The sequence below is a fragment of the Chitinophaga sp. S165 genome, from assembly GCF_003182155.1.
In the GTDB taxonomy this organism is placed as follows: domain Bacteria; phylum Bacteroidota; class Bacteroidia; order Chitinophagales; family Chitinophagaceae; genus Chitinophaga.
In genome coordinates, this window is record NZ_QGTG01000012.1 from 1 (window position 1) to 57,671 (window position 57,671).

The 57,671-nt window shown below is 42.3% G+C and carries 37 protein-coding genes (1 of these 37 running past the window's edge); 21 read left to right on the forward strand and 16 right to left on the reverse strand.

Features of this window, described 5'->3' with window-relative positions:
* Positions 1-818: 818 nt before the first annotated feature.
* From C7475_RS29425 to C7475_RS29455, 6 genes are all read right to left on the reverse strand, one after another.
* Positions 819-1,109, reverse strand: a complete 291-nt coding sequence (locus C7475_RS29425) for a hypothetical protein (protein WP_110057022.1) — start codon at positions 1,107-1,109, stop codon at positions 819-821.
* A 112-nt stretch (positions 1,110-1,221) separates the two neighbouring features.
* Positions 1,222-1,839 (reverse strand): ATPase, encoded by a 618-nt coding sequence (locus C7475_RS29430; RefSeq protein WP_110057023.1) that lies wholly within the window; start codon positions 1,837-1,839, stop codon positions 1,222-1,224.
* Entirely contained in the window at positions 1,826-2,578 is a 753-nt protein-coding gene (locus C7475_RS29435; protein ID WP_110057024.1) for a hypothetical protein, read from the reverse strand. Before C7475_RS29435 ends, C7475_RS29430 begins: the two co-directional genes overlap by 14 nt.
* Positions 2,579-2,619: 41 nt before the next feature.
* On the reverse strand, positions 2,620-3,531 hold the full coding sequence (locus C7475_RS29440; RefSeq protein ID WP_146217694.1) for a hypothetical protein: 912 nt from the start codon (positions 3,529-3,531) through the stop codon (positions 2,620-2,622).
* Positions 3,532-4,290: 759 nt separating this feature from the next.
* A complete protein-coding gene (locus C7475_RS29450; RefSeq protein ID WP_110057027.1) occupies positions 4,291-5,397 on the reverse strand; it encodes a hypothetical protein in 1,107 nt (368 codons plus the stop codon).
* Positions 5,398-5,410: 13 nt separating this feature from the next.
* Positions 5,411-6,394, reverse strand: coding sequence for a PKD domain-containing protein (locus tag C7475_RS29455; protein WP_110057028.1), 984 nt, complete (start codon positions 6,392-6,394; stop codon positions 5,411-5,413).
* Between the two features lie 156 nt (positions 6,395-6,550).
* On the opposite strand from C7475_RS29455, the gene C7475_RS29460 reads away from it, so the two are divergent.
* The 4 genes from C7475_RS29460 (at position 6,551) to C7475_RS29475 (ending at position 10,496) form a co-directional block, all read left to right on the forward strand.
* Positions 6,551-7,798 (forward strand): HNH endonuclease, encoded by a 1,248-nt coding sequence (locus C7475_RS29460; protein ID WP_110057029.1) that lies wholly within the window; start codon positions 6,551-6,553, stop codon positions 7,796-7,798.
* A 910-nt stretch (positions 7,799-8,708) separates the two neighbouring features.
* Positions 8,709-9,149 carry a transposase gene (locus C7475_RS29465; protein ID WP_110057030.1) on the forward strand — a complete coding sequence of 147 codons (441 nt, stop codon included), beginning with the start codon at positions 8,709-8,711 and terminating at the stop codon, positions 9,147-9,149.
* 15 nt (positions 9,150-9,164) lie between these two features.
* Complete coding sequence (locus C7475_RS29470; protein WP_110057031.1) at positions 9,165-9,830, forward strand: transposase; 666 nt, start codon at positions 9,165-9,167, stop codon at positions 9,828-9,830.
* Positions 9,831-10,223: 393 nt separating this feature from the next.
* Positions 10,224-10,496, forward strand: coding sequence for a hypothetical protein (locus tag C7475_RS29475; RefSeq protein ID WP_110057032.1), 273 nt, complete (start codon positions 10,224-10,226; stop codon positions 10,494-10,496).
* A gap of 94 nt (positions 10,497-10,590) precedes the next feature.
* On the opposite strand, the gene C7475_RS29480 is transcribed toward C7475_RS29475, so the two are convergent.
* The 4 genes from C7475_RS29480 to C7475_RS29495 all read right to left on the reverse strand — a co-directional run bounded on the left by C7475_RS29480 (position 10,591) and on the right by C7475_RS29495 (position 20,969).
* Positions 10,591-13,170, reverse strand: coding sequence for a S9 family peptidase (locus C7475_RS29480; protein WP_110057033.1), 2,580 nt, complete (start codon positions 13,168-13,170; stop codon positions 10,591-10,593).
* Positions 13,171-13,244: 74 nt separating this feature from the next.
* Positions 13,245-15,803 carry a glycoside hydrolase family 2 protein gene (locus C7475_RS29485; RefSeq protein ID WP_233260007.1) on the reverse strand — a complete coding sequence of 853 codons (2,559 nt, stop codon included), beginning with the start codon at positions 15,801-15,803 and terminating at the stop codon, positions 13,245-13,247.
* A 319-nt stretch (positions 15,804-16,122) separates the two neighbouring features.
* Positions 16,123-17,580 carry a RagB/SusD family nutrient uptake outer membrane protein gene (locus C7475_RS29490; RefSeq protein WP_110057035.1) on the reverse strand — a complete coding sequence of 486 codons (1,458 nt, stop codon included), beginning with the start codon at positions 17,578-17,580 and terminating at the stop codon, positions 16,123-16,125.
* 17 nt (positions 17,581-17,597) lie between these two features.
* Positions 17,598-20,969 carry a SusC/RagA family TonB-linked outer membrane protein gene (locus C7475_RS29495; protein ID WP_110057036.1) on the reverse strand — a complete coding sequence of 1,124 codons (3,372 nt, stop codon included), beginning with the start codon at positions 20,967-20,969 and terminating at the stop codon, positions 17,598-17,600.
* A gap of 644 nt (positions 20,970-21,613) precedes the next feature.
* Here C7475_RS29495 and C7475_RS29500 point away from each other — a divergent pair.
* Positions 21,614-22,171, forward strand: a complete 558-nt coding sequence (locus tag C7475_RS29500; RefSeq protein WP_110057037.1) for an RNA polymerase sigma factor — start codon at positions 21,614-21,616, stop codon at positions 22,169-22,171.
* A gap of 42 nt (positions 22,172-22,213) precedes the next feature.
* Positions 22,214-23,350, forward strand: a complete 1,137-nt coding sequence (locus C7475_RS29505; RefSeq protein ID WP_110057038.1) for a FecR family protein — start codon at positions 22,214-22,216, stop codon at positions 23,348-23,350.
* Between the two features lie 196 nt (positions 23,351-23,546).
* Here C7475_RS29505 and C7475_RS29510 read toward each other — a convergent pair whose 3' ends face one another.
* Complete coding sequence (locus C7475_RS29510) at positions 23,547-32,393, reverse strand: IPT/TIG domain-containing protein (protein ID WP_110057039.1); 8,847 nt, start codon at positions 32,391-32,393, stop codon at positions 23,547-23,549.
* Between the two features lie 149 nt (positions 32,394-32,542).
* On the opposite strand from C7475_RS29510, the gene C7475_RS29515 reads away from it, so the two are divergent.
* The gene (locus C7475_RS29515) at positions 32,543-32,962 is read left to right on the forward strand and encodes a bacterial transcriptional activator domain-containing protein (protein WP_110057040.1); all 420 of its coding nucleotides are present in this window, start codon (positions 32,543-32,545) and stop codon (positions 32,960-32,962) included.
* Here C7475_RS29515 and C7475_RS29520 read toward each other — a convergent pair whose 3' ends face one another.
* The 3 genes from C7475_RS29520 to C7475_RS29530 form a co-directional block, all read right to left on the reverse strand.
* Positions 32,963-33,175, reverse strand: coding sequence for a hypothetical protein (locus tag C7475_RS29520; RefSeq protein ID WP_110057041.1), 213 nt, complete (start codon positions 33,173-33,175; stop codon positions 32,963-32,965). It abuts the gene before it with no gap.
* Between the two features lie 107 nt (positions 33,176-33,282).
* The gene (locus C7475_RS29525; RefSeq protein ID WP_146217696.1) at positions 33,283-34,995 is read right to left on the reverse strand and encodes a hypothetical protein; all 1,713 of its coding nucleotides are present in this window, start codon (positions 34,993-34,995) and stop codon (positions 33,283-33,285) included.
* 151 nt (positions 34,996-35,146) lie between these two features.
* Complete coding sequence (locus tag C7475_RS29530) at positions 35,147-36,757, reverse strand: DUF6377 domain-containing protein (RefSeq protein WP_110057043.1); 1,611 nt, start codon at positions 36,755-36,757, stop codon at positions 35,147-35,149.
* A 447-nt stretch (positions 36,758-37,204) separates the two neighbouring features.
* On the opposite strand from C7475_RS29530, the gene C7475_RS29535 reads away from it, so the two are divergent.
* A complete protein-coding gene (locus C7475_RS29535) occupies positions 37,205-40,210 on the forward strand; it encodes a SusC/RagA family TonB-linked outer membrane protein (protein WP_110057168.1) in 3,006 nt (1,001 codons plus the stop codon).
* Positions 40,211-40,227: 17 nt separating this feature from the next.
* Complete coding sequence (locus C7475_RS29540) at positions 40,228-41,964, forward strand: RagB/SusD family nutrient uptake outer membrane protein (RefSeq protein ID WP_110057044.1); 1,737 nt, start codon at positions 40,228-40,230, stop codon at positions 41,962-41,964.
* A 68-nt stretch (positions 41,965-42,032) separates the two neighbouring features.
* Here C7475_RS29540 and C7475_RS29545 read toward each other — a convergent pair whose 3' ends face one another.
* On the reverse strand, positions 42,033-44,936 hold the full coding sequence (locus C7475_RS29545; protein WP_158286649.1) for a triple tyrosine motif-containing protein: 2,904 nt from the start codon (positions 44,934-44,936) through the stop codon (positions 42,033-42,035).
* Between the two features lie 155 nt (positions 44,937-45,091).
* Here C7475_RS29545 and C7475_RS29550 point away from each other — a divergent pair, with 155 nt between their 5' ends.
* Positions 45,092-46,300, forward strand: coding sequence for a clostripain-related cysteine peptidase (locus C7475_RS29550; RefSeq protein WP_158286650.1), 1,209 nt, complete (start codon positions 45,092-45,094; stop codon positions 46,298-46,300).
* Here the strand turns inward: C7475_RS29550 and C7475_RS29555 are convergent.
* On the reverse strand, positions 46,293-46,835 hold the full coding sequence (locus C7475_RS29555; protein WP_110057047.1) for a hypothetical protein: 543 nt from the start codon (positions 46,833-46,835) through the stop codon (positions 46,293-46,295). The two genes, C7475_RS29550 and C7475_RS29555, sit on opposite strands and share 8 nt — an antisense overlap.
* Before the next feature lie 312 nt (positions 46,836-47,147).
* Between C7475_RS29555 and C7475_RS29560 the strand changes: the two genes are divergently transcribed.
* From C7475_RS29560 to C7475_RS29610, 11 genes are all read left to right on the forward strand, one after another.
* A complete protein-coding gene (locus tag C7475_RS29560; protein WP_110057048.1) occupies positions 47,148-48,566 on the forward strand; it encodes a hypothetical protein in 1,419 nt (472 codons plus the stop codon).
* 110 nt (positions 48,567-48,676) lie between these two features.
* Positions 48,677-49,246, forward strand: coding sequence for a hypothetical protein (locus C7475_RS29565; RefSeq protein WP_110057049.1), 570 nt, complete (start codon positions 48,677-48,679; stop codon positions 49,244-49,246).
* 12 nt (positions 49,247-49,258) lie between these two features.
* On the forward strand, positions 49,259-49,900 hold the full coding sequence (locus C7475_RS29570) for a response regulator transcription factor (RefSeq protein ID WP_233260009.1): 642 nt from the start codon (positions 49,259-49,261) through the stop codon (positions 49,898-49,900).
* Positions 49,901-50,129: 229 nt separating this feature from the next.
* Entirely contained in the window at positions 50,130-51,470 is a 1,341-nt protein-coding gene (locus C7475_RS29575) for a GDSL-type esterase/lipase family protein (protein WP_110057051.1), read from the forward strand.
* 482 nt (positions 51,471-51,952) lie between these two features.
* The gene (locus tag C7475_RS29580) at positions 51,953-52,939 is read left to right on the forward strand and encodes a hypothetical protein (RefSeq protein ID WP_110057052.1); all 987 of its coding nucleotides are present in this window, start codon (positions 51,953-51,955) and stop codon (positions 52,937-52,939) included.
* 8 nt (positions 52,940-52,947) lie between these two features.
* Entirely contained in the window at positions 52,948-53,835 is an 888-nt protein-coding gene (locus C7475_RS29585) for a hypothetical protein (RefSeq protein ID WP_146217697.1), read from the forward strand.
* Positions 53,836-53,910: 75 nt separating this feature from the next.
* The gene (locus C7475_RS29590; RefSeq protein WP_158286651.1) at positions 53,911-54,303 is read left to right on the forward strand and encodes a hypothetical protein; all 393 of its coding nucleotides are present in this window, start codon (positions 53,911-53,913) and stop codon (positions 54,301-54,303) included.
* Positions 54,269-55,543 carry a DUF4407 domain-containing protein gene (locus tag C7475_RS29595; protein ID WP_146217698.1) on the forward strand — a complete coding sequence of 425 codons (1,275 nt, stop codon included), beginning with the start codon at positions 54,269-54,271 and terminating at the stop codon, positions 55,541-55,543. Before C7475_RS29590 ends, C7475_RS29595 begins: the two co-directional genes overlap by 35 nt.
* Entirely contained in the window at positions 55,533-56,231 is a 699-nt protein-coding gene (locus C7475_RS29600; RefSeq protein WP_110057056.1) for a hypothetical protein, read from the forward strand. The genes C7475_RS29595 and C7475_RS29600 overlap by 11 nt, the downstream gene beginning before the upstream one ends.
* A complete protein-coding gene (locus C7475_RS29605) occupies positions 56,231-56,992 on the forward strand; it encodes a hypothetical protein (RefSeq protein WP_146217699.1) in 762 nt (253 codons plus the stop codon). Before C7475_RS29600 ends, C7475_RS29605 begins: the two co-directional genes overlap by 1 nt.
* A gap of 76 nt (positions 56,993-57,068) precedes the next feature.
* Positions 57,069-57,671: the 5' portion of a hypothetical protein gene (locus tag C7475_RS29610; RefSeq protein ID WP_146217700.1), read on the forward strand. It continues 285 nt past the right edge of the window; 603 of the gene's 888 nt are visible here — the first part of the coding sequence; its start codon is at positions 57,069-57,071; the stop codon falls past the right edge of the window.

A 57,671-nucleotide genomic window follows, 5' to 3' on the forward strand; every position in this document is an offset into this window, starting at 1 on the left:
TTTTGGCTTGGCGGTAATAATCTGCATGGTGAGGTTTTGCCCAAAATTCTGATTATTTCAGCGCATTTCTGGAACGCTCAAGACCGAATCATTACCATCTACCAGCTTAATACATATATAGTTCTTTTCCACGGCCACATAGACGATCTTCTCTTCTAAGATCATCTCACGAACTGAATCTTTTTTAAGTATCAGAAATGGGCGGCTCTGCATGCGAATGGATAATAAAATCAGATAAAGTTAAATAGATATGCGGGGTCGTTGAAACAACGGATAGGTGTAGGCCTGGTAGTCGATATATAGCAGTTAATGAACTAACGATGGGTACAATAATTCTTAAGTAATTCATAATGTATAAAGTTATTTTGAGTTTCAAATGCGCATACAGCGCTGACACAAAGTTATGAATAACAACAGCTTACAGGGCATTCAAAAGCAACACTTTTTCCCCAAATTTTACACAAAAAGGGCGGGTGGCGGACTACTTGTTCTAAAGCGGCATTTTTACCGCTTATACACCGCTTAGATAACGCTAATCCTACGTTAATCTTACGTTCATGAACGTAGGATTAACGTAGGATTAGCGTTATCTAAGCGGTATCTAAGCGAACCTTTTCTTAATACAGAAAAACTTTACAGTTTTATTGTGGAAAATCAGGATTGACTTTACAGATGCGTTAATCAAGCTTTACAAAAAATACGGAAAAGTCGGGATACTCAACAATGTAAGAGCATGAACACTGCCATGCACACGTAAGGAGAAGAGTAGAATGCAGGGGCAAGTAAGATAGTAGTGTAGCGGGGCGCGTGCTGCACTACTATCTTTGCTTCAGATAATCTTTAATAGCGCTGTGATATACCGTACTTCCAGGATGTGCTTTATAATTTTGCTTCCGTACCGGATCATTAACGATTTCCCGGGCATAGGCCACAGCTGCTGCAAATCTGGATTTTTCCTCTAATTGAGGTGTGGATGGAACGACATTACTCATATCAGGATTCTTAGCCAGAAAGGTATGTCCCATTCTTGTCTTAACTACAAATTGATTTTCTAATACTGTTTTACTAACCTTAAATCCGGTTAATAAAACGTTTTTTGTTTTAGCCATAAGTAAATATTCCTTTTAAAATTAGAGAAAAATGATCGCTTGTTTTACGCAATTTCGAGGATGGCCGGGCAAGATTACCCGGCCGTTTTTTCCGTAATTAATAATCACACTACTACTTCCTTTTATCCCGCGAATCCGGCTGAAAAGCAACCACGTTAAACATCTCACGCATGCGACTACGTAAGAGATCTCCATAGATTGCGCCCAGCTCTGCGGCGTTTAATCGTGTTATGATGTGTGTGATCATCCCATGAGAATGCATCAGATTATACCTGGTGAAAAGGATTTGCGCCATGAGATTGATCTTATTCCCCCAATAGTTAACCAGGGGCTCAAAGCCGAGATCATCGAAGCAGTGGACATGCGGCATTCGTCTGTAAGGATTAAATGCCCTTCTGCTATACTTCAGGATCACGTCAGTACCAAGGTCCGTAAACTCGAGACTTATCTCCTGGGAAGATTTAATAAAGGGACGATGGTCCGGCAGACTGAAATTTGACAGGATACGGATGATCGACGTTTTCCCGCAGCCCACTGGTCCCGTTAAAAACAGTCCCTTATGCAAGTCGAGTTTCTCTTTTGCAGCGACCTCTCCATCACGAAGGAAATAAGCGATCAGCTTCGTTACAACGGGCCGGTCGATATCGTCGATAACAAAATCATGACGATACAGATCCCTACCCTTCTCTTCGACCTGCTGCAGCATGTAATGGTAATCAAAAGGGCTCATCGTAACGTTTGTTCTTTTCTGATCGGAGCCCTCCGACTGTTGATGTTGTATTTGCAATTGCATTGTTTTTTATTAAAGGAATGCGGCTGATCCATTTTTCCGCGGCGGCCGTCCAATCGAGGATCGGCATGCCACCCATAGTCCAGCCTATGGCCTTGTAATGAAAATAAAACAGCTCGGCTTCCCTGTCTGATTGTGCGGCGGCACGGAAATAGGTACGTATTGCTTCCAATTCCGGCGCCGGAGGCGCCTTGATTTTATCTTTACTTTTTTTTCGTGTGTGTGCTGTTTTACTCTCGTTTATAAAATTGTTTATTTGTTTATTATTAAAGTGTGTCAAAATTGACACCCTATCGGTGTCGATTTTGCTACCGTTAGCCGGGTCTTTATTGCTACACGCATGCGTGTCATTTTTAGCACCCTTATCTTTTTCCAACGGGAGCATTTTTATCACGCTACGTGAAAAAAGTTCGTCAGACGGTTCATAAGTCAGGAAGCCAAAATTGTGCAAACGCTTCAGGCACTGGGTGTATGTGTGGAGCGATCCTATTTTGCAAAGTTTCATGGCTAAAGCTCTGTTGACGACTAATGACACAGGAAAACGCTCAAGGTTCCATAACTGAAACAGTGCCACATAAAGGCTAATATCGCTTGCACGTAGTCGCTCGTGCTCGTGGACAACTGTATAAAATGCGTTCAGGTGACGGATGAAATTGATGTTAAGATACTGCTTATCCATACTTTGGTTATTTGAGTTTTAATAAAGGGTGATTAACAATTCTATTTGCTGATCATTTCGAGGTCCAACATTCTTTTCGTGTGATAGATTTCCCATTTCAACCACTCGTCCAGCAATGCTTTCAGCGGCGTCTGGCCAACACGGAACGATGTTCCATTTTCAACCAACTGATGAGCAATCTTCTTTCGCCGTTCGATAAGCCATACATACCTTTCCTTGTTACCGGTGATGCAAGCGATTTCTTCTCTGAATTGCGACGTTAAATACCGGACATATTCTACACTGTTGAAATCAATGTATTGCAGCCGGTTGTGAAGTCGCCAGACATTGTCATTTCCTTTCTTTACAAATGCGAGTAATTGATTAGCCAATTTTTCAATGTAGTCGCGATTACAGTAAGAAAGATCGTTATCGCCTGATGGTGACACTGACAATTCCAGCGGAGCAGTGACGATACGCTGCAGACGGCTGTTAAGAGAGCGGAAACGGGGCGAACATTTTAAGGTAACTAAAGTCTCCATAACGAACTCGTAAAACAAATGCCTGCTGTACGCCGGGATCTTGTATTCATCGTCCATGTACTCGTAGAAATTCTTCTCCAGGTACAGATGCAGATCATACAGCAGCCTGTGAAGAAATTTAAATAACTGGCTTCCCCGATCATCACGATCAAGGATGTCCATCCGCCTTACCTCATTCTCCGGAAGCCATCCCATCAACTTGTCCATCAGCGGCACAATGCTGTACTGACAGGACTTTACAGCGATTCGAATGGTTTCTTCCTTTGTTGAGTTTTTGAGTGATGACAAGAACACCCGGTCCAGAGATTCCAGCTTCGGGAATCTTCCGAACATTATCTGGTTGATAAATTTCGGATGGAGAACGGGCGATCTTCTCAATTGCTTTGGAATTTCCTCGTTGATGAGGAATGCGACATGACTTAACATTTCCATGTTATTAGATTTAGTTATGAAAAAATGATTACAGCTTCAAGGCAAATAAGCGGGCGCAAAAAAACTTTGCACACGTACGTACATGCGTTGAATTATTTTATAGTAAGAAGTTGTTAAAAAGCTATGAAAGTCGGGGTAATGAGTCCTGGGGAATTATAGTAGGACCGGTAGAGATAGTAGGGATAGTCGGGGTAGTAGGGATAACAGGGAGAAGTGGGTTGTAGCAAGGACATAAGTTGAGTTCAAACCTGAGAGATCAGGTAAGTCGACCAGATCGGCCAACGGCTTGTTTAAAAGGCGTTTTGTGTACATAATTTTCGTTTTGAAATTAACGTTACTAAAACTATAATGAAGTGCAAGTTAGTGACTTTGTCAATATCATTAATCAAAGTCTGAAAATTTTTTTACTATAAATACGATTATTCTATAATATATATAAATTCGTTTACAGGTGAGGGAGAGACGATTTTGTGTTGACGAATGATATTTTCTGATAGTAAAAACGAGACCGGGGTTTTAGCCTGGTCTCGCTCTTTTTATCCGGAACAAACATATCAATAATGATAAAATAAACTTTTCCCTTCCTCAAAAGTGTCAACAAAATCCCGCTGAAACATTGCGACATTATCCTTATCGGAAGAATCATTGTATACGTAGGTAACTGCTTTCAGGATATCGGTCTTTTTGAAGTAACATTTCAACTGCTCAAAGTCCTGATAAAAAGTTCCACCCATCCCATATTTCATCCACCCGGCCTGCTCATAGTACATGACTAACTCGCTGTGATGTCCCAGCGGCCTTCGGACTGCCATGTATGCTGATATTAAGCGCAGCCATCACCCTATGGATACAATTGGCATAGTTGCCGTCATTTGCCGGATCACCGTTTTCTTTGCTGGCCATCAGCAGGCCCACCACCTGATTAAGATCGTTGATGATCACTGAACCAGAGTCTCCTCCTTTTGCAAATTCATTACCACCGTTCTGCGTATGAGGAACGATATACATCTGATGCTCAAAGTTAGCCGGTTCGGTTTTGGGAATGCCCACCCAGGCATTAGTATCTATTCCTACTGCTCTGCCGATCGTTCTGTCGGTTGTCCGCCCTACTTTCCTTACGCGTTCACCGGGGAGTACAGTAGTCCACACAATGGTCTGATCTCCTTTGTGATATTCCTTCAGCGGAGCGACACTATAGATGGGTGCATCGTCAGACGTAAGCTGTTCAGCAATTCCTGGATTAATGTATTCCCCCAAACCTCTCACAACATTGCTGATTACGTAATTATCTGCAATGTTGTGCATTCCTATTGTGGCGATGGCTCCATCTACCTCTTTAGTTAAAACGCCTTTCGTATTGTAGGCTATGATATCGCAGGTGCAACATGCGCAGCAGGTGAGGTCAGGCTGTCCTACCTTATCGCCGTCTGTCTTACTATCGTTATACAAAACATGATGGTTGGAAAGAAGCACCAGCTTTCCGGTTTCGTTACTGGTAGCAAAACATCCCAAAGTACCGAACCATGAACCGGTGTTGGGAGCTATCTGTATGCCGGCTTTTAAAGGACGATATTGGCTCTTATCTTCCAGTGGTCTGGCGGTTTCAATTTCCACTACATCGGTAGGAATACCTGCAATCTCCGAAGGGATCATTTCGGATTCATCCAGCTCTGCTGCTGCCATCTTTTTACGCACATGTATTACATAACACATTGTATCTGTATACCTGCCCGCAATCTCCTTACAAGCTATATTTACCGATACGACATTTTTCCTGCTGTGAAGCAGCGCTTCTGCTTCCGGTAAATGATACACCATCTTTTCAAATTCTTTCTCCCTTTCTTCCCGTGATTTGGTGATCTCCATAAATGAAAATTATTTAATATGTGTGAATTGCAGTTATTATTTCCTCTAAAGTATTGTGGTGGTGCAACGCGTTGAAGATAGAAAGCCTATGTTCGCGCACAGCGGCTGCCAGAGGCGCGCTACCTTCTTCTTCGATCACTGTAGCCATATGCTGCAGCAGTTGTTGCACAGGAACGTTATTAACTTCTTTCGGCAGTGGCGCACCTTCTATGCGGATAGTTCTAAGATACTGGGCTACAAAAGCAGGTCCTTGCTTTCGCTGCCAGGCCACCATCACTTTACGATTTTTATTTACCAGCTGTTGTATTTCATCCCTGAACTCTTCCACTAATGCAGCCATCGCTTTTCCTTTTTCAGAAGTCTGGATAAGTGCCTTCAGGTCACTCAGCAGTGCTGCGGGAGCCTGGTTCCTCACACGCTGTCCTGTTTCGGGTACCAACGCAATTACCTCACCTGTATCGCCGCCAGCGGGCCATCCAACCGTTATTTCCTTCACTATACGATCGCTTGTGCCGTTGTTATCGGTCACCTTGAGCGTGATCTTGTATTTCTCGCCGGGCGTATTGAAAGTGTGCGCACACATCACACCGCTATAGGTAGTAACAGCGCCGCTACTATTAGGATTGCCCATATCCCATGCATACGTTACAATGGTACCGTCGCCATCTACCGAGCTGCTGGCATCGAAATAAAAAGTGAGTGCATCTGTTTGCTGACTAATGGTAAAGTCGGCGGTAGGTGGATGAAATATCCGGATCTTCATTTCCCTGAGCACATCGTGGATGTTATTACAGGTGCTCATATAGGGCTTTGCTTTAAATTTAGAGGACATCAGTAATCCTACTATGCGGTTCTGATCATCTATCAGCACAGAACCTGAATCTCCTTTTATTGCAAAAGGCTGATTAGGGTCTTTCGGCTTTACACGGATCTGGTTGACATACTTACGGACATTGCCCTTGTCATCTTTCACCTCTACCGGCGCGCCTACCACCATTACTTCACCTATAGTACGTCCTGTTGTGCGCCCTAGGTGGAGGGTAATGGATTGTGGTTGGCTGGGGGATTAAATAAAGTTTTTATATAATAGTGCGGTAGAAGATAGAAGTGTTCAACTATTTGTTAAATTTACTGTTATCAAACCCCTACTGTAATGCTAATAGTAAATCGCGAATATTCAAAAGAAGATCTGTATAATATTTTTGACATCCCAATTGAAAAACGTAAAGGTCCTTGGAACACTGGTTATGTAAAACACAATGACACTGTATTCTTATTTGTAAATATCGGTAATGCCGGAAGAACAGGGCACAATTACGCGAATAAATGGGAAGAAGGAAATTTGATTTGGTATGGCAAAACTGATAGTCACCAGGGACAGGCTTTAATACAAACAATGATCGACGGTATTTGCAATGTACTAGTGTTTACTCGAACAGAAGATCGTAGCCCTTACACCTATAAAGGCATTGCCCACTATATATCTCATGAAAATACAACGCCAATTTGTATTACTTGGAAAGTAATCCCAGATATCCCCCCCAAAAAAGCCCCCTTTATAAACATTCCTTTGGCATGGGAAATCTTCATAGAAAACGCAGGACTGGCTGCAAAAACTAAGGAACCCTTCTATTCTCCACTTGATGGCGAAGAATACTGTGTCCAATCTACTTTCGACAATAAAGTGTGGCTTGAAAGAGTGAGTGCTGCGCGACGAAATAACTTGCAACCGCCCTTTCCGAAAGAAAGCTTCACTTATGAACGGTTCATCAAATGCTCCAAAAAGTTTAATCTCACTGATGGAAAGGCACCCAAAACCACTATCGATAACACAGTGCTATATGAAACAACTTTTGTTGAATTCCTGCCCCTGCTGGAATGGGACACGGAAAACAAGAACATAATTTTTTCGCCATATGCTGATTCCGAGATGGAAAAACTCGAAATACCTGGAACGTCATTTGAAGAAGCTCCCAATGACATTCTGCTTCAGCAAATTAATTTGTTAAAAAGATCACGGAAGGGACAACGTCACCTTAAGAAAAACTTGTTGATACAATATAACAATAAATGTTGTGTGACAGCATGTGATGTAGAAGCAGCATTACATGCATGCCATATTCAACCGCACAGGATTAATGGTGATAACGATTCAAAGAACGCTTTGCTTCTTCGTGCGGATATTCATGTGCTATGGGACAAAAATCTAATCGGTATTCATCCTAAGACGTTAGAAATACATATCGCTTCGAAACTGAAGAGTAGTCATTATGCGTTCCTGGTAGGTAAAAAATTGGCAATAAGAAAAGATTTAATGCAACCTTCAGAAAAATTGCTAAAAGTGCGGTGGAGCGAGTTTAAAATCCTGAGTAACAATGCATTTGAGACCAGGAATCCCTAGACAAATATCCATGAATTTTCAGTCAAGCAGTTATCTAATGTTCAATTACTTCATTTCAAATTCAGTTCTACTCAAGTTGTGAGTTTCAACAAAATTGAGGATCTATTTATCCAGTCACTATATATTAAAAACTTAAGAAATACCCAACATATTACATACGACCAACAGTCCCTAAAATGAGCAAGTCTGCTATAACCTCCTAGCAGCTATACAGCCCGACAGGAAAGAATAGAAGTCGTTGCCTGTTATCTTTATCCGTGATCTCCAAAGTTTAAGTTTCCAAATCCTAAGTAAAAGTATAGCCATCACTCCTACCTTTGATTAAGAGATGTAATGATCTCTCACCATTAATAAGAAAATGCTCAACATGCTACCATTGCAATTGTTAAAGAAAAAATATTCATGAAAAATAAAAATTGTTACCCGTAAACGTTTTTCGCATAATATAGTTTAATGTCTAATCTACAAGTAACCTTGTGTCTAAATGACTTTGAAAAGCCTGTAATCCAGTATTATGCCAATAACATACCCTTATAAATATTAACAGAAAAATACCGTCCTGGCCAGACATTGCCCCTTTGTGGGTATTACTGGGAAAGCCGAAAACCAGTAGAAAAGTATCCGTATCGATGGCCCGATGCTTCGCAGATAATAACTGGCGAACAGAGGAATTTGTTAAGACGTGTTCTTTGAAATAAATTAGGGAAGGTCTTCTGCAGTAAGATCATCCTACTAAATGAGCACAAGCTCATAGAAAAGTGTGGTTCTTCTGACTAATTGAGTTTCAAATTGGGAGTAAAACCCGTAGGTAAGATTAAACATGAGAAGTCAGGAGGCGGCAGACTTAAAATAAATTATAGTACATGCCTCAAAAAAGAAACACACCAAAATAGGTTCAGACGTGGTTACTATGCCACTTGTGAATCCAAACGCTGCAGGAATTGATATTGGCAGCACACTACATGCAGTTGCAGTACCAGAAGGTAGAGACATTAACAGGGTGAAATCCTTTGGCGCAATGACATGCGATCTTAAAGCAATTATAGAATGGTTGCGGTATTGTAAAATTGATACTGTGGCGATGGAAAGCACCGGAATTTATTGGAAAGCATTGTTCCGTTTGCTCGTCAGACATGGATTTGAAGTTTATCTGGTTAATGCTAAAGAGGTACGAAACGTCTCAGGACGAAAAACAGATGAAGATGATGCACTGTGGATACAGAAGCTTCATAGTTGCGGATTGTTGAAATCCAGCTATTTACCAGGCGACGAACAGGAAACGTTACGAACAATGGTACGGTATAAAAAATCACTTATTGACGATGCCAGCCGCTTTATTTTCCGGTTGTAGAAATCACTCGACGCCATGAATATTAAAATACATAGTGTTATTAGTGATATTACCGGTGCTACAGGTCGAAAGATCATAGAAAGCATAATTGAGGGAGAGAGGAATCCTGTAAATTTCCTTGGATTCATAGATAAAAGGATCAAGGCTGATAGTGAAACAATTATTAAGTCACTACAAGGAAATTGGAGAGAAGAACATCTGTTTATTATAAGTGAGAGCTATGAGTTTTATAATATTTATCAGGAAAGAATTTCATCATGCGATAAGCAAATAGAAAAACAACTGAAGGTTTTGGAGCTGTTGCACAACTATGGAGTAATAGATACTGAAGAGCCAGAATGGAAATCCCATAAGAAAAAATGTAAAAATCACCCAGAGGTAGATATCCGAAGATTTCTTTACAAGATTCATGGAGTAGACGTAATGGAGATCTATGGATTGAGCCATATCGGAGGATTTGAAATATTAGCAGAAACAGGAATCGATCTAAGCAAATGGGAGACAGAAAAACATTTTGTTTCCTGGTTAAATCTGAGTCCGAATAATAAAATATCTGGCGGAAAACTGATAAGTAGCCAGATTATGAGAAAGAAACCAAATCCTGCCAGTATAGCGTTTAGAAATGCAGCAAATGCAGTACAAAGAGGAAACCACTGGCTGGGTGACTATTTCGACGAATGAAATCCAAGGGCGGAAACAAATACGCCATAGTAGCAACAGCAAATAAAATGGCGACTATCTATTATAAAATGGTAAGATACAAACAGGAGTTTTGAGTTATATCAGGAAAAATATAAACTGGCTAAAATAGCTTTTTATGAGAAAAAGCTTAAGGATTTGAATCGGTCAGTCGATTAATCAGATTATATACATTCTTAATTTCCAAGAGAGTGTTTAAATAAAATATTCTCTTATGGGCGAGGTATGTCCCGCTTATAAGAAAGGTCATCCTGATCAGGTACTTCACGGAAGGTCAATGCCTACCACCTTTACAGTGAAGTTATAGATAAGAGTAGGCATAAATTATTTGTTAACTAAAGTTTAGCCTTTTAACATTATAAAGGCGAATTAACTATGAAAAAAGCAAGAATCGTTCTGAGCGCAGTAGCATTGTTCGCAGTAGTTGGCGGCGCGTTAGCGTTTAAAGCATCAAGGCAGCCAGCTTCATTCTTTTCAAACACAACAACAACAACAATTGGTGGTGCTCAAACTACAATTTGTACCTTGCCAGTTCAAGCCGCGCTGACAACTGAAGATCAGGGTCTCGGTTCTACCATAGTGTCTTACTCAGTTGTTGCTAAAACAAATGCTTCTTGCCCTGCTAGAACTTTGTATTTTGCAGAATAGTATTAGTGACTGAACTATCATTTATAGGCATGCAGTTTTCGACTGCATGCCTTTTTTAAAAAAGTTGTTAAATTCGCCAGTTTTTAGAACCTTTTTAGTTCATCTTCATCCAAACTGGAGGTAAAGAATCTTTCAACAAATAATTAAAAAATTGCTCCATGCGTGTATTGAAATCTTCACCATTTCTTCCATATACTCCATGATCACTATTCTCATATGATAAAAACCACACTTTTTTTCCCAGCCGCCGTAATGCTAAAAAGAACTCTAAAGCATTGGCATATGGAACCGTTGAATCATTCTTAGTATGCATTAATAAAAGAGGAGTGGTCACCTTATTAGCAGAAAAAACAGCTGAATTATTGATGAACTCATCCCGCTTCTCCCAAAGTGTTCCTCCCATCTGATAAGGTCCCATTTCAAATTCGGGTTGTTTAATATTTCCGTTATTAATGCTGTTGTACCCGCTAATAAAATTAGATAGCCCTGAAGAAGAGCATGCCGCGGCAAATATATTAGTATGTGTAACTAGATAATTGGTCTCAAATCCACCAAATGATATCCCTTGAATACCCATCTTATTTGAGTCGATATATGAAAACTCCCTCAGGTAGTCTGTTGCGCTTACAATTGCGTCCAAACAACTTTCTCCTGGTTTTCCAGCCATATAATGAATATCGGGGGTAAATACAAGAAACCCTTTGCTGACATACCAAGGGATGTTCAACCGCCCATCGGAAAAGGAAGGCTTCAAAAAAGCATTTAAATTATCTGATAATTTCCTGTAATAATAGAAAATTATTGGATATTTCTTAGTTGAATCAAAATCTTGGGGTTTATATAAAACTCCCTGAAGCCTTTTTTGTTGAAAGTTATTCCAAGTATGTAATTCAGTTGTTAACCAATTATATTCTGTTTCTGGATGAATATTTGTCAGTCTTTTAAAATTCTTAAAGTCATCAGATAAGAAATAGTTAGGACTTTCATTTGCTCCCATTCGTTGTATTATATATATATCAGCATCTTTTGCTCTCAAAGGCATAAATCCTCTTTCTATCCCGAGCGTTGCATGAGGATAGTAGAATAACTTCGACTGCATAGTCAATAATTTAGGTTGCTTCGAGCGCCCGAAAGAAATTGAATAAAAGCCATTTTTCTTAGTAACTTTGTCAAAAGCACTAAGTATAATTTTTCCATTAGCATTAATGAATTTATTCTGATATGCATCCCCGAACAAACTGAAAACAACTCCGTTCTTACGACCATAACCATTTGTAATATTTTGAGGGCTAAATACACTATTTAAATTGCATCTCCATATATCAAACTGGTCATAAATAAGTACATCCCCCTGGTCAGTCCATCCTGCGATTCCTCTTCTCATCGGTTGAAGTGCATCATAGTCATCGTTATATTTCTTAGTCCAAAAAGAAGAAATAGACTCTGTCATGTTTGTTCTGCGCTTACTTTCGATATTAATGCTGTAATAGTACCCATTTTTATTGTCGAAACAAACTATGTATTGCCCGTTGGGGCTTAGCACCCCATCGTTTTCCAATTCCATCCTGTCACCATTAATTGTAGACACGAGATCACTTTTTTTCTCAGATTTACCTGTTTCGTTGATAGTCTTATACGTCTCAATCGCCCAATCACCATTTCCAGATTCTGGAAGTGCAAGTGTTGAACCATCATGGGCAATCAATCTAATCACCTTTCCATTGTCTAAATTTAAAGAGATTAATTCTTCATTTACCAATGAAACATTAGGCCGAAGCAGGATAGGATCTTTAAACGTCCAAATGCTTAATTGCGGATCGATGTTCTCCTTTTTATTAGAAATGATCTTTTTTAATCTAATAAATATTCGCGAACCATCCAAACTAAAATCATTGATCCTATCAATGTTATATATTTCTCCACGACCTAGATCGATATCGCCTAGAACTAATTTGCATTGCGATGAGTCCAACTTATAATACCATATTTTTTTGTTTCCATCCTCAATAGACATCCCAGAAAAAACTACTTGCCTTTGTTGATTATCAACTACAAAGTCAACAAGGGATTTACCTTTCCAAACTACCCTTGTCCTTCCATTTTCAAGGTTTACCGTATATAATAGTGTTTGTCCGACAGAATCTTCCATTTGCAACAACTTTATACTATCGTTATCATCAGTCTCTAGTCTACGCACACAGTGAAGATTAGGGAAAGTAATTTTCTTCGTTCCTCCCATGCTTTCCAATACAAATTCACGCCTCCCTTTATTAATGTTATGTCCTATCCAGACTAAATCTTTGGAGTCAACAAATATCAAGGTTAAATCGGGCAAGTATTCAATCCGTTCCGTTCCTAACTCTGCGACAAAAACACTGTCATTAACGGCAAAGACTGCAAACTTAGAACAACCCAAGAAAGAGAACATATTTCCCTCTACTATCTCTTTCTGCCATTTGCCATTAACTGATTGAATAACCAAAGTTTGACTTTTCGTAGGCACATTCTTCAAAGTAAAAGATACATACTTCCCATCATCCCTTATTGATGGAAACTCCAATATTGGCCAAGACTTCAATGCATATTCATCAAGTGGCTTGTTTTGAGCACTTACAGTTAAGCTTGTTACGACTTGCAGTACGATTAGTATATAGAAGATTGCTTTATTAAGCATAAAATGAGTTTACGCATCACAAAATAGCCACACTGAGTTGCATTATCGCCGCGGTGAGAATTCTCGCTTCCTTATTACTTCCATGTTGGTACTCCATCGATCATTTTTTGATAATTAACTCTTATAGGTCTTGAGTCTTTTGATAAATCCATAGCTTTTTTTTGCCATTCAATAGCTAATTTTTTATCTCCAACTTTATACAATAGGTTTGCATATGTATCAATTTCATTAGCATCCTTGGGACCAAAGTGCTCAACGCTGTACTTTGACGCCTTCACTGCTATTGCCAATATAAGAGGATCATCAATCTTTTCAAAAACTGTCCATGATAAATTGTTAATATGATACTCACTCCTACCAATTGCAGTCTTGTAGTAAAGCGCATAATATTGTCCAAATTTCTGCCAATCACCCTTGCCATGATAGTATAACATTGCCATTCCCGCCGCCTTTTCCGATCCCAATACCCCAAAATCATTAGACAGCTTTCTAACTAGCTTCTCCCAATCCGGAGCCACAATATCATTGTCCAATTGTGGCTGTATTTCCTGTTTACCAATAATATTCTTTAAAAAATTCTCCGCTCGATTATTTCCCCAAAACTTATTGGCACGATCAATATTCTTAAATATTATAGTAAACCCAGTGTCCCGGGTTGTGTAGGTGTACCTTTTAATAAATCTAAGATTACTTTCCGATAATGGCGCAAACAAAATACGAAGATATTCTTTAAGAAATCTCTGTGTTTTAGCGCTGTCCAAGCGAGAATCAGCCATTGTAACTAATGACCTAAGAAGTAGGGAATCTCTTGCACCACTTTCATATTTTTTCAATCCAGCGATATATGTACCTTGCCCTTTTTCCAGAGATAGCGCATCCAACAACTGGTAAGGTTCAAATTTAAATGCCTTCGATCTATATAACTCAATATTCAAATCTCGTATTTTATTAATTGGGATCTTAATAACCTTCCTATCGTATGTTATGAGGCCATTCTGTTCAGTTTCCACATCGAACGGTTGAGTATAGATCGATGCACTTAGTCCTTCAGCTTCCATTTTTTTTAATGAATCAATAATTTCACTATATTTTAAGATTAATGTCCCAGGGGTATTGATTCCATCATAGCCCCATCCCGTAGTAAGGTCATCCCAAAGGTGGCCTTCAATTGGTACGCCAATTCCTCCAAATTCTCCAATAGCAGTTGCCATGCCGGGGCGTGTTTGAATGTTTCCCGGCATTGGATATGCATGCACATCAGTGAGATCCGATCCGATCCACGCATCCGGAGAAGGACTTCTAAGTTGATTGTTTACATATAACATTTCTCCTGAGTGGCCATTTATCAATCTCGTTGGATCTTTTGCTTTCATCCATTTCGTAAGTCTCCCCTGATCATAATATCCCCATTTTTCATTAAAGAGTACCCACGTAACTATTGAAGGATGATTAAATAACTGTTGCATTATTTCGGCGCTTTCCCTTTCAAACTCAGATTTACTCCCTTCCGGTAGTCCCTGGTTAGGATTTACCATATCTTGCCATACTAATATTCCCAATCTATCAGTATGATAATACCATCGCGCTGGCTCCACTTTTATATGCTTTCTTATTGTATTAAATCCCATTTTTTTTATGACCGATATATCAAATTGGAGAGCGGAGTCAGTAGGCGCAGTGTAAAGACCGTCAGGCCAATATCCTTGATCCAAAGTCCCAAGGTTGTATGTGTATTTATTATTCAGATAGATTCGGTCTACTCCTTTTGAATCTTTCTGAATATCGATCTTCCGCATTCCAAAATAACTCTTTACTTTGTCTTTGTTGATAGCCACCTCTAAGTCATATAAATAAGGATCATCAGGGCTCCATAATCTCGCATTAGGGATCTTTAACATAGCATTAATATGGTCTTTATCCTGGACCTTTTTTAGAACTTCACATGTATTGCAACCCGGAACGTTGATGGATAACGTTGACTTGTCAACTATTGTAGATGAGATCTTAATTAACAGGCTTACAACGCTCTTATCAATATCTGTAGTAATTCTTATACTTTCTATATAATCAGTAGGTACGGTTTCCAGCCAAACAGTTTGCCAAATTCCCGAACTGGGTGTATAATAGATATTGCCAGGGTTGAGCACTTGTTTGCCGTGAGGACCAATTCCTTGATCTGTAGGATCAAATACCCTCAACACTAACTGATTATCACCATTTACTAAAAATGAGGTGATATCAAATGAAAATTCTGTATACCCTCCTGTATGAGATCCTACTTCTTTTCCGTTCACGTATACTGTAGCCTGCCAATCAACAGCCCCAAAATGAAGCAAAAGCCGTTTGTTTTTTTCAATGTTCACATTGAATGAGCGTTTATACCATAAATACTCATTAGGCTTAAGACTTTTTTTTACACCAGACAAAGCGGATTCTAAAGGGAATGGAACTAAAATATTTCCTTGAAAGTTGATAGGCATATCATTGACCAGGCTAGTTATTGTATATTGCCAAATCCCATTCATATTTTGCCAGCTATCCTCACGTACCATTTGGGGGCGGGGATACTCTGGTAGCGAATTATTTGGAGCCACTTGCCTAGCCCACCTCGTTTCAATTGTTGTTGGTTTCATTTGCCATGAAGAGTCTCTTTGAGAGTATCCAATGAACGAGCAAAAAAAACAAAGAAAGGTAATTCCTAAACATGATTTATTTAACATCAATATTTATTTTTATTCTGTTTTTGATCCCTCGAATTATATTATCATGACTATGCTTTCACGAATCTGCCAAATGAATTGTCAGGCGAGCGGACCACCTACAACTCGCAATCATTTTATGATAGTTATCATTCTATTTCAAGCGAAGTTTCTAAATAAAGGCACCATCCCTAAAACAAAAAGTAATAAGTTGGCAAGACATATACTTTGAGTTCTCAAACGAAAAACTGCCTCAATATCCTGGATTTTGGTGTCCTATAAGGTTCGGGTTTCCCAACAAGTCGCCTTCAGGTATTGGATATAAGGCATCTGTTATTTGCCACGTACTTTTTAGTTCTGACATCACATCATCTATACGCTTTGTTCTTTTAAGATCAAACCATCGGTGCCCCCATTCAGTGAACAACTCACTTTTACGCTCATCCTCAATTGCACCAAGCGCGTCATTTTGATCAAGATTCAATGGTAACTCTGGTAATTGTTCAGCTTGGGGTTTGCTATAATCCGTTGCACGCCTTCTTATCGTATTCAGATCCTCAATTCCTTCTTGAATTTTCCCTAGCATGACTCTCGCCTCCGCTCTTATCAAATATTGCTCAGCCAATCTTAATACAGTTGAGTATTCCTTTGTCGCAACCGGCTCTTGCCCAATCCTATACTTTGTTGGAAAATAATATACCAGCCCATCCGTTTCTATGCTATCGATCCACTTACTTCTGCGCATGTCTCGCATATCAAATTTTGCTGCGAATTGCGCTGACATTTTTACTAAATAACTGCTGGGAGTCGGCAATACCGATAGCTTAAAAAGAGCGCCTTCTTTTGAATTTGCTGATAAATCCGCGATTGTCCCGACTGGTTGCAATTGCCAAATGGCCTCTTTATTATTCATTTCGAATACTTTATCAATATCCACGATACTGAATAACGTGCTATTATTAATCACTATCGACGACATTTCTTCAGCTTCGGTATATTTCTTGGTATATAAGTACGCTCTTGCCAATAATGCAGTGGCCGCCCACTTACTTGGCCGAACTCTCTCGCTTGTAACCGAAACCCCATCTTTTCCCACAAAACTGTCAGACATGCTTAATTGAGCATCTTTCAGATCTATAATCATCTGATTATAAACTTGCTCTTCAGAACTTCTTGGCAAAACCCGATTTATTTGATAATCAGTTGACAACGCGAGCGGAATCGGCCCGTACATGTTTACGAGGTAAAAATTACATAGAGCCCTTACGAATTTTGCCTCTCCTATAAGTTGGTTTTTAAGCTTCGGATTAATAGAGCTTTGGGGTAAATTTTCAATTGCAGAATTTGCAATAAATACCATTCTATATATATTACTCCAAGTTGACAAAGAAGCTGCCTGGATATCGTTATTAAAGTATTGCCCAAACGTTATATCTCCAGCATTTACAGGTTGAAGTTCATCGCCAGTTAACCCTGAAATTAAACAGATATTTGTTAGCCAACCATCCAATGTAGCAACAGGTGAATTGCTCATGTTGGTGTATATTCCAGTGAGAACTGCAATCGCAGTCGACTCATCGTTGAAAACATTTTCACCGTTTGTGCTTGTGATTGGTGGATCGACTTCAACTAGCCTAGAACATGAATTTAACGTCAATCCAAGAAAGCAGAAAACTGAATATATATGTAATCTTAAGTTTACTGTTATCATATGCTTATCTTATGTGGTTATATTGTAAGTTGAAGACCAAATGTTACAACTTTCAATGGAGGAAGCCCCGTCAATGTCCGTATTTCAGGATCACCTCCTTCGTAGTCCGTGATTGTTATTATATTTTGTCCTTGGATATACAGCCTTCCTGATTTAATCCGCGCCTTATTTATCCAACTTTGGGGTATCGGGTATGATAATGAAATGTTTTTTAGTCGGATAAATGATGCATCAGACACTGCCCTATCACTTGTTAATACTGCGGTGCCGGTTGTGTTTACAGTTGTAGAGAACTTTTGTATCGAGGCTTGATCTCCGATTTTTTGCCAACGGTCGAGTACATATGCGACTTGGTTTGCAGCAGCAACTCCCGGCGCTACACCAAAATATGAGTTAAAGGATTTTTGTTTTACAAATTGGAATAAGATATCTAAACTTACCCCATTGTAGGTAAATGAATTTTGAACTCCTCCATAATATTTAGGGTTAAGATCTATATAAACTGTTCTATCAATGCTTCCATCAGGATTGGAAGTCAGCTTCCCTTCATGATCCTCGAATGAATATAATCCCGTTGTCGGATCAACCCCCATATATTTATATAACTTTGTTACCGCCAGTGATTTGCCAATTAAGTCACTGTTTACATCTGCGTCAACATCACCATAGCTTACTAACTTATTTCGTGGTATTGTAAGATTAATCGAACTCGTCCATTTAAACTTTGACAGCGCTAAATTTATGGAATTAAAACTCAACTCAAATCCAGAGTTTTGAACTTTAGCTGGACGATTCTGAATTAGGTTAGTTCCACCTGTAATTGTTACTATTGATACATTTAGAAGTTGATTTGTACAAGTATTCCGGTAATAAGTTCCACCGAATAGAAGTCGATCGCTTAAAAATCCTAATTCCAACGAAGTCGAGAACTTTTTAGTTTCCTCCCATTGAAGATGTGGGTTAGGGAATCCCGAATATGGTTCTAGACCGATGATTCCCTGGTAAGATGTTCCACCGGTTGATGTATTGCCATACAAGTTCAAATAGCCGTAGTCTCCTATTTGATCATTCCCCGTCGTTCCATAACTAGCCCTCACCTTTCCAAAACTTATGGCTGGAATATTCTCTTTCAAAAATGTCTCGCTTGAAAATATCCATGCTCCCGCAATAGAAGCAAAGTTGTGGAATTTGTTTCTTCCTCCAAATCGACTAGAACCATCCCGACGTATAGTACCATTTATGATATACTTATTAGCCAAGTTGTAAGTTAATCTACTAAAAACAGCATTGTATTTGTATTTTGACAATATTACAGCATCTGTTTCCGGGTCGACAATAACCGTAGATGCAGCCTTAATATTCAACATAGATTGGTCTGATGTGAATCCAGAAGCGTTGAGGTATTGTCGATCCCTACTTTCATGCTGAAGAGTGGCTCCTACTAAAAAATCGATCTTATTATCTTTAAAGCTTCGAGAATATGTCATTTGTGGTTCTATTATCCACGATGAGATTTCTGCATTATTGAATCCAGCCGTTCTAGTCACATTCTGCCGAACATTCGGAGGAAATGAAGACAACGGATTTGTTCTTATTTCTTCAGATTCTAACTTATTATAGCCGAATGAACTTTTTATTTCTAATCCAGCAATTGGCTGATAGGTGATTAAAGCATTTGATATTAAGTTACTCGTTTTGTTTATATACTTTCTTTCTAAGAATACCAATGGATTCGTTAACGACCCCACCATGGTTGGCGTTATATTATTGGGCAAATATGCCCAGTTAAGTGTACCGTCAGCGCTACGCAAATCAGGCGCATTTGGCGGTCTGGTAAATGCTGAATTTACAAAGGCGTTTACAGATGCAAGTTGGTTGTTATCGAAAACATAATTTCCTATTAAATTAAATCCAAATTTTTTGTTTTCTGATGTATTGCTGAGATTGAAGTGAACAGACGCTTTCTTATCACTTAGATTACCTGGTGTAACACTCCCTTGATTAAGATAAGCAAAGCTAGCTAAAACATTAGTATTCCTACTTCCTCCTGAAAGGCTCAATTGGGCATTCGTGTAATTTGCTCTTCCCCCTATTAGCTCCTTTTGCCAATCTGTATACTTATTTTGATCCCAAAAAGTCAAATCATACACCCCTGGGCCTGGAACCGTTGGAATCTGCTTGTTATCATTTATGTATCCCTCTTTCCTCATTGCAAGATATTCTTGGGTATTTAGTAACTTGAGCATTCTCGGAACTGTTTGCCATCCCTGCTCAAAAGAAGCGTTAACCGAAGTTTGTCCAGCTCTTCCTTTCTTCGTCGTAATAATAATCGCACCATTTGCGGCCCTGCTGCCATATATAGATGTGGCATCTGCGTCCTTTAGCACACTTATATTTTCAATATCTTGAGGGTTTATGAAACTCAAAGGATTACCCTGCGTAGAAGTCCGTATACCAGAGGTTCCCGACCCGGATTGTCCTAATTCATTCGCTAAACTTGGCAAAAGTTGTGAAGTGTACGGTACTCCGTCAATTACATAGAAAGGGTCGTTATCGTTTTGCATGCTGTTTTGACCTTGAATTAAGACCTTAACTCCGGCCCCTGGCACTCCAGATGATTGCTGTATAAAAACACCGGGAACCCTACCATTTATTGCAAGTAGTGGATTCGAAACTGGCGATCTTGCAATTTCATCACCACTAACTGTCATAATATTACCGGTACTAAGTCGTCGACTAGTTGTTCCATATGCCTGTACTTGCACTGCATCCAATACACCCACGTATTCTTTCAGCCTAACGACACCAATAGAAAAACGGCCTTGCACAGCTACTTCCGTGGTCAAAAATGATACGCTTGAAATTATTAATGATGCGTCGGAAGTGACTCCTTCCAGAATGAACTCGCCCTTAGAATTGGTCATAGTTCCTAGACGAGTATTACCTTTCATAATAATCGTAGCCCCTGCTATACTGCCTCCCTTTTCATCGATAACTTTCCCCGAAACCGACAGAGTATCAGCCGGTGCAAACAAATGAGACTTCTTCAATACCTTTCTCACCCCAATCTGCTTCTCACTTATCACCTCATACAACAAATCCCTTCCCTTGAAAAGCTCCGCTAAAATACTCACCACCTGTTTATCCTTCGCATCGTAATCAATATTCGTATATGCGGCAAGATCATTATCAACAAAATAAATTGTAATCCCGCTCTTTTTACTGATCTGATTTAAAATATTACTAAGACTACTCTTCTTAACCGAAATACTTATTTCTTTCCCTTGTAGCGGCGTTAGTCGCGCAGTTGATTGTAGATAAGTACACAAGCACAATATGACCACAAGTAAAGCGTGTAGGCTAGGTCGTTTTACATTACATCTGAACATAATGACAGTATTTTGGTTTCAAATTCTGGTTGGTATACCTTCCTTTGCAACCCCTTGTGCTATATTGTACACTACAGCTCAACAAACAGATCCCCGTCAAAAACGTTCAATCGGATCAAAATCCAATAGAATGCGCTATTGTGCTTGGCGATCTGTTCTTTAAGGTTACGAGGAAATTGATAAAAAGCAATAGCTAGTCGTATTATTTACATTCTAATAAATAACATACATCATCAGGTATACGGGCTGGTTAGTCAGCGACACTTTTTGTGTTCCCCCGTCGCTGCGGTAACATGACAGTCCTATTCCTATAACCCTGATTTAACAAAAAGGTAATGTTCCCTCTTAAACTTTTTTTTGAATACGCTCTGAACATCCGGGTTAACGCAATGAATGGCAGACTGTACCTGACATCCTCTACTCATTCTACTCCCGAAAAAGGAAGAATTTTTTCTTATTTTTTGGCCGTTTTGCGCTACTTTAGACAAAGAATTAGCGATCTGAATACAGCTCTTGGAAATTTGGAATTCTACTCAAAACACCTTTTCCTTTCAAAATAAGTGACACTTTGTTGGCCGAAAATTTAGTTCCGGCCTCTACTTTTTATTCTTAAACCTAAGCACCAGGTCATGCCGGCTTGATATATGAACGAAAAGACTGCAAAATATACGGATCGAGAACTATTTCAACGGGTTAGTAAAGGTGATCAGGCATCACTAACAATATTATATACCAACTACCGTGACAGATTGTTGCGGGAATCCTATTTTATTCTGGGTGATATGGCTGACGCGGAAGATACCGTGCAGGAAGTCTTTGTGGCCGTATGGAACCTCAGACAATCGATCAAAGTAGAAAACTCCTTTCTTCCCTATCTGCTACAGGCAACCTGGAACAAGAGCCTCACTAAAATACGCAACAGAATGAAAAAGGAAGAGCTTGAAGAGATGTATCATTATGTTGCAGAAAAAACGATCGAAGATCAGCCATTCGAAAGAGAAGAACTCGCTCAGCTGCTAGACAAAGCGCTACAGCTTGTACCTCCTGCTGCCAGGAGATCTTTCATGCTGCAATATATGGAAGGCCATAATCAGCAAAGCGTGGCTACACAGCAAAATATCAGCCTGCAGGTCGTGAAGAACAACGTAAGTCTGGCATTACGTATCCTCAGACAAGCGCTTGGAAACAAAAAAAGTTTCTAAGCGGAACATTACTTTTTAACAAATTTTGAGTTATAACGATACATGGAAAAGCTTAACAATATACACTCATTGGTAATGCAGGAGATTGGTGGTGACCTGAGTGAACCCGATAGGGTTCATTTGTTACAGCTTGCGTCAGAAGATCCGGAAGTAGCCGAAGTTCGTGATTATCTGTGGAAGACGGTTGGATCGGACGAAGTGGCCAAATATATATCTCAGCATCCAGTGGAAGAGCAAACAGCCAAACTCCTCGGACAACTAAATACACCTAGACACACGGGCAGAAGAATAGTATATATCGGCACCGCCGTAGCAGCCGCTGCCGCTATTATAATAATGTTTAATACCGGCGTATTTACATCAAAGAAACAGTTAGAGTTAGCACAAGGGAACAACCAGCCCGACACCAATAAAAATGTACAACTGGCATTGTCTACTGGTAACGTTTATGACATCAATAACGACACTGCCATGTCCGCTGCCAATAGCAAGTGGAAGATCACCAATAAAACACTCACGCTCGAAGACAACCGCTCAGAAACAGAACAATATGCGACCTTACGTGTTCCGGCAGGAAAAGACTATTCACTCGTATTGCCAGATGGATCACGGATCCAGGTAAATGCTGCCAGCACCGTAAAATTCCCGTTAGCATTCAAAAAGAACGTAAGAGATATTTACGTTACTGGCGAAGCATTCATCCATGCAGCAGCCGATCCTTCCAAACCATTCCGCGTACATCTCTCCGGCTCCGTAGTAGATGTCCTGGGCACTGAGTTCAATGTCAATACCTACGATTCATTGGCAAAAATTGCCTTAGTCTCCGGTAGCGTAAAAGTGAGTTCATCAAAAACCAACACCATATTAAAGCCGGGATCCATGGGTATCGTATCTTCTTCGGGAATATCCGTTTCAGGATTCGATGAATACGAGACATTAAGCTGGCGTACTGGCCGGTTCGTCTTCCGTAATGCGAAATTCGAAGATGTTTGTAAGGTGATCCCACGGTGGTTCGGCGTTCGTGTTGTACTCGACAATAATCAGCTATCAGATAAACGCTTCTCAGGAATGATCGACCGCTATCAGCCGCTGGAACTCCAGTTAAAAGGGCTGAAAGCCACTGGTGCGATCGATTATCACATTACCGGCGACAGTACCATTCACGTTAAGTTCATGTAACAATTCCTTTCAACCATACCATCATCCCCGCCACCAAGACCTGTTTCATCCGCTGTCCGGTTCAGTCTCAAACCGGACAGGTTTGTCCCTTCCTCTATTTCGCAGAAAACAGCTATTGTATAACTGCGAAAACCAGAACTACTTATAAAAAAACAGGATGGCTTTCACCATCCTGTTTTAATTATCTAAGTCATCACTACTCTACTATCATCAGAGGTCTGCTCATCTTATCCGTACCATTCCTCCACACAATCCTGTACGTTCCTCCGTGCAATCCATCCAGCACAATATTCACTTTTCCTGTACCCGCTACGACCTTAATCGTCCGCAGAACATTTCCATTGATATCTACCAGTGTCACCTCTGCGTCTTTGTCTGTAACAGGGAATTGTATCGTTATTGTATTGCCTGAAGTAACAGGATTCGGATACAACGACATTGCACTTCTTGCTCCGGGATCCGGCGTGCCTATATAAGTAAAGGTACCTAAGGTAGCAGTATCGGTGGCAGTCATTACACTTACTTCGCCAGTACCTCCAGCTCCTACGATCGCCATGATAGTACTATCGTCTACTATCACAAAACTACTTACTGCAGTATCTCCGACACTTACATTTAATGCTCCTGTAAATCCGCTACCGTTAATTGTTACTGAAGTACCTAATCCTCCACTTACAGGACTAAAGGATTTTATAGCTACCGGTGTAGGAGGAATAATATAAGTAAAGCCATTCAAGCTGCCTGTACCATGTACCGTCTTCACTTCTACGTTGCCTGTATTTCCCTCTCCTACAACAGCCTCAATCTTAGTGTCAGATACCACACTGAAAGAAGAAGCAAGCACTCCGCCGAAACTAACTTTTGTTACACCCAGGAACCACTTGCCCTCAATAGTTACTGTTGTGCCAACTGCCGCCGTTGCAGGATAGAATGAACTAACAACTGGCGTACTGTCTATCACCGGAGGTAAAGGAATGAACACAAATCCTCCCAGGCTGTCTACACCTTCTGTACCTGATACTTTCACTGCACCACTTGCACCATTTCCTACTACCAGCGAAATCACGCTATCTGATTCAAGGATAAAGCTATTCACCGGCATTCCACCCAGTGTCACTGAAGATATGTCATTGAAGTTCTTTCCTCTCACTTTTACGATGGTTCCGGTGCCACCTGAAACAGGACTGAAGGAATAAATATGTGGTGTTTTATCTATTACTACAGGTGGGATATAAGTAAATCCTCCCAGGCTGTCCACACCTTCTGTACCAGATACTTTCACTGAACCACTTGCACCATTTCCTACAACCAGCGATATCACGCTATCTGATTCAAGGGTAAAGCTACCTGCTGAAGTACCACCCAATGTCACTGACGACACATATCCGAAGTTCTTTCCTTTCAATGTAACTACTGTTCCTGTACCACCCGAAACAGGATTAAACGAATAAATATGCGGCGTTTTATCTATCACTACAGGCGGGATATAAGTAAACCCTTCCAGGCTATCCACACCTGCTGTACCAGACACTTTCACCGCACCATTCGCTCCTGTTCCTACTGTCAAGGTAATTACGCTATCCGATTTTATGGTGAAGCCAGCTGCAGGAGTACCACCCAATGTCACTGAAGACACATGCGTGAAATTCTTTCCGTACACCTCTACCACATCTCCGGTAGCTCCTGACACAGGATTGAATGAACGGATGACAGGCGTCGTATCTACCGGTTCATCATAAACAAATTGTCCGAAAGACAATGAACCATTTGCAATATACAGCGTCACTGATGCCGTTTTTCCTACTGGCACTATAAAAGAAAGCTCGTTATCGGATATCACCTTAAAGGAATCCACCGGCACATTCCCGATAGCAGCACCTGTTATAAATTGAAAATATTCGCCTGTCACCGTCACTTTTGTACCTGCAGTTCCGGACTGCGGCGTAAATCCTGCTATATTCGGTGTCGGTGTAGTGTAGATAAATCCAGATCTTTGACCAATACCTCCGGCAGTAGTGACCACCACATTTCCGGTTGCGCCATTTCCCACATATGCCTGGATCGTGGTAGCGTTCAGTACATTGAAATAAGCCACCTCAACACCACCGAGTGAAACAGACGTTACATTCGTAAAGTTCTGTCCATAAATGGTGATACGATCTCCCGTGGTCGCCTGTGCTGGCAGAAAAGCAGTAACAAGTGGCGCAGGCAGGAATGTAAACCCATTAGCTTCTGCACTATAATTTGCAGTAGCCACCTTTACAGCACCTGTATTTCCGTTGCCTACAACTGCTCTTATCTCAAAATCAGATATGATCTGATAAGAAGTTGCCAGTACATTACCAAAGCTCACACCCGTTACACCAGAGAGTTTTGTTCCACGTATAGTTACGGTCGTTCCTTTGGCTGCAGTTACGGGCGAAAACGATTGTATCGTTGGTTTTTCCAGATAAGTGAATCCGGTCTTTACATCAGTACCCCATGGTCCTGTTACAGTAACCGCTCCTGCGCCGGCAACTCCAATTCCAACTACTGCAACGATCCTGGTATCTGACGTTATGGTATATGAGGCAGCAGCATATCCACCACCAAAATATACGCCGGTAATACCCGAAAATCCTTTACCATTAATTACTACCGTATCTCCTTTAGCAGCCGAAGCAGGCGTGAAGTCGTTTATCTTCACCTGCATGAACACGAATCCGCCTAATGAATCAGCTCCCGAAGGCGTTACTACACTCACCTTGCCACTTGCACCTGCTCCCACCATCGCGTCAATTGTAGTATCTGAACTGACGATGAAGGAAGTCGCCGGCACATTGCCAAAGTTAACTGCCGTTGCTCCGCTAAGATGTTTACCAAAGATCCTTACCTCATTACCTGATCTTGCGGTATCCGCTGCAAAGGATGTTATTACAGGTCTTGTTACAGGCGCCAGCTTATTCAATAATATAGAAAGCTGTTTATTACTATTGTTAGATACTACCAGGTCCAATCTTCCGTCATTATTGATATCTGCCATCGCTACACCGATAGGGTTAGTGCCTGCACTGTAATCTATCTTCGGAGCAAAGCTGATACTGCCTGTTGTACTGGTATTCTGCAATACGGTTAATTTACCATTCGCAGGATCAGGCAAGGCCACTTCCGGTTTGCCATCTCCAGTAAGATCTCCTACCGACATCTCTCCATTAGTACCGCTGCTCATCGGGAAATGAGCTGTTTCTGTCAGCGAAATATTTCCCGGAGTAGAATTATTCTTGAATACGTTCAGCCACTTTTTGCTGTTTGCGATCAACAGCTCCTGTTTACCATCTCCATCAAGGTCGGCCATTTTCAGCCTGTTGAAATTTCCGCCGTCGGTTATCCTGTAATCTATCCTGTCAGCCCAGTTAGACGCTCCTACATTCGATGTATTCCGGAATACGGAGAACATACCATAACCATCGTAAGCTGTTATCAGTTCCGGCTTTCCATCACCATCCAGGTCGCCCAACAGCATGTCATATGTACGGTAAGGGATTGCAGGCGTCGCTCCTTTTACAAAAGAGATACGCTTGTTGTTGCCATTATAAATACCTGTACTGAGCGTATTAAAATTAGTAAGTGATAATACAAAATCCGTATGCCCGTCACCATCTATATCTCCCGTTGTCATTGCGTAATTGGCAAGTCCGATGTAACTGAGCAGTGTATTACTACCGAAAGCAACATTATTATCGGCAGACAAATTACGCACCCATGCCACGGCATACAGGTCTGAATTTGTCTGCATGAACAGATCCTTTTTACCATCCCCATCCATGTCATGCAGGAACCCGTCGAAGGTATAAGCGCCTACCTGCACTGGTGCTGCCGCAGTTAAAGAATCGCCTTTGCTGGTATTCTTCACCACGCTCATAAAATTAGAACCGCCGTTCACTACCAGCAGGTCAGTATTCTTATCGCCATTCACATCGTTTGCCAGTATTCTAACAGGATTATTACCGGTTGTAAAGCTGCCGGATATCGTAAAGGAACTATCTGTAAGATCACCGCCGGTAAAGGTTAGTGCGAAAGGCTTGGTTGCATATCCCGTCGCGCCATTGGCTGTTACGCTCAATGGCTCATAAGTAGCACCAAACGGTACCTGTACCTGTAACGTCGTAGCAGAAGCTGCTATCACATCTGCCTTCACAGCTCCAAAGTATACATAGTTACTGTCAGTACGCTGGTTAAATCCAAGACCGTTGATCGTTACAATTGAACCTGCACTGCCGCTTTCAGGTGAGAATGAACGTACTATAGGATGCGGTGGCAAACAAACGATCTGTTTAGCCGAAAGACCGCTACCCGTAGCTGTTGTTACGCCTACCTGTCCGGTTGCACCCTGTCCTATATAAGCGATCAGCGTATCCCTGTTAACAGCCCTGAATGAATCTGCGCTTACGCCACCAAAGGTTACGCCTGTTACATTAATTAAGTATCTACCGAAAATACGTACCTGCCCAAGCGTGCTCACGGTATCGGGGGTGAAAGAATTGATGACAGGAACCGGAGGTATGAAATTAAAACCTGGCAATGAGTCGGTTAATCCACCGATCGTTACCCTCACATAACCTGAATAACCCTCTCCAACTCTTACCGTCATACTAGTGGCAGTAGAAGATACCACGGTGGCAGCAGTAGCCCCCAATGTTGCAGTACCTGCACCTAAACCTTTTCCGGTAATAGTGATGAGGTCATTCACTCTGCCTGAAGCCGGGCTAAAGGATGTGAGTTGCGGATATAACTGGAACCCTGGCAGGGCCACAGTGGTCACGTTGTTTGTAACAAATACATTACCATTACTGCCAGTACTCACGACCGCTTTTATCAGCGTGTCATTCACCACTGTGAAAGCCACAGCTGCTGTATCACCAAATCCAACGTTAGTAACACCTGTAAAGTTGCTGCCTGTAATAGTAATGGTATCTCCTGCATATGCCTTCGCAGGAGCAAAGGATTTAATAACAGGTTCTCCTTCCCTGCTACCATTATTCCTGAAAATAGACATTTTACTGAAGTCGCCGGTCACCAGTCCTATAAGATCAGGCTTACCATCACGGTCCAGATCACCGGAAGAAATACGTACGTACCCCTGATCAGCCAATTCTACAACGGGTGCAAATTCAAATATGCCGCCACTGGCCGTTTTATTTTTAACAAGCGCTATCTGATTTGATGCTACGCTCAGGTCGGGCTTTCCATCTCCATCCATATCTGCTACGCTCACATCATAAACATAATTGTTCATTTTCACGTTCACCCTGTCCGTAAAAGATATATTCCCCGGTACGCTATTATTTCTAAATACTGATATCGTCTGGTTATTATGCCCTGCGATCAGATCTATTTTGCCATCATCATTCATGTCGGCAGCGGTGATAGAAGTAGCCGCTCCGTCTGTTGTATTGTAGATAGCCAGATCTCCAAACCTGATGATGCCGAGATAACTCATATTCCGCCATACATACACACCTGCGGGATAATTATTTGCCCAGGCAATATCTGTTTTTCCATCCCTGTCAAAGTCGCCTGAGACAAGCTGCAAATTACTTGTAGGCGTAGAAATGGAAGCATGTTTCAAAAATGAAATATTCGAACCGTTGGAAGTATTCCTATACACGGCTACGTAGGCGCCGGAATTGGTCGAAACAGCAAAGTCTACTTTTCCATCGCCATCGTAATCTCCTACGGTGATGTCATTATATGATCCAGCATTATCCACCATATATCCCCCGTTGAATTGTATATTGCCGGGAGTGCTTACATTGATGAATGCATAAACTGCTTTAAAGTTGCTGCTCGTACAAATTGCCAGTACATCCAATCTTCCATCTCCGTCAATATCCCCCATCTTCAAAGTCCGCGCATTGACGGACATGGAACGGTCAGTTCTGGCAGCCATTGTGATCGCGCCATTTTTACTTGTATTCCGGAATACGCTCAATACACTCGTCAGTCCATTATTCTGCACTTCTATGATATCGTTCAGTCCATCTCCATCCACATCTGCTAAAGCCGGTCCACCAGGATTAGGACCTGAAACATAATCAGCTCTTGTGAAGGAATTGGCAGTAAACGCGCTATCCTTACCTTCATAACGTGGCAGTAGCTGCTGCGCCGAATAAGCTGTCAGCCTGCTGTTTGTTACAGTCAATGTATTCAGATTGCCACCTGCCGGTACGTTTACAGTAAGTGCATTCTCCGACGCCGCAGTTACATTTGCTTTTATGCCACCAAAGTAAACAGTATTATCAGCCGCAGTAGTATTGAAGTTACCGCCACTAATAGTTAAGGCATCGCCTGCCGCTGCTGTCAGCTTAGAAATGTTATGTATAACTGGCCCCGAATATAAGCCGCTGTATGTGGCTGACCCATTCGGAGAAGCAACTGCTACCGGCCATATGCCAGGGGCATTGGTTACATCCCCTACCACTGCATTGATAACCGTATCTGATTCAACAGTAAAAGATTGTGCAGGCACACCGCCGATTGTCACGGTACTACTATCCCTGAAGTTGGCTCCTACTATTTTAATTGTTGAACCTTTAGTTCCATAAGAGGGTCTCAGCGCTACGACCTGTGTTCCCGTGGAATATACAAACCCGCTCAGCGAGACATAGCCGTAATATCCATATACTGTTATAACGCCTGATTGCGTTTTTGGCACCACAGCCCTGATCAGAGACGGAGAGATAACGGTGAAGGAAGTAGCTTCAACACCACCAATGAATACGTTTGTTACGTCGGCAAAGTTGATACCGTAGATGGAGATAACCTTGCCACTATCAGCGGCGACAGGCGAGAAGGAGGTAATAGCACTTGGTGTGTTAAAGGTAAAACCTCCCAGGGTATCCGTTCCATAAGGCGTTGTTACGCTAACGGCGCCACTGGCATTATCTCCCACGTTAGCATCGATGATATAGTTTGAACGTACGCTAAATCCGTCTACCGGTTTTCCACCTATCGTTACGGCCGTAGCTCCTGTAAACTCCTTTCCGTAAATTATGACGGCGGTACGTCTGCCACCTGAAGTAGGCGTAAATGACTGAACATCGGGAGGCCCGTCATAAACAAATCCTGGTATAGTAGCAGATCCCGAGGGATTTCCCACCACGATATTCCCATTAGACCCTGCGCCCACTACAACGGAAATGCTGGTAGCTGAATTAATGGTATAAGAAGCCGCTGCTTCGCCGCCTATTGTTATTGAATTGACATTTTTTAAACTGTATCCACGTATCTCTATCACATCGCCAGTCTTAGCCACCATAGGCGTTACACTGGTTACAACCGGATTTGGTATATAAGTGAACCCGCTCAGTGTAGCCACGCCTGCAGGCGTCGTAATCGTAATATTTCCTGAATTACCATTTTTCACATAGGCGACTATAGAATCATTGCTGATCAAACGGAATGAATCTGCCGGTACCCCACCGAAACTTACATTTGAAGCCCCATTCAGGTCAATACCTTTGATACTCACCTGCTGTCCGTATCCGGCACTCGCCGGGGTGAAAGCATCTATAAATGGCAATCCGCAATCATTCCTTGAAAAGCACAGCGATGTCATGCTTGCCATCACATCCAGCTTGCCATCCATATTCATATCTACCATCCTCAGATCCTCTGCTCTGACACCAGCTTTCGACTGATTCGCAGGTGAAAAAGCGATCGTACCGGCAACACTTGCATTCTGTAAAGTGACGAAACCATCAATATTAGCAATAACCAGGTCAGGCAGCCCCTCTCCTGTCAGATCACCAATACTGACACAGCCGGCATTGCTGATACCTGTAATATCCAATCTTTCGTTAAAGGATATATTACCTGGTACAGAAGTATTTTTCAATACGGTCACTGCGCCTTCGGAAGCACTGGACACTACGATGTCAGGGGTATTATCACCATTCAGATCGCCCGCCGCAATGCGTTCAGGCTTATTTACTACGGTAAACCGGCGGGAAGCGTCGAAGGAAATAACGCCGGCCGCGCTGGTATTACGTAGTACCGATACCGTATTCGAATTGGTGTTGCCAGACATGATGTCCTTTAATCCATCCCCATCAATATCTGCTACTGCAACATTGATCGGAGACGTACCTGCATTGAATCCAGCTACGAATACCCATGAAGGCGTTCCCGGCGTACTTGTATTCTTATATACCCGGAGGCTTGTATTACCGGAACCTACGATCAGTTCAGGTAAACCATCTCCATCCAGATCTCCCAAAGCCACTTCTCCCGGCGCATCATCACCTGAAGACAGGTTGATATCTGTCGTCGCAAAACTGAGACTTCCGATACCAGAAGAGGTATTCCTATATATATTAACGCTGTAGATACTCGGATAACTGACCACCAGGTCGGGCTTTCCATCCCCATCCACATCTCCGGATGCCATTCCTCCGGCAAAACCGGTATAGATATTCTCAGATATATTTAAGGACATGCTCACATTGGCTGCTCCCGGCGTACCATTGTTTCTGAGTACAGCAAAATGAGTGGCATTCACAGTACTGATGGCAGCAGCATCCGATACCCCATCCATATCAAAATCAGCCGTTGCTATCCGCGTTGCCCTGGATGGATAACCGCTCCACATATCGGTTAATGCGAATGAATTCGTGTAAGTAATGGAGTGGCTATTCAATTTGCCAACCGGGCTGTAGGTGAGGTTAAACGCCTGCCTCGAACTGGCTGATTTCCCGTTTACCATCACGCTTACCGGCTCCGCATTAGCCCCCAGCGGCGCAGTCACGGTCAGCATATTAGTAGTCGCAGCTGTTACCGTAGCTTTGGTAACGCCAAAATAAACCTTGTTTTCAGTCGGTACCGTGCTAAAATTACTCCCCGTAATGGTTACCGAAGTCCCCGGTGGACCAATTACAGGATTGATCTGGGTAATGGCGGGTTGAGCGAAAACCGATACTGCACTCAACAGCAATAGGTTAACAATAAACAAGTACTTCCTGACAGTAGACCTGCCAGGCATAGGTAGCGGATACGAACAATTCATTTTGTCCCCTTTTTTATTAAAGATGCTTATATGGTATATTTTCCATATTAAATACAAATCTAAATTAACAAAATTTATAAATCACTTTTCCGGTCGGGATACCTGAAAATAATCCTGGATTACTGGCATAAGCGTTGATGTAGCTTGGTATGGCCGAAAAAAAAAACATATCTAATCGCCTGCTACTGGTAAAAGCCAAAGAGGCAGAATCTCTTGGCGATAGTACTAAGGCGCTGGCATTATATCAGCAAGTGGTTAACAATGATCCCCTTGAGGAGATGGCATGGCAACGCCTGATGGTGATATATCGGAAACAGCGGGACTATAAAAGCGAATTGAAGATTATCAACCTCGCATTGAAGAGCTACGAGGCACATAATAAAGATGCGCAAAAGCAATGGCTGCTGAAAAATAAGAAATCGGCCACCCTTTTCAAATCCCTGGCAAAAAGCCTGGGGCTAATGGATAGCAAAGGCATTATTACGAATAATGATCCTATTCTTGACAAATGGAATTACCGGAAAGAATGGGTAACAGCAAGGTTGAAAAACCGAAACAAGAAAAAGTGATCACTTCCAGCCCTCTTCCATATGCTCATAGCTCTTCTTATCAACCGTTTTCTTTTTCTTAGAACGAGAGATCCCTTTTTTCTTGCGGGCGTTGATATTATTAACAAGTGAGTTTTTTACACCCAGCCTGTTCCGTTTGGTAGTCTTTGGCTTTTTAGCCGCCGTTTTCTTACTACGGGGTTTTCTTCGCGTAGTCTTCTTTTTTGCAGCCATATTGTTTTTACCATATCGCTACTATAATTGTGCCGCAGGCGCCGTAGTCAGCAGTCGTATGTTGAAGAAAAAGGGTCAACCTTTAAAGTTGACCCTGGTCTTATTTCTTATTTGAAGTCCACCCAAACAATATAGGCTTTTTTATGCCTCCTCCCTTTTTTCTCAATCATCATCGTCGCCATAGTTTTACTGTCCTCTGAAGTGGTGATCATTTCCAGCTGACAGAACTTGTTCTCATCTTTAGCTGCCGGTTCTCCGAACAGATAAGCTTTCGTCACCTTCTTACCATCAAAGGTGGCACAAGCCGTATTCGCATTACTTATAGCTAACGACCTTTTTCTCGTCAAAAAATCATTACGCTCATCTTCTATCTTCACATGACTATCATTGAAGAATACATATTCCCGACCATTCACGAATAAGTAATCATAAGAATAAAAAGCAGGCATAACATCGTTAATACCGCCTGCCCTGAAATGCCAGCTGGACCATTTTCTACGGTTGATCAGAAACATATCCAGTGTTCTTTCCACAGTCTGACGCTTAGCAATCGTAAAACTGCTCAATTCTTTTCCATCCAGGCCCGCGTTCACAATGCCGATATCTCCCATATGAGTGAGCCACACCGTTCTGGTGGTAACTGATGCTGACTTACCAGCTTCTCCGGTACCCATTGTCTTAGAGTCATGTTGCATGTATTCAAATAAATAGGTGATGGTTCCGTCATCCTGCAATCTAAAGTCCTGTATGAAACCCGTGTATCCTGCCTGTCTTTTCTTTTTGGAAGCAGTGTTTTGTTCTGCATAGGCAGATAGCTGTGGGTGTTTAATGAGATAATGGTTTTTTACTTCCAGCGTAACAGGGTCAAGTACATTCATTTCCAAAGCGTAGTTCGAATTAGCAAACCCCATAATGCCCTTGTCTTGATCTTCCTTTTTCGTTTCAAAGGCGTTAAGCATGTATACAAGCCCGTCCTCTTTTCTGTGTTTTAACACCAGCATCGAAACATTATAATCATCTGTATAATCCAAAATCTTTGATTCAAAACTTTTATTCCCCTTTTGCAAACGGCCTATAATTACATGGGAACCCTGACCTCCGGTTGCCTTTGTGTTGTAGCCCTGACAAGCGATAAACACATACTTATCCTGATTGACGTAAATGTCCGGAAATACCAGGTATCTGTAAGTACCTCCTGGCGATTTAAAAAGGGCGCGGCTAATCACCTTATGGTCCGGTGCAAAATGGATAAGCTCAATGTGCTCTTTCTCTTTAGCAGAAGATTCAACATTACAAACGCCTATTGCATAATATTCTGAAGCTGGATCTTTCCTTACGATAAATTGGGCACTTTGAAAATTACCGTAACCTCTGTCACGCGTCTCGCTCACTGGTATCTGATGATTTTTCGCCAGCTCTTCCTCCCGCAACAGCTTTCCCGTTTTTCCATCAAATATTAAGCGGTAAAGCGTAGGACGTCTTTCGATCAGTTGCTCTAAAAAGACTACTGCGTTGCCATTCACCTCAAAAAGTGCCTTCAGGTCGGCATCTTTCATTTTCTTGGGTTTCCATGAACCGATACGGTTATTCACAACTCCTGCTGACTGATGTTGCTGATCATAAACAGTTACATTAACTCCTTTAGACCTGGTAAACTGGAAAAACAATGTATTTCCATTCTTCATGAGCAATAACCGGCTTGCGCCCATTTCGGGTTCTTTAAACGCGTTACTTTTCGTATATGCCGGCGCTTCCGTTTGCTGGGCTATTGCTGTGTGCAACCCAAAGCACAGGCAAACAAGTAAGATTGTCCTCTTCATAGGTATGTAGATAATTTCGCGCGCAAAAGTAAGTGAAAGACCGAACAAACCATGACAATTATTAATAATATCTCAGGGAGTAATAAAACGGGTACTCAGCCTGGGCCAAACGCCAGGCATAACAAACCTCCAAAGATGGAATCAGGGATCTTTAATGATGATTGCTATTGATAAATTTGATCTCCATAATTTTCTGCTCGAAATCATTTGCCGGAACCAGGGCGCGCGACTTGATCCGTGTCTTATAAGTATAAACAGTGCTCACACTATAGTCTAATATCTTGGCTATAGCCTCATGCTCATTTATTCCCAGGCGCATCAAAGCAAATATCCGGAGCGTGGCATTCAGTGTTTCATCGGATTTGGGCCAGATCTGATCTTCCTTTTTAAGCATTTCATTAAACGAGGTGATAAAGTTGGGGAACATCGTTAAAAAAACAGTATCGAGCATATTGTATAAATGCTCCTTTTCTTCTTCGATATGTACTTTGTTCAGAAACTGATTGACGTCTTTATATTTCCCCAGCTTGATATCATGCAGGGTTTGATGTTTAATTTTATCTATGGTCTCTATATATGATGAACAGGTTTTAAAGAACAGTCCTATCAGCTCCTCTTTTATCCTGGAAGATTCCCATAGCTTCTCATTGACTCCTTCCAGTTCGTTGTTCTTTTCCTTTATTAACTGTTCATTGGCTTTGATAAGTAATATTTGTCTACGGTAAACAACCAGCAAAAAAAACAGAACGATGGCGACAATGAAAAAGATCAGCAGACCAATGAGCAGCTTATCTTTTTCATGTTGCTTCTGATCGATCACTTTACCCGCAACCAGGGGTAACATCGATTCGATCTGAACAGCACGATTTCTGGCGCCATAAAATTTAGCGTTGCGGGAAGCCTCCTGCAAACAAACATAGGCGTCGTTAATCTTATCCAGCTTGAACAACTCCTGTCCGAGTAAAAATATGGCCAATGTTTCTTTGGTGGATGAGCGGATGTCGTTTATCGCGGCAAGCGCCAGGAAAAGTATCCGGTCCTTACCCGTATAGGCAAAGCTGATCCTTGTCGCAACCATCGCTATCCCATGTTCGGGCAGGTTGCGTTGTATAATAACATTAAAGAAGAAGTCGGGCGTTAATTCTTTGTGTTTTAAAGAGTCCGGTCGAAAGGCCAGGTTAATGGTCTGCTCAAAATCGTTAGAGGGAGTGACGATTTCTGCCTTCTTAAAAGCCTCCTCCGATTGCCTGCGGTAGTCACGCGAAAAATAGGCGTCATTGTCGTATTCTGCAATACCGGCATTCAGCCGGGCCTGCAAGACAAAATAATCCGTTTTCAGGACTTTTGTCAACCCACTGGTATCAATTTCTCCTGTAACGTCAAAAGCCTCCTTATAAAATCCTGAATTCAGTAAAATGCTCCCGAGCATCATTTTGCTCCGGATCAGGTGATCATTTTTATTAAACTTTCCTGCAACCCTGATCATCTGTTTGATATAAACAAACGCGGAATCAAATTTGAAGGAACGGTATTCCTCAAAGATCTTTGAGTAAAGATCGAACTGCGTATCAAAATTTAAACTATCCGTATGAAGCAACTGGGATCTTAACTGGTTTATCCGCTTTTGTTTATTCTGATCATATGAATGCGCCCTGGCAAGCTCCGATTTAAGGACTGTTACCAGACTGTCAGATTTACCGTTTTGAGAATATCCATTAAACCATAAAAACAAAAAGAATGATACAAATAGTATTTTATTCATATAGATCTGAGACCTAATTTAAGTAGTGCGTAATTTCCCGCCCCTGTATAGCGGTTGTCCCTAACAAATTCTTCCGTCCGAAAATTAGTTAACCTGTTTTAAAAATACATCATCGGTCACCTATTAAATTGGTACGAAACTCCTGAAATCTGTTACCAAAATCCCTTTTTTCTTCAAAAAATCGACCATTAAACTGATCAAACCCTGTCAGATAAGCCTAGATTTTTCCATGCAGCAATTCTATCAATTTATTGATTATCAGATAAATATCTTTTGAATAATCTAGATTTTTCTATTCCAACACTCCGCTCCGGCATCAGACGCCCGATTAGTGATTTAATTTGACCCGTCAATTTAAACGCCTAGACCGGCGTTTGTCCACGAACATCAGCTGCAGCGATGAACGATGAAAATGTCCGCGTTTATGAACAAATTAAGCAGTCCGTTATGCTAACAAAAATTCTACGAGTATTAAGTTGTTTCACCCTGATCTTTGGCCTCGCCTACACGGCCTATGCGCAAGACAGGGTTATTGAAGGGAGAGTAATCGATTCCGCAAGTACAAGTCCACTGCCCGGGGTAACTGTCAGAATTGCAGGAACCAAAACCGGAACTGCTACCGACGTAAACGGTTCATTCCGGCTAACCGCTACAGCAACAGCACGTGAACTTATCATCTCCTCTATTAATTACGCCACTAAAACGGTTGCCATAACAGGTAGTTCCATTACGGTGAAGCTGGCCCCATCAAGTCAGTCGCTGGAAGGTGTCGAGGTAGTAAGTGTCGGTTATGGCACTATGAACAAAAGGGAAGTATCGAGTGCAATAACACATATAAGCGCCAATGAGCTGAAAGCCGTTGGAAGTAACAACCCATTAATGTCTTTACAGGGAAAGGTTGCAGGTCTCAACATTTCCAATACAGCCACCGCCGATCCCAACTCCTCTCCCAGTATCCAGTTGAGAGGCGTTTCATCACGCAGCGCGGGTCTTGGTCCGCTATACGTGGTGAACGGCGTTCCGGGCGGTAATATCGATAACATCAACCAGAATGATATCGAATCCATCGACGTGCTGAAAGGTGGTGCGGCATCAGCTATTTACGGTACCCGTGGTAGCAATGGCGTTATCATCATTACCACCAAGAAAGGCACCGGTGTATCAAAAATGATTTACAGCAGCTATGTCAGCCTTGACCGCCTCAGTATGGCACCGGAAGTGCTCACTGCTGACGAATTCCGTCAGTACAGGGTTAAAGGTACTCCAGTCAGAGGTATCGACTATGGGGGCAATACAGACTGGATGAAGTCCGTTACCCGTTCGCAGGGATACGCACAGAAACATACCTTACAGATCTCAGGAGGAACAGCGAACGATAACTATTTTGCTTCCGCCGATTACCGGAACGCAACAGGCGTTGACCTGCGTGCATCTAAAAAGGAATACGGCGCCCGTCTGAACCTGAATCATATATCAAAAGAAAACGTTTATACAGTTAACCTGAATGTTGCTCCCCGTTATATGGAGACCAGCAACGCCGATCAGGGTAATTTCAATAACGCCATTACGCTGAACCCTACTATTCCAATCTACGACAGCACCGGCTATCGCTACATCAATACTGGTTTCTTCTCTAACAACCCTGTTGAAAATGCAAGGGTGATCAAAAGCCAGGCAGAAATAAAACAGTTGGACATGAGCGCCTCCTTTAAGGTGAACATTCTGAAGAACCTGAATTCCGCAATAACCGTGTCGAATATCAGATCATCTTACAAGAACCTGAATTTCCGCCCGTCTACCCTGACCACCATCGTTCATTCCGGTAATGTGACCAAGACGAACTATGCGTCTCAGGAACAAATAGACAACGACCAGCGGAACCTCGAGTGGACGTTCAATTACTCACTGAACCTGGCGAGAAACCACTTTAAAGTACTGGGTGGTTATTCATACAGCTACTTCAACTACAAGCAATTTAACGCCAACAACTATGATTTTCCATTTGATACATACTTATGGAACAATCTGGGATCCGGTACCTGGAATGGCGGCGATAAGGGTAATGCGCAATCGGCTGTAGGGTCAACTCAGAACGACTCCCGCCTCGCAGCGTTCTTCGCAAGGATCAACTATGATTTCGATAATAAATATATCCTGACCGCGAGCCTCAGGCATGAAGGTTCATCTAAATTCGGCCGCAACAATAAATGGGGTAACTTCCCGGCTGTATCCGCTGCATGGCGCATTTCCGATGAAGGCTTCATGAAAGATGAGATCAGCTGGTTAAACGACCTGAAACTGAGAGTTGACTACGGCGTAACAGGTAACCAGGATTTTGACAATTACAAGTCATTGCTTTTATACGGCGGTTACGGCTATTTCACTTACAACGGGATCACCTACCAGGTGTATGGTCCGGCACAGAACATCAACCCTAATCTGGGTTGGGAAAAAGCCATCAACTTCAACGCCGGCATCGACTTTGAATTATTCAACAATCGCGTATCAGGTTCCCTGAACTACTACGTGCGCACTAATGAAGACCTGCTGGGTAATTATAAGGTGCCCCTTCCTCCTAACCCTCAGTCAGAAACATTCACCAATGTGGGTACAATGAAGAACTCCGGTTTGGAGCTACAGTTGAGCGCCCAGGTGATAAATCATGGTGACTTTAGCTACAATGTATCATTTGCAGGTGCTTTAAATAATAACAATTTCGTTTCCTTCTCCAACAAAATTTATCAGGGAGCTCCCTTCCAGGACCAGGCAGGATTGTCTGCTCCGGGTACACCAGGCCCTATCCAACGTTTACAGGAAGGCCACCGTATCGGAGAATTCTATATGTTAAAGTCTGCGGGAGTGGATGAAACCGGCGCACTGTTGGTGTATAAAAAGGATGGCACTATAGTAACTGCCAACAAGGCGAATGCGGACGACAAACAGTTCGTAGGTAATGGTCTTCCTAAATTTACAGGTTCGCTCGGTAATCAGTTCCGCTACAAGAACTGGGACCTGAACATCTTCCTCAGAGGAAACTTTGGATATAAAGTGTTCAACTCACAGGCTTTCTATTTAGGTACTGCCGCCACACAAACCGATGCTAACACTTTAAAATCGGCTTATGATCCGGGCAGCAAATATTCCAAGCTGACCAATTCGTCTACTGCATCACTTGCGTCAGATTATTTCCTGGAATCAGGGTCTTTTGTTAAGATCGATAACATAACACTGGGCTATAATTATTCCATTAATTCCAAATTCCTGCATGGCATCAGAGTGTACGGAGCAGTAAGCAACCTGCATACTTTTACCAGCTTTACCGGTGGCGATCCAGACCTGTACCCGGTTAACGGGCTCACACCCGGCGTTAAGGGCGATCCGACTAATGGTTATGGTTTGAACTTCTATCCGGCTACTATCCAGCTGTTGGGAGGCTTACAGGTTACATTCTAAACAACTAACTGGTACAAATGAAAAAGAATTATAGAAAATATATAGTAAATGCCGCGTTGAGCACAGCGCTCATCATGGGCGGTTGTACAAAGCTTGACGAGCATGTTTATGATAAAGTGGATGAATCGCAGGTCCTCACCAGGCGCGATGATGTGATCAGGGACTTCCTGCGGCCATTTGAACATGCTTACTGGAGCATCCAGGGAAATGATATCTTCGCCGTAAATGAAAACTCCACCGACGAGATAGGCACCTACAACCGTCAGGGCGACTGGCAGGACGGTGGCTATTATCAACGTATGCACTATCATACCTGGACGACGCAGGACAACTTCACCAGTGGCGCCTGGACAGCATTTTATCAGGGTATCGTACTAGCTACCAACTCCCTGCAGGACATGGAAGGCATTGCTGACCCGACTAAACTGAATGTTACGCCAGCCGAGCTGGCCGACTTCAAAGCCGAACTCAGAACTCTGAGAGCATGGTTCTATTTAAGGGCATTCGATTTTTACCGCAATATTGTAATCGTTACAGACGTAAAAAACACTACCACCAGCCCGAATCAGACACCGCCCGCAGAAATGTTCAATTACATTGAAGCTGAGCTGAAAGCTGCGCTGCCTGACCTGCCTAAACGCGAAGCGCTGGGTGATAAAGGTATCGGCCGTTGGACACAGGCAGGAGCTGCAGGATTGCTTGCACGCCTGTATCTGAACGCAAACGCATACATTAAGCAAGACAGGTACAACGATTGCGCCACCGTTTGCCAGGATATCATAGACGGCAAATATGGTAACTATCAGCTTGATAGCCGTTGGGATGCTCCTTTTGATTATACCAACACTACCGTTAATTCAGAGACCATCTACGGTTTCCCTGCTACGCTTTCCCGTACGCACTGGCAATATGACGGCGGCATGTACTTCTGGGCAATGACCTACGATGCAGCCCCACTCTATTGCGGCTTCACCGATTATAACCAGGCAAATCCAAGATATGCACTGCAACCCGGCAGAGACGTAGACAGCGTTGAATACAGCTTTGCACTGGGCAAACCTTTTGTTAAGTTCCAGCGCTATCCTGACGACTATCGCCTTAAACTATACAAGAACCTGGGCAACAGTAAACGTGAAGGCATGTTCCTGTTCGGTTACCTGCCATTTGAGCGTAATGTGAATGGTGTAATGAAACCTGATACCGTTCGTGGTAATAAGGGTCCTTACCCGCTGTTCATCCGCGACCAGGTGGGTTGGTTCCTCGATGCCAAACCAGGACAGCGTATTGCTGATAAGGAATCGAACATGAACCATGCTGATCATAACTCAGGCGTATTCTTCCTGAAATATCCGTTATATCCGACACCTGATCCGAACCGTATCACATCGGCTTATGCAGAGATCCGCTTATCAGAGATCTATTATATGCTGGCTGAATGTAAGTACCGTGCCGGTGATAAGGCAGCTGCAGCAGGGCTGCTGAACGCAGTACGCGTAAGAAACTATCCTGCCGGTTCTCCAAGCCTGTATAAACCAGATGGTAGTCAGCTGAACGACCAGGAAATGTTAGATGAATGGGGCCGTGAGTTCTTAGGAGAGAACCGCCGCCGTACTGATTTAATCCGCTGGGGCGTGTTTAACACCGGTACATGGTGGGACAAACAACCCGATGGTGATGATCACACAGCTATATTCCCGATAGGCCGTGACATCATGGGTGCTAACCCACACTTCAAACAGAATCCGGGTTATTAATAAATACCTGCGGCCCCAATACCAGCGATGGTGTGGGGCCGCAGGTTTTAAATACAATGCCGGAGCTGTTATTTTTTCCTTACTACAATGTTTACGCCCCGTTCAGGAGCGGTATCAATATCTACCGAATAATTAATATACGCCGCACGATACCGCATGTTCTTTAACCCGTTCCCTTCTGTAACAGACATCAATTTCGTATCGAAACCTATACCATCATCAGAAATATTCAGAGACAATTTAGGATGCGCTGAAATGGAAATACTGATATTTCTACATGTGGCATATTTGATACTATTATTAACCGCTTCCCTCGCAATCAATAACAGGTTCCGCTTTTCAGCTTTAGAAATAATACGGTCTTTCAGCTCCTCATCTACCTTACAATCCAGGTGGATGCCTTTCGCATTAATAACGGGCAATACAGCATTACAGATACGTGTCATCAGGTCCTGTAATGTATCTCCACTATCATCCAGTACCCACAGCATATCCCTTAATCCTGTTGAAGCACTGGTCAGGGACTCTTCTATCTTATTCAGATACTCCTCCCGTTCTGTGCCGTTCCTGGCAAGATGCGTAAGCACCTTTACGGTATTCAGCGTACTACCCAGGTCGTCGTGAAGGTCATTAGCAATTTCACGGCGGATGGCATGTTGTCTTTCCAGCTGCGCGATCCTGTACCGGTAGAATGCAAATAATAGTCCTACCACGAAACAAACAACCAGGCCTTTGAACCAGATCGTCTGATACCATTTAGGCATGTACTCAAGGCTGAGCTCAACAAAGCGATCAGTCCAGATATCATCTTCATTACCTGCTTTTATCTGGATGGTATATTCACCGGGGTGAAGGTCCATTAAGGGGATATAGTTCTGACTACCGATGTCCGTCCATTTATCGTTCACTTCTGGTATCCTGTATGCATACTTTACTCTCTCAGGACTATTAAAATTCATGCCCGAGAAAAAGATAGTGGTCTGATAAACATCTGAAGGGATTCTTAATGTTGTCATCTGCAGGTTGGTAGTATCTCTGCTACCGGATGTAGCATCCATTTTTATCCGGTTAATATACAATCCCGGCGGTGTTGTATTCATAAAGAAATTCCGGGGGTAAATAATAGAAAAGCCATTCACACCACCTGCATAGATAGTATCCGGACTGCTGTTATAACCGCAGAACTGTTCGAATGAATTTGACTGCAGACCATCCTGTTCATAGTAGTTCCTGATCCTGTTGTTATGTACATTGACGACCGCCAGTCCGTCGTTCGATGTAACCAGGACAACACTATCTCCAACTGCAAAAACCTTGTAAACTCCATTATTACACAGGCCGGATGTTTTAGACATGATACGTTTCAGATGCAATTGTTTATCGGTTTCCACCAGGCCTTTACCGTAAACTGCAAACCAGTAACTATCATTTGTCTCGCACATATCCAGCAAGATGTCGGACGTTTGCGAAGAGGCAGCACCTGTTATTACATGACGGGAAGACTTACCCGTTAAGGGATCGAACTGAGAAAGAGAATTCGTCGACAGTACCCATACCCTCCCCTCTTTGTCTTTATAAAAAGAGCTGATATTTTCCTGGTCCAGCTGTAATCCATTTTCACTGTTATGCCTTGTTATCTTTTTGCTCGCTTGATCCCATACATACAGGCCTTTTCGTAACTGACTTCCTAAAAGAATGATGTCGTTATTATACCTGGTCATTGTGCAGAAGAGATCATTCTCTATTCCTGCTAACTCCGGGTATAGCTGTTTTGCGCGCAGTAGTTTTCCTTTAGTGATAATAAACAATCCTTCACTATTTGACACCAGAATATTGTCGGGAGTAACGGCTGCAATAAGGTAACAGGAAGCGCCTGCGTGCAGCTGCCGGATAAGGTCAGTATTTGTATTGACCTCGTATAATCCGTTGGCAGCGCCACAATAAACAATAGAATCATTTAACGGATAAATAGAAAATGCATGCTGGATCTTAGTTGTAGAACCAGCGGAACGATAGAACTTTTCAAAGGGTTGTTTTCGCAGTGAGCAATAGGACAATCCTTCCTCTGATCCCATCCACAAGCGGTTATTATCGTCGAAGTATAAAGAATAGATAGCAGTTTGCCATGCGTCACTTTCATTGTTTCGTTCACTTATTTTTGTCAGCCGTCCTGTTTGTTGTTCTTCTTTGTAAAGATGATGAGCATCTGATATCCATAGATTACCTGTAGTATCCAATGCACAACTGAATACTTCTTTTGTATTGATCACGTTTGACGCATTCCGTTGTTTGAGCGACAGCTTATTATTTGCCGCACTAATTTGCCGCAGGCCCCAGTTCGTAGATACAAACGCCTCGTTTTGCGGCGCGCCGGTTATATTCCAGAATAAGATCGATTTGCGGGAACCGGCAGTGTTCATGCCTTCAGCAGGCAACTGGCTTAATATCCTGCCTGTTTTTCCATCAAGCAGCAGCATACCTGCTTCATCGCAGCAGGCCCATATTCTCCCTTGATCATCTGCCAATAGTTTACCTATTTTAATGTCAGATAACGATGGAAAATTATCCGCCAGTTCTGGCAGTTTAATGAATGTATGTTGTGAAAGATCGTATGCGAATAACCCTTCGTAAGCGCCAATCCATAATACGTCACCGCATATCGCAACACTATGTAACCATTTGTCATTAAAAGATAATGCGGTCTTGTCTTTCTCTTCCAACGACACCACTGTCTGGGTACCTGTTGCTACCGATTGCAGTCCGCCGTTAGATGTGATCAGCCATATCAGTTGTCGTTGACGGTCTTCCGCCATATCCATGATAGTATTACCTTTCAGGCGGTGAGCGGGGTCTGATTGCTGGTTAAAAACAAGGAATCTTTTGCCATCAAAACAGTTCAGACCATCCTGTGTACTGATCCAAATAAATTTATATTGGTCCTGCAAAATTTTAGTAATATTGTAACTACTCAAACCATCTGTTTGACTATATTTGCGGAAGTGATAAAATTCCTGTAGTTGCCCCAAACAATTATTCAGGTACCCCGGAGCAAACAAAAATAAGGCGAGAAGAATACAGATTTTGCGCATTTTATAAAATCTCTTTAAAGATACTCAAAATGGCAGGAATGCACAAGTGGACAGTGATATACCTCATGGACTGTCCCGGTAACACCACTACAGCAGCAAAAGCAATGTTTGATGATATATTAAGCCTCACCATTCCCGATGAAATTTGCATTAGCATTTGTCTTCAAATACCGATAGCTGCTATTAAAAAGGTAGATCCGCTTTATCAGGGACCTGCCTCCGGACCTGGACAGACAACGTTATTCTACCAGGTTGTCCGGAATGCAGGAGGAGGCAGTAAACTTAAATTGCTGAATCAAGACGGGGACTTCGATATTACCAGTTCACATGATGTGAGGCTATTCTTCCAATCAATACATACAGGTGAACAAAGGGCAGAAAACTATATGCTGTTTACCTGGGGACATGGCGCGGCCATTAGTGTTTTTGTATCCGGCACTATGCAGACTGAAAGCCATAAGATGCTTGATATGATGGAACTGAAGGAGGCTATTCTGCATACATTCTCCGGTAAAATGAAGCTGATAGTTATGGTGGATTGCTTTATGCAGTACTTTGATACCGGCTTACTACTCCATCAGGCACAAGTTGAATATCTGGTCGCTGCACAATATGGCATCACCTTCTTCGGTTATAATTACAGGAAGATCTTCGGTGAATTATACACTAATCCCAACATATCTTCAAAGCAGCTTGCAACGCTGGTTATACCAACACGCCCTCTTTCAAAGGAATTGAGGGACAGGTTAGCATGTGCGGCATTCTTTGCAACAAAGCTATCATCGTATGACGAATTGGTTAACATCATGAACAAACTGGGCAAACGGCTAAGCGAGGAAATGGATGAACAACCTGATGTTATTCATTCAGCCATCAGGAGTGACAATTACCTTAACGGAGCAGGCAAGCTAATGGATCTTTTTGTTCTCATATATGGCATAGCGGATGCGCTCGGCGATAACTGGGAGGCTCAAACCATCGCACAACTACGCTCCCTGCAGGAAAATATGTTCATAGCAAAGTTTACAGGGCATGAACTCAACAAACTTGACCCCAAAATAGCACTTGGTCTTTCTGTTTCAATCCCAGATACATCGGACAATCATTTCTACAACGGATTTGTAAGAAACAATCCCGGATCAATTTCCGGGATTGCAGTCGCTTGCAAAGAATGGGCGACATTCGTTGATAAATATGTCGAATATGCCGATGGTCTGAAAATACAAACCGTGTTATTAACTAGATAGAAAAGGCAATTTCCACCTCTATATCGTTGTTGTCCCTGGGCTTCGCATTCATTTTTATGTTCGAACCGGTTCCGATATCCATAGGACTTTGAGGGAACTCTATCATGCGGAACCTGGTTCTTTCAAAGGAGTCGTATTCCCTGTCCTCATATGCTTTGGCAACGATCACAGCATTGATGGTCACTTTTACCTGTCCATCAATGACCTCCCGGGTTACACTGGTTACTCTCGGTTCAGTCGTTAATTCGAATATGCATGCCCTCACTACTTCCAGGTCCAAAGCAGAAGGTCCACCGGGAACTTTTGTTTTGCCATCCTCTTTTAGAATGGAAGCACCTGCTACGCTAACAGGACTTGTATCGGCGTCTTCTGTATCTGTATCCTCTTCTACTTCACTTAACGTGATCGTAAATGTAGTCTCAGGATTTTCCAACCTGGAAGAAAGTGCAATAGTGGCTGCTAATTTCACTTCTGCAGCAGCAGTCTCAGTAGCTGTACTTGTAGTTGTACTTGTAGCTGTAGTTGTTTCTAACATCTTATTAAAATTTAAGGTTAAAAATATATTGGATGTGATGATGCTTTTTGAGAGGTGTACGCGGTAAAAAGGAAAAATGGTATAATGACAGGAATGTTCCTGTTGGCCAGCATTCTTCGGAATGGAAAGATAAACGCAAGGTTAGACCAGGACAATACCAACTAGTTTGTATTTTTTATTTCCTACGGGAAAAATACGGTATGGGGAACTATTTTTCCCATTGCCGGCTCCTGCCTCTAAAAGTAAGTTTGTGTCGCACATGTAGAGCACAAACTCCGATCAATAATCCGGTTAATCTCAAAAATCAAAAACATGAAACCACTTATCCTCTTTTCACTTTCGTTGATCTGCCACCTCTGCACTGCGCAGAAAAAAGACGATGGTACAATCCAGATAACGTACAATATGCATAAGGGAGCATTCGAAAAAGATTTTCCACTTTTGATAAAAGAAGGTACTACCATAGCGCTGTCGTATACCGCTATCAATCCATTTGCCTTTAAGTCGAATGTTACTTTTTCAGATATCAACCATAGTTTTCAGGATGGGATGGATATTGTTCAATCTGCATTAAACGGCATTTCCGGACCTGAAAAAAAGGCTGCAGATGATGCAGAGTCTGAAGCCCTGGAAGCAACTTCCTCGGGTAAAAGCATATCTTCAGCTGGCGATTACCTTCGCAAGAAATACAGAACGCTAAGTTCTATGCAGCAGCACTTCGGCCGGATACAACAAAGTATCCTGGCGATTAACGCGATCATTACTATTGATACGCTAATAAAAATAGCAAAGAATGATCCTGCTAACTATTCAGGTGAGGTAATGGAAGCCGGTATTCTTAAACCAGTTGCTGCATATGGTATAACCAAAGATAACATACCCGAAAAATTCCAGTCGCATCAACAACAGATCTACAGAGGTCTTGATAGCATCTCGTTTACATTGATGGGATTGAAGACACTCAACGACAAGACTATTCAACCCTTAATTGATTCCCTCGAAAAAAAGGTTGCTGCACTCAATAACCTTTATACAGGATCTAATGCTAATGTACTTCTGAAAAACATCAGCATCATCCAATATAATCTTCACAAAGTCCTGACTGCAGATTATAATCTGCCGCCTGGTAACATCAGTACTGCTAAAGGAGACTTTATTGTCATCAGTGATGAACTGAAGGACAATACCGGTAAAGTCGCATTCACCATTGCGCCTCACCCCATCAGGACCTATGGAGGCACGCGGGTGGACTTCAGTGTTGGTCTTGCCGCCAACATTGGTGGTAATGGTACTGAATATTCGCTACGGAAAAACCCTACCGATGCTAAGACTGGCGAAGATACTGCCCATGTGATGCTGTACAAAAGCAATAAAAACAAACTGATCCAGTTCAATCCGGTCGTATTTGTGCATTGGTACAAGACTACTTCATGTAACCTTCAATGGATGCTTACAACCGGCCTTGCGCCCGACTTCTCCACACTCGCTAATTCAAGGCTGTTTATTGGTACCAGCCTGGGATTCCCGTCTTCAAACGAATTGAGCAGGCGGCTGGTACTTAGCATTGGCGCGAGCGTCGGATATGCGGATGTTCTTAAGAACAAGTACCGCGACTGGAAAAATTATCAACGATTTAGTGATCTTGATGATATTGATCTGACAGAGAAATCCCTGCGTGTAGGAGGCTTCTTTGCAATTTCCTACAATCTTGGTGGTTCCGGACATGAATAACCACCTCAGGGTATTGATCTATGATATAATACTATGACTTTATCACCTGATCCCATTGTTTATTTTCCTGCCTGTGATGATTTTCCAGTCAACTTAATTAAAGTAACTTTATGGACGAAGAACTGAAAATCGAACTTTTACAGGCCCAGATCGAACTACACCAGTATTTATACACCCGGTTAGGAATTGCCCTGCATGACAAAGTCGCTCAGTTGTTGGGTAGTGTTAATATGTTATTGGGAGCGACCATGAATGATATATCCCTGGCATCGGATACGTTAAATATTGCACAGATGTCCCTGTGTACTGCAATACAGGAGATACGCAAGTTATCGCAACCCATGCAGGACATATTCAGTTTCAATTCACTGGAGCACCTGCAACGGGAAGTGAATGATATAAATGCGTCAGGTACAGTACCGGTAGCGCTGATAAGCGTTAGAAGAGCATTATCGCTATCAGCTGAAAAACAGGTGATGTTATTCTGCATTTTACTTGACTTGGTGCGAAATTATATGGCATGGGGAGTGAGCATCAGGATTGCTGCTAAAACAGTGGAAGTAACGATCACTGATGCCGCTCTCCCCTTACCGCTGTCAGAGAAAATATTAAAGCGCATACGCCTGTTACAGGGAACATATTATTGCGGCAATGGTGTCCACATCCTTTTACCCTTTTAATTGTACAACACGATGAAAATTGCAGTAGGTATAACAGATGATCATCAGCTTTTCCTGAAGTCGCTAAGCGTTTTAATCAACACTTTCAGTGATTTCGAAGTAACGCTGGAAGCATTGAACGGGCAGGAACTATTGAATAAACTGACGGTGGCCCCTGCTTTGCCGGAAATAATCCTAATCGATGTAAATATGCCTGTTATGGGTGGGATAGATACGGTGTCAGAGATAAATAAAAAATATCCGCTCATTAAAATGATCGCCCTTTCCATGAAGGATGACGATACGACTATCATCAGGATGATCAAAGCAGGATGCAATGCCTATCTACAGAAAGATATCCATCCGGAAGAGCTGGAAAAGGCGTTACAGCAGGTATATGCGAAGGGGATCTATAACGGCGACTCGCTCAACATAAATTACCGCCGTTTGCTCACCCATGAACAGTTGGCAAAAAACCTGCAACTCACGGATAAGGAGAAAATATTCCTCCAGTTGGCCTGCAGCGATTTTACATATAAAAAGATAGCGGCTGAAATGAAAGTAGCTGAACGGACAGTGGATGGATATCGTGAATCATTGTTTGAGAAACTGAATGTACAAAGCAGGGTGGGAATGGTCCTTGAAGCGATCCGGAGAGAATTGGTATCGTTATAACATTTCACTACTGTATTATCCTGCTGCTATATACCACAGGTTAACCGGGTTATCCTTACCGGTATTCCGCGTGAATTGACCTGCATAAATCTCTAGCCATAGGCAACCATTGTAGTACCTGTTCTGGTCTGTTCTATTTACCCTCTTCTCAACGGGAATTGCGCACCCCTAAATTGTATTTTGACGCCCGTTGAAAAACCACCTTTATCAAAAAAAACAAGACCCTCCCATGAAAACGCTAAGACTATTTAGCTTTGCTATAATGGCTTTATGCCATTTTGGTTGCGTAAAGACCCAGTTCACAGAGCCCACTGCAATCAGCAACAATGATCTGACAACAGCAAAGCTAACAGCCAATGCCGCTGCTGTTCCCGGCGACCTGGCCGATGGTAATATTAAATACTTCGGCCGCTGGGACTTCACCAATCCGGCAGAATATGCCAGCTATTGGGGTGGCGCCTACTTCCGGGTAAACTTTACTGGTACTACGGTGAAGATCAAAGTAGGGTACCCTACCCACTATTATGCAAAGATTGACGATGGTCCATGGATAAGCTATTACAATGCTTCCGGCACCATCAACCTTACGCCTGCACCACTAAGCAATGGTACTCATACGCTCAGCGTGGCACAAGGCAAAGACTATGACTATCAATTTAAATTCCAGGGGCTGATACTGGACGCCGGTGCTACTACCAGCGCCCCTCCGGCACTGGCAGCGCTCATTGAATGGATAGGCGACTCTATTACCTGTGGTTACACGGACGAACAGGCTAACGTATCAGGTTATGGCTGGGTATGTTCGGAACAGCTATTACATACGGAGCACACCCAGATCGCTTACCCTGGTATACGGCTGGTTAGTGGTGATAATGGCCCCGGTATGGATGTACAGTATTTTAAGCTCCAGAATCCCGCTTTTAATGCTACCCCCTGGGACTTTACACGATATACGCCCAAAGTGATCGTTATCAACCTAGGAACAAACGATAACGGCCACGTACCAGAGGCGCAGTTCCGTGACAGTTACATCACGTTCCTCTCAAACATCCGTGCGAAGTTCTCTAATGTGGAGATCTTCGTAATGCGCACCTTTAATGGTTACCTGGTAACACCCACAGTAGCGGCAGTAAATGCCCGTATTGCGGCCGGCGATACTAAAGTACATTACGTTGATACCGACGGCTGGATGACGGGTGCAGATTATACTGACGGCCTGCATCCCAGCGTTGCGGGCAATATCAAGGCGGCTAACCTGTTACAGCCTATCCTGCAACCTTATCTGACCGGCACTCCAACAAGCGGTGTTACGTTCTACAGGGATACGGAGTATGGTGGCCCTGCCAGCCAGGTATTACCTGTCGGCAATTATACCATTGCGCAGCTGGCAGCGAAAGGCATGCCGAATGACTGGGCATCTTCTGTAAAAGTACCTGCAGGAAGAACCCTGATCATGTACGCTGATGATAACTTCAGCGGCACATCCTGGACCAGGACCAGTGATACACCTAACTTTACTACACTAAGCCCGAATGCCAACGACCAGGTGTCGTCAATACGGGTACAATAGTGGCTACATGCCATGATACTATCCTCACCCGTATAAAACAGGGTGAGGATATTTTTTTCAATCAGTTGATTTTCAATACTCAAAACATATTTATAGTAATTGGGCAAATATTATTGCTCACTTTATTATCATTTTAAAAATCCGGACTATACAATTTAACGTACGTACTGTCGCAACCACTACTCGTTTAAGTATATTGCATATACCCCATGTGCTAGTCATTAGCATTCTTAATCTATCCCATGCAGATCTTCCTGATTGTTCTCTTAAAGTGCATACAATGTGCTTTAGGGGTAAGTTATTTTATTCAATTGAAAAATAGTGATTGAAATAAAATAGATTTTTTTCATAAAACATGCAGTTAATTATAAAGGTCTTCCTGCATTTTCGGCACAAGTAGATGGGGTATGTTCAAGAAGTTCTTTTTCGGCTGGTTGCTTTATAAGATGTGTTTTGTTTCGCTGAGTTTAAAACATTAACTGATGGCAGTGATTCAGGTAAATTACGATCAACCAGATAAGATGACAATTCCGGAAAAGGATAATGTCATTTTATTATGTGATTACAAATCTTATTTTGACCCCAACTATCGACACAAGCTACTATTTGATAAATCAGCTTCCGGGAAAATAGATCCCAGTCATGTTTGCTCTCCTTTCGAAGCTATTGCCGCATATATTAAAAGCAGAAATCCGGATATCGAAGGAGATGTCCAGGTTATCGACCTTGAAGGTGATATCTGCCATGCAGCTACCATCAATTTTACTGCAGGCAGATATTCATTGAATAAAGACAGCATCTGTCGCGATGTCCCACTTATTCCTCTCTTCGAACGTTATTTCAATTATAATTATCAAGACATCAAAGCGTTTGATCAGTTCCTGGAACAGCCCGACCCAAACGGAGCGACTATCGGGTATTCAGTAGCAAAAGCGATCCGAGAGCAGTCTAATGGTGACAAGCGTTACAACAAATTGATGGAAGTATTCGATCAGAAATTATGGGCGGATATTGAGATTGATCATATCCTCGCTTTCAAAAATGAGATAGCCAGGCAGCTGTCTATCGATTTGCAGAAAAGCCATTATTTTTTTGGGCTGCTTGGTTCAGTGCTGTCAGGAACTTACGAACCTACCTGCCGGATAGCTAAACTCCAGGGGGCTGCACAACTACAACAATATGGAGCATCGTTCTATGCAGCGGCTGCAACAAACGTAAAAATAAAGGTACACAGCTACCCCGATGACAAGGATCTATATTTAGTACCGGCTGATACCCCTTATGAAGAGTATATACGTCCCAAAAAACTTCCGGTCCTGTATGCGGGAGCAATAACTTTATATATAGGCAACCATCCGGTCGATCTGACCTGTGACCACCAGGTATTCAGCAACACTGAACTTTTTTTTTACCAGGATGGTAACCAGCACATCTGGGCTACAATAGGTGAAAAGTCTTATCTGTTATAATGACGTCGATGATCAACCCCAGCGCAATCATAGAGTACATCGAAAACCTGGAGCCCAGCGATGCCCTGGCACAGGCACAAATGACCAGGGATGTCAGCTCCATTATGGCCGCGCTGATCAGCTTTAGCGATCGGTTCAACGCTCCAAGAAAGCTGCAGCTAATGAAAGAAGAGACCGACCGGCTGAAAGAGCTGATCGCCCAGCTGCAACAAACGATTGCGCAAATGGATCGCGAGCAGGAAGAGCATCATACCATTATGGAACAACTCCAGGAATTACGCACCCGGCACCAGGAACTCACTACACTCGAGAAACAACGCAGCGAGATACAGGAATTAGATCGTCTCCTATCAGAGAAAGATCCGGCAGCGATTCAGCAGGAATTAATGTCATGGCAAGAGACGCACCAGGGGGATATAAACGAGCTAAACAAATTACTCAGTGAGCTAGATACCTTCTTTTCCGGTTTAGAAAATGACTTCTTACAGGAAACAAAAGCTCTCTGGTCCAACATACAGAACAAACGAAATCGCATTGACACTAACCTACAGGATATTACCGATGAAATCAAACAAGAGAAAACAGAATTGTCAATATTAAGCAAGCAATATTACCAGGAGCTTGATAAAGCAACAATATCATATACCGAAGTACACACGCAACTCACGACGATTAAGGAAAAGCTGATAGACATCCGTGACCGGCACAGCAAGAACATATCGGTATATCAACAGCACTTCGAGCAAAATCAGGCCATTTACGGCGCCTTAGGCAAGCGCCATCACCTAGATAGTCACATGAAAACGCTTTTTGACCGGGTAGGGGAACAGTTAAAACAGTTTGATAAAGAGATCAAGGTACTGGTAGAAAAAGCGGATAAGATGACGATTTTCTGATCTATGAAAAGAAGAAACCCCAAACCCGTAAAAACCGTATTCAGGAGCTACTTTCGAAAACAGTACCTGAACCGGATGATCCGCAATTTATTGGTGGAGATACCTGAAGTTCCAGGGCTTATGTTGCGCGCCAGGAATAAATGGAACACCATTGCCTCGCCGCTACTGAAATACCTGAACAGGTCAGGTGTCCGCAACCCTCCAATACCGGTTGTAGATCTTGACGTGCTGCGTAACATACTAGCAGCCAGACTACCCAAAAACCACCGAAAACTGATCAACATTTCCGACAGTTTAAACATCGACTTTGAACAGGTCAGGTTAAAAGATATACTGGCAGATCAGGCATCCATACTACAAAAAATGATTCAGCAGCAGCGACGCATACTAGACGAACAGACTGAAAAATTTATACAAGAAGAAAAAAAACGACGTGAAAAACACCATTCAACATCCCGACACAGTTAAGAAGATGAATCCACTATACCGTTTCTTTTGCTGGGCAGGAGGTGCCAATACCGATGTACTGGACGAACTGCCTACTGAAAAAAACCGTTTCTTTTCTTACGGTACGGTGATCTGCACGACAGCCCTATTCGCCTTTTTGTCCTCCTCCTACGCGTTTACGGTATTACTGAAGGATGAGATCGGATATGCAGCATTCCTTCCGGCGGTAGCCTGGGGAATATTCATTTTTTGTCTCGACCGTTTCTTTATTGTATCAGTATCCAACCGCGGTACCTTCTGGATGAAATTGAAACTGGCCTGGCCGCGACTATTATTGGCTGGCTTCATCGGTATCATCATTTCCAAACCCCTTGAATACCGCATCTTCGACCAGGAAATACGTGATGAACTCCGCATAACCCAAAACAAACTGTTAGCAGATCTGGACACCCTGGAATCACAGAAAAAAGTTCTATTGGAAAAAGCCAGAACAAAGGTGATCAATCAGTTACCGGAAACCGAAGAAATGCAACCACTACAGAAACGCTACATAACCTTAGTAGAAGATCTGGCGATTAAAGATTCAGCAATTTTTGCGCGGACGGATAGCGTAGCGTACGAAACTGATGGGAAAGGAAAATCCAGATTAGTAGGATATGGAACCAACGCAAAGCTTCACAGGGCATTCCGGGATTCTTTGGTTGCTCAAAAGAATCTGCTGAAGTTAGATACCAGTTCCACGCGAATAAGAATCGACGCCATCGATGCCCGACGTCAGGTAAAGATCAATGGCTATATACAAAACAACCACCAGCAGGCGCTTGCAAAATTGGCGACAGAGATGGACCTCCAACGAAAACAATTGTTGGAAAATTATCAGCCGTCTATTCTCAATCAGGAAGTAGCACTAGGCAATATTAGCAAAAAGGACCAGACGGCTTCACATGCCATACTCTTCGTCACACTCCTCTTTATATTTATTGAAATGGCGCCGATGATACTAAAACTGATGACCAAGCCCGGCGCATATGAGAATCGCATTATGCAGATAGAATCTTCCTACAGTACGGAAGACAGATTACGCCGTTCGCTGGATATGGAGGAATATAAAAGCAACAGAGGCCTGGTAAGACACTTGGCACACTCTCAACGCGAGATCATAAAAACTGCGATGTCAGGCTGGCACGAAGAACAGATAAATAAAGCGAATAACGATCCCGATTACCATAACGATATGTTCAATAACAGTCATGACAACTAACACCCTACAGCCGCGAGTAAGTGTAAACCTGGTACATGCTTCTCCATTGGAAAGCATCCGCGTTGCCAGTGAGTATATTGCCAATCACAATGCATCCCTCGCCTCACAAATCGAAGAGATCCGTGACGCAATTAAGCAGTCAAAGGTCGATACCGCTGCAGCAAGTCTGGCTTACGCGTCAGCCACAGAGGCGGAAACGGCATTAACGAAAGACATTGACTTCCTCATAAAGCAACTAGAGGGCAAGCAACAGGAAAAAGAAAATCTGGAAGCATCGATACAGTTGCTGGAACTTGAAATACATGATAATGACATGTCAATAAGACAGATGAGTTCCTTGTATAAGAACTTTCCAAAGAATGCACCTGCAGAGGTTTTACAGTTACAGATAGAGGGCAGTAAGATAATTGCTACCAGCCAGAAAAAACTAAATTTCCCTTGTGATCTTATTCTGGCATTGACTGACGCCAAACAACCTGTTACCCAGACAACAGGAAAAGCCACCTGCCTTTTTTTAATCGGGCGTGAAGACTGGATTGTTGTAACACAAAATAAATGGTCCTGCGATTGGAAGAAAAAAATAAAAGGACTTAACGCGGGTAGCTACCAGATATTTTTCAGCCATCTTTCTGTTGAAGAATATGATTGTAAGCTCAGTTCTCCCGCCCCAAAAATAATTATTATATAATGGAGCATGTTAGTTTCACCCTCGATGTAACATGTCCCGTTTGTAAATATCCGGTCTGTTACCCTGATCAGAAATCCTGTCAGCATTGCCACTGGCCGGTATTGGTATACACAATGAGGCCGGATCCCGATCACCTGAAAGAACTTGATAACAGACTTGCGGGTCACAGACAGGCATTGAACTTATATAAGGAATATACAAAAAACCTACCGGGTATCAGATCTCAACTGGATGAAGCGTCATCTGCTTGTAGTGATCAGGAAAAGCGGTTTGAGCAAATAAAAGAAAAACTGGCGGCGCTGGAACAACAAAAATGTGCATTACAAAAACATCCTCTACATACAGAAGATTTGGTTGTGCTGCGCAATAAATTACAGGACCTTAATAAAAAAAAGAAACAGCAGGAAAAAAAAATGGCAGCGATCTCTGATATACCTCACCCGCCGCTAACCATACGTTGTACCTACGATCAGTCATCGAATGAAATTAAAGCACAGGTAACAGCACTCCGGCGCAATGAACCGGTCCGAATAGAGCCATCCCTGGCGCTTGCCGTCTCGTCACAACCGTTTGCACATTTCAATCAGGCAGAACGTATTATACCCGTACAGGATCAATTCAGCGAGGTCAAGATCTATGAGCTTGATCAGGAACTGAGTTTTCCACTGGCACATGTACCACCAGGACCTGTTAAACATTTTCAGATTATTCATCTATACCATCACACTATCTCAAAATTTGTTATCGATGATGAAATGTAACCGTTGTGGTAAACGTCAATATACCCATGTGAAATGTGAAAGATTTGACTGCCTGCACCCGGATTATGCCGAAGCTATGAAGAGAAGATTCCCTTACGAGATACCACCTAAATGCCTTTTTTCTCTGGTCGGCGGCATCAATGCTGGTAAAACATACTACCTGGTATGCCTCATTCATGAATTGCTCCGCCCTTCTTCAGCTAACAAAATACTGCTAAAGAAAATGGGCATTATAAATATTGAAATGATTGATCCCGAATCAGAAAACTTATTAGACCTGCTCATTAAGTTTAGTAAAGATGGTGGGATGGAAGCGACCAAACCGGACATACTTGGCTTTTTCAGTCTGATCATCACGATGGAAAGCGGTAAAATATATGAGCTTGTATTATTCAATTCTTCGGGTGAAAAAATAGAAGACGAAATAATAAAAAGAAAATTCTATACAGATTCACATGAACTGAAAGGAACTGTTAGCCTTTGTTTCGTAAACCCCAGAAAGGATACTGGGCTCAACCGGATATTGGAACGACCTAACCAGGAAGTTCGTGCTAATTTCAATTTTGCAGAACATTTCCATAAGGTCATGCAAAAAGTAAAAGATAATAATCAATATGTAGATACTCCAACAGCGATCTGCATCTCAAAATTCGATCTCCTTTTACATAGGAGGCCCAAA

Coding starts and splice junctions, on each gene's coding strand:
- C7475_RS29510 (WP_110057039.1), bottom strand. CDS start 32,393: ATGAATTGTTCGTATCCGCTACCTATGCCTGGCAGGTCTACTGTCAGG.
- C7475_RS29490 (WP_110057035.1), bottom strand. CDS start 17,580: ATGATAACAGTAAACTTAAGATTACATATATATTCAGTTTTCTGCTTT.
- C7475_RS29605 (WP_146217699.1), top strand. CDS start 56,231: ATGGAGCATGTTAGTTTCACCCTCGATGTAACATGTCCCGTTTGTAAA.
- C7475_RS29455 (WP_110057028.1), bottom strand. CDS start 6,394: ATGGTGGTAGGCGCGCCGGTAGAGGTGAAAGATGACAAGGGCAATGTC.
- C7475_RS29550 (WP_158286650.1), top strand. CDS start 45,092: ATGCACAAGTGGACAGTGATATACCTCATGGACTGTCCCGGTAACACC.
- C7475_RS29440 (WP_146217694.1), bottom strand. CDS start 3,531: ATGGAAATGTTAAGTCATGTCGCATTCCTCATCAACGAGGAAATTCCA.
- C7475_RS29495 (WP_110057036.1), bottom strand. CDS start 20,969: ATGTTCAGATGTAATGTAAAACGACCTAGCCTACACGCTTTACTTGTG.
- C7475_RS29465 (WP_110057030.1), top strand. CDS start 8,709: ATGCCACTTGTGAATCCAAACGCTGCAGGAATTGATATTGGCAGCACA.
- C7475_RS29560 (WP_110057048.1), top strand. CDS start 47,148: ATGAAACCACTTATCCTCTTTTCACTTTCGTTGATCTGCCACCTCTGC.
- C7475_RS29535 (WP_110057168.1), top strand. CDS start 37,205: ATGCTAACAAAAATTCTACGAGTATTAAGTTGTTTCACCCTGATCTTT.
- C7475_RS29525 (WP_146217696.1), bottom strand. CDS start 34,995: ATGAAGAGGACAATCTTACTTGTTTGCCTGTGCTTTGGGTTGCACACA.
- C7475_RS29425 (WP_110057022.1), bottom strand. CDS start 1,109: ATGGCTAAAACAAAAAACGTTTTATTAACCGGATTTAAGGTTAGTAAA.
- C7475_RS29500 (WP_110057037.1), top strand. CDS start 21,614: ATGAACGAAAAGACTGCAAAATATACGGATCGAGAACTATTTCAACGG.
- C7475_RS29435 (WP_110057024.1), bottom strand. CDS start 2,578: ATGGATAAGCAGTATCTTAACATCAATTTCATCCGTCACCTGAACGCA.
- C7475_RS29540 (WP_110057044.1), top strand. CDS start 40,228: ATGAAAAAGAATTATAGAAAATATATAGTAAATGCCGCGTTGAGCACA.
- C7475_RS29555 (WP_110057047.1), bottom strand. CDS start 46,835: ATGTTAGAAACAACTACAGCTACAAGTACAACTACAAGTACAGCTACT.
- C7475_RS29600 (WP_110057056.1), top strand. CDS start 55,533: ATGACAACTAACACCCTACAGCCGCGAGTAAGTGTAAACCTGGTACAT.
- C7475_RS29430 (WP_110057023.1), bottom strand. CDS start 1,839: ATGAGCCCTTTTGATTACCATTACATGCTGCAGCAGGTCGAAGAGAAG.
- C7475_RS29475 (WP_110057032.1), top strand. CDS start 10,224: ATGAAAAAAGCAAGAATCGTTCTGAGCGCAGTAGCATTGTTCGCAGTA.
- C7475_RS29530 (WP_110057043.1), bottom strand. CDS start 36,757: ATGAATAAAATACTATTTGTATCATTCTTTTTGTTTTTATGGTTTAAT.
- C7475_RS29575 (WP_110057051.1), top strand. CDS start 50,130: ATGAAAACGCTAAGACTATTTAGCTTTGCTATAATGGCTTTATGCCAT.
- C7475_RS29565 (WP_110057049.1), top strand. CDS start 48,677: ATGGACGAAGAACTGAAAATCGAACTTTTACAGGCCCAGATCGAACTA.
- C7475_RS29580 (WP_110057052.1), top strand. CDS start 51,953: ATGGCAGTGATTCAGGTAAATTACGATCAACCAGATAAGATGACAATT.
- C7475_RS29570 (WP_233260009.1), top strand. CDS start 49,259: ATGAAAATTGCAGTAGGTATAACAGATGATCATCAGCTTTTCCTGAAG.
- C7475_RS29460 (WP_110057029.1), top strand. CDS start 6,551: ATGCTAATAGTAAATCGCGAATATTCAAAAGAAGATCTGTATAATATT.
- C7475_RS29520 (WP_110057041.1), bottom strand. CDS start 33,175: ATGGCTGCAAAAAAGAAGACTACGCGAAGAAAACCCCGTAGTAAGAAA.
- C7475_RS29485 (WP_233260007.1), bottom strand. CDS start 15,803: ATGAAACCAACAACAATTGAAACGAGGTGGGCTAGGCAAGTGGCTCCA.
- C7475_RS29470 (WP_110057031.1), top strand. CDS start 9,165: ATGAATATTAAAATACATAGTGTTATTAGTGATATTACCGGTGCTACA.
- C7475_RS29480 (WP_110057033.1), bottom strand. CDS start 13,170: ATGCTTAATAAAGCAATCTTCTATATACTAATCGTACTGCAAGTCGTA.
- C7475_RS29515 (WP_110057040.1), top strand. CDS start 32,543: ATGGCCGAAAAAAAAAACATATCTAATCGCCTGCTACTGGTAAAAGCC.
- C7475_RS29505 (WP_110057038.1), top strand. CDS start 22,214: ATGGAAAAGCTTAACAATATACACTCATTGGTAATGCAGGAGATTGGT.
- C7475_RS29590 (WP_158286651.1), top strand. CDS start 53,911: ATGATCCGCAATTTATTGGTGGAGATACCTGAAGTTCCAGGGCTTATG.
- C7475_RS29450 (WP_110057027.1), bottom strand. CDS start 5,397: ATGGAGATCACCAAATCACGGGAAGAAAGGGAGAAAGAATTTGAAAAG.
- C7475_RS29585 (WP_146217697.1), top strand. CDS start 52,948: ATGATCAACCCCAGCGCAATCATAGAGTACATCGAAAACCTGGAGCCC.